The organism is Pseudomonas sp. PVC-5-1 (assembly GCF_057444345.1).
Window position 1 is genome coordinate 4849104 of the sequence record NZ_CM172024.1, and the last position, 56381, is coordinate 4905484.

At 63.3% G+C, this 56381-nt stretch carries 52 protein-coding genes and 1 pseudogene (2 of these 53 cut by a window edge); 26 read left to right on the plus strand and 27 right to left on the minus strand.

Going from position 1 to position 56381, the window contains the following annotated elements:
- Positions 1 to 636, plus strand: the 3' portion of a protein-coding gene (locus AC2T3R_RS22205; protein ID WP_410953157.1) for an acetyl-CoA C-acetyltransferase. Its footprint begins 543 nt before the window's first position; 636 of the gene's 1179 nt are visible here — the last part of the coding sequence; the start codon falls outside the window, past its left edge; it ends in the stop codon at positions 634 to 636.
- Positions 637 to 772: 136 nt separating this feature from the next.
- On the opposite strand, the gene metE is transcribed toward AC2T3R_RS22205, so the two are convergent.
- Positions 773 to 3064, minus strand: a complete 2292-nt coding sequence (gene metE / locus AC2T3R_RS22210) for a 5-methyltetrahydropteroyltriglutamate--homocysteine S-methyltransferase (protein WP_486744267.1) — start codon at positions 3062 to 3064, stop codon at positions 773 to 775.
- A gap of 315 nt (positions 3065 to 3379) precedes the next feature.
- On the opposite strand from metE, the gene AC2T3R_RS22215 reads away from it, so the two are divergent.
- Positions 3380 to 4867 carry a methylenetetrahydrofolate reductase C-terminal domain-containing protein gene (locus AC2T3R_RS22215; protein WP_486744268.1) on the plus strand — a complete coding sequence of 496 codons (1488 nt, stop codon included), beginning with the start codon at positions 3380 to 3382 and terminating at the stop codon, positions 4865 to 4867.
- Here AC2T3R_RS22215 and yjiA read toward each other — a convergent pair.
- From yjiA to AC2T3R_RS22230, 3 genes are all read right to left on the minus strand, one after another.
- Positions 4827 to 5804 (minus strand): GTPase, encoded by a 978-nt coding sequence (gene yjiA / locus AC2T3R_RS22220; protein WP_015271793.1) that lies wholly within the window; start codon positions 5802 to 5804, stop codon positions 4827 to 4829. The two genes, AC2T3R_RS22215 and yjiA, sit on opposite strands and share 41 nt — an antisense overlap.
- 146 nt (positions 5805 to 5950) lie before the next feature.
- A complete protein-coding gene (locus AC2T3R_RS22225; protein WP_013974210.1) occupies positions 5951 to 6148 on the minus strand; it encodes a YbdD/YjiX family protein in 198 nt (65 codons plus the stop codon).
- 13 nt (positions 6149 to 6161) lie between these two features.
- On the minus strand, positions 6162 to 8228 hold the full coding sequence (locus AC2T3R_RS22230; RefSeq protein ID WP_024087740.1) for a carbon starvation CstA family protein: 2067 nt from the start codon (positions 8226 to 8228) through the stop codon (positions 6162 to 6164).
- Between the two features lie 178 nt (positions 8229 to 8406).
- On the opposite strand from AC2T3R_RS22230, the gene AC2T3R_RS22235 reads away from it, so the two are divergent.
- Together AC2T3R_RS22235 and AC2T3R_RS22240 are read left to right on the plus strand one after the other, a co-directional pair.
- Positions 8407 to 8769 carry a PilZ domain-containing protein gene (locus AC2T3R_RS22235; RefSeq protein ID WP_410953159.1) on the plus strand — a complete coding sequence of 121 codons (363 nt, stop codon included), beginning with the start codon at positions 8407 to 8409 and terminating at the stop codon, positions 8767 to 8769.
- A 263-nt stretch (positions 8770 to 9032) separates the two neighbouring features.
- Positions 9033 to 10550, plus strand: coding sequence for a nucleobase:cation symporter-2 family protein (locus AC2T3R_RS22240; RefSeq protein WP_013974213.1), 1518 nt, complete (start codon positions 9033 to 9035; stop codon positions 10548 to 10550).
- Positions 10551 to 10726: 176 nt separating this feature from the next.
- Here the strand turns inward: AC2T3R_RS22240 and radA are convergent, their stop codons facing one another.
- A complete protein-coding gene (radA, locus tag AC2T3R_RS22245) occupies positions 10727 to 12097 on the minus strand; it encodes a DNA repair protein RadA (protein ID WP_015271795.1) in 1371 nt (456 codons plus the stop codon).
- A 177-nt stretch (positions 12098 to 12274) separates the two neighbouring features.
- Between radA and mscL the strand changes: the two genes are divergently transcribed.
- Entirely contained in the window at positions 12275 to 12694 is a 420-nt protein-coding gene (mscL, locus tag AC2T3R_RS22250) for a large-conductance mechanosensitive channel protein MscL (RefSeq protein WP_015271796.1), read from the plus strand.
- A gap of 135 nt (positions 12695 to 12829) precedes the next feature.
- Here mscL and AC2T3R_RS22255 read toward each other — a convergent pair whose 3' ends face one another.
- Positions 12830 to 13606: a ferredoxin--NADP reductase gene (locus tag AC2T3R_RS22255; RefSeq protein WP_046616355.1), complete on the minus strand. Its 777-nt coding sequence runs from the start codon at positions 13604 to 13606 to the stop codon at positions 12830 to 12832.
- A gap of 211 nt (positions 13607 to 13817) precedes the next feature.
- Here AC2T3R_RS22255 and AC2T3R_RS22260 point away from each other — a divergent pair, with 211 nt between their 5' ends.
- Both AC2T3R_RS22260 and AC2T3R_RS22265 read left to right on the plus strand, forming a co-directional pair.
- Positions 13818 to 14525: an autoinducer binding domain-containing protein gene (locus AC2T3R_RS22260; RefSeq protein WP_013974216.1), complete on the plus strand. Its 708-nt coding sequence runs from the start codon at positions 13818 to 13820 to the stop codon at positions 14523 to 14525.
- A 96-nt stretch (positions 14526 to 14621) separates the two neighbouring features.
- On the plus strand, positions 14622 to 15746 hold the full coding sequence (locus AC2T3R_RS22265) for a methyltransferase (RefSeq protein ID WP_486744271.1): 1125 nt from the start codon (positions 14622 to 14624) through the stop codon (positions 15744 to 15746).
- A gap of 117 nt (positions 15747 to 15863) precedes the next feature.
- Here AC2T3R_RS22265 and AC2T3R_RS22270 read toward each other — a convergent pair whose 3' ends face one another.
- The 3 genes from AC2T3R_RS22270 to AC2T3R_RS22280 are packed head-to-tail and all read right to left on the minus strand — an operon-like array spanning position 15864 to position 18476.
- Complete coding sequence (locus AC2T3R_RS22270; protein WP_013974218.1) at positions 15864 to 16019, minus strand: DUF2474 domain-containing protein; 156 nt, start codon at positions 16017 to 16019, stop codon at positions 15864 to 15866.
- Between the two features lie 9 nt (positions 16020 to 16028).
- Entirely contained in the window at positions 16029 to 17036 is a 1008-nt protein-coding gene (gene cydB / locus AC2T3R_RS22275) for a cytochrome d ubiquinol oxidase subunit II (protein ID WP_013974219.1), read from the minus strand.
- A 3-nt stretch (positions 17037 to 17039) separates the two neighbouring features.
- Positions 17040 to 18476, minus strand: coding sequence for a cytochrome ubiquinol oxidase subunit I (locus AC2T3R_RS22280; protein WP_023662143.1), 1437 nt, complete (start codon positions 18474 to 18476; stop codon positions 17040 to 17042).
- A gap of 344 nt (positions 18477 to 18820) precedes the next feature.
- Between AC2T3R_RS22280 and AC2T3R_RS22285 the strand changes: the two genes are divergently transcribed.
- The 3 genes from AC2T3R_RS22285 to trmA all read left to right on the plus strand — a co-directional run bounded on the left by AC2T3R_RS22285 (position 18821) and on the right by trmA (position 22700).
- Positions 18821 to 20041: an MFS transporter gene (locus tag AC2T3R_RS22285; RefSeq protein WP_013974221.1), complete on the plus strand. Its 1221-nt coding sequence runs from the start codon at positions 18821 to 18823 to the stop codon at positions 20039 to 20041.
- A gap of 281 nt (positions 20042 to 20322) precedes the next feature.
- Positions 20323 to 21618, plus strand: a complete 1296-nt coding sequence (locus AC2T3R_RS22290; RefSeq protein ID WP_486744272.1) for an NCS2 family permease — start codon at positions 20323 to 20325, stop codon at positions 21616 to 21618.
- Complete coding sequence (trmA, locus tag AC2T3R_RS22295; RefSeq protein ID WP_486744273.1) at positions 21615 to 22700, plus strand: tRNA (uridine(54)-C5)-methyltransferase TrmA; 1086 nt, start codon at positions 21615 to 21617, stop codon at positions 22698 to 22700. The genes AC2T3R_RS22290 and trmA overlap by 4 nt, the downstream gene beginning before the upstream one ends.
- Positions 22701 to 22827: 127 nt before the next feature.
- Here the strand turns inward: trmA and pcaG are convergent, their stop codons facing one another.
- Positions 22828 to 23433, minus strand: a complete 606-nt coding sequence (gene pcaG / locus AC2T3R_RS22300; RefSeq protein WP_015271805.1) for a protocatechuate 3,4-dioxygenase subunit alpha — start codon at positions 23431 to 23433, stop codon at positions 22828 to 22830.
- A 10-nt stretch (positions 23434 to 23443) separates the two neighbouring features.
- Positions 23444 to 24163 carry a protocatechuate 3,4-dioxygenase subunit beta gene (pcaH, locus tag AC2T3R_RS22305; protein WP_003251597.1) on the minus strand — a complete coding sequence of 240 codons (720 nt, stop codon included), beginning with the start codon at positions 24161 to 24163 and terminating at the stop codon, positions 23444 to 23446.
- A 227-nt stretch (positions 24164 to 24390) separates the two neighbouring features.
- Between pcaH and ypfJ the strand changes: the two genes are divergently transcribed.
- The 3 genes and pseudogenes from ypfJ to AC2T3R_RS22320 all read left to right on the plus strand — a co-directional run bounded on the left by ypfJ (position 24391) and on the right by AC2T3R_RS22320 (position 27444).
- Entirely contained in the window at positions 24391 to 25278 is an 888-nt protein-coding gene (gene ypfJ, locus AC2T3R_RS22310) for a KPN_02809 family neutral zinc metallopeptidase (protein ID WP_015271806.1), read from the plus strand.
- A 381-nt stretch (positions 25279 to 25659) separates the two neighbouring features.
- Positions 25660 to 26589, plus strand: a pseudogene (locus AC2T3R_RS22315) (methyl-accepting chemotaxis protein); the annotation flags it as partial.
- Positions 26581 to 27444, plus strand: a complete 864-nt coding sequence (locus AC2T3R_RS22320) for a methyl-accepting chemotaxis protein (protein WP_404940927.1) — start codon at positions 26581 to 26583, stop codon at positions 27442 to 27444. The pseudogene AC2T3R_RS22315 and the gene AC2T3R_RS22320, both read left to right, overlap by 9 nt.
- 133 nt (positions 27445 to 27577) lie before the next feature.
- Here AC2T3R_RS22320 and ggt read toward each other — a convergent pair whose 3' ends face one another.
- The 3 genes from ggt to mdaB all read right to left on the minus strand — a co-directional run bounded on the left by ggt (position 27578) and on the right by mdaB (position 30922).
- Positions 27578 to 29245 (minus strand): gamma-glutamyltransferase, encoded by a 1668-nt coding sequence (gene ggt, locus AC2T3R_RS22325; RefSeq protein ID WP_486744274.1) that lies wholly within the window; start codon positions 29243 to 29245, stop codon positions 27578 to 27580.
- Positions 29246 to 29362: 117 nt separating this feature from the next.
- A complete protein-coding gene (locus tag AC2T3R_RS22330) occupies positions 29363 to 30259 on the minus strand; it encodes a LysR family transcriptional regulator (RefSeq protein ID WP_015271809.1) in 897 nt (298 codons plus the stop codon).
- Between the two features lie 72 nt (positions 30260 to 30331).
- Entirely contained in the window at positions 30332 to 30922 is a 591-nt protein-coding gene (mdaB, locus tag AC2T3R_RS22335; protein WP_039613053.1) for an NADPH:quinone oxidoreductase MdaB, read from the minus strand.
- A 156-nt stretch (positions 30923 to 31078) separates the two neighbouring features.
- Here mdaB and AC2T3R_RS22340 point away from each other — a divergent pair, with 156 nt between their 5' ends.
- Positions 31079 to 31393: a putative quinol monooxygenase gene (locus tag AC2T3R_RS22340; protein WP_003258316.1), complete on the plus strand. Its 315-nt coding sequence runs from the start codon at positions 31079 to 31081 to the stop codon at positions 31391 to 31393.
- Here AC2T3R_RS22340 and AC2T3R_RS22345 read toward each other — a convergent pair.
- Positions 31383 to 32147 carry a sulfite exporter TauE/SafE family protein gene (locus AC2T3R_RS22345; RefSeq protein WP_486744275.1) on the minus strand — a complete coding sequence of 255 codons (765 nt, stop codon included), beginning with the start codon at positions 32145 to 32147 and terminating at the stop codon, positions 31383 to 31385. The genes AC2T3R_RS22340 and AC2T3R_RS22345 overlap by 11 nt on opposite strands.
- A 77-nt stretch (positions 32148 to 32224) precedes the next feature.
- Here AC2T3R_RS22345 and AC2T3R_RS22350 point away from each other — a divergent pair, with 77 nt between their 5' ends.
- The 7 genes from AC2T3R_RS22350 (at position 32225) to AC2T3R_RS22380 (ending at position 39225) form a co-directional block, all read left to right on the plus strand.
- Positions 32225 to 33106: a LysR family transcriptional regulator gene (locus tag AC2T3R_RS22350; RefSeq protein ID WP_486744276.1), complete on the plus strand. Its 882-nt coding sequence runs from the start codon at positions 32225 to 32227 to the stop codon at positions 33104 to 33106.
- Positions 33107 to 33506: 400 nt separating this feature from the next.
- Positions 33507 to 34112, plus strand: coding sequence for a CDP-alcohol phosphatidyltransferase family protein (locus AC2T3R_RS22355; protein ID WP_039613056.1), 606 nt, complete (start codon positions 33507 to 33509; stop codon positions 34110 to 34112).
- A 30-nt stretch (positions 34113 to 34142) separates the two neighbouring features.
- Positions 34143 to 35897, plus strand: a complete 1755-nt coding sequence (locus tag AC2T3R_RS22360; RefSeq protein WP_486744277.1) for a bifunctional alpha/beta hydrolase/class I SAM-dependent methyltransferase — start codon at positions 34143 to 34145, stop codon at positions 35895 to 35897.
- A complete protein-coding gene (locus AC2T3R_RS22365; RefSeq protein ID WP_486744278.1) occupies positions 35898 to 37229 on the plus strand; it encodes a phosphatase PAP2/dual specificity phosphatase family protein in 1332 nt (443 codons plus the stop codon). It abuts the gene before it with no gap.
- Positions 37226 to 37657, plus strand: coding sequence for a hypothetical protein (locus AC2T3R_RS22370; protein ID WP_054572783.1), 432 nt, complete (start codon positions 37226 to 37228; stop codon positions 37655 to 37657). The genes AC2T3R_RS22365 and AC2T3R_RS22370 overlap by 4 nt, the downstream gene beginning before the upstream one ends.
- A gap of 10 nt (positions 37658 to 37667) precedes the next feature.
- On the plus strand, positions 37668 to 38291 hold the full coding sequence (locus AC2T3R_RS22375; protein WP_215520849.1) for a lysophospholipid acyltransferase family protein: 624 nt from the start codon (positions 37668 to 37670) through the stop codon (positions 38289 to 38291).
- 1 nt (position 38292) lies between these two features.
- Positions 38293 to 39225, plus strand: coding sequence for a phosphatidate cytidylyltransferase (locus AC2T3R_RS22380; protein ID WP_015271818.1), 933 nt, complete (start codon positions 38293 to 38295; stop codon positions 39223 to 39225).
- An 18-nt stretch (positions 39226 to 39243) separates the two neighbouring features.
- On the opposite strand, the gene AC2T3R_RS22385 is transcribed toward AC2T3R_RS22380, so the two are convergent.
- The 3 genes from AC2T3R_RS22385 to AC2T3R_RS22395 all read right to left on the minus strand — a co-directional run bounded on the left by AC2T3R_RS22385 (position 39244) and on the right by AC2T3R_RS22395 (position 40347).
- Complete coding sequence (locus AC2T3R_RS22385) at positions 39244 to 39651, minus strand: type II toxin-antitoxin system HicB family antitoxin (protein ID WP_486744279.1); 408 nt, start codon at positions 39649 to 39651, stop codon at positions 39244 to 39246.
- On the minus strand, positions 39648 to 39875 hold the full coding sequence (locus AC2T3R_RS22390) for a type II toxin-antitoxin system HicA family toxin (RefSeq protein WP_003258415.1): 228 nt from the start codon (positions 39873 to 39875) through the stop codon (positions 39648 to 39650). Before AC2T3R_RS22390 ends, AC2T3R_RS22385 begins: the two co-directional genes overlap by 4 nt.
- A 196-nt stretch (positions 39876 to 40071) precedes the next feature.
- On the minus strand, positions 40072 to 40347 hold the full coding sequence (locus tag AC2T3R_RS22395; protein WP_061303625.1) for a metal/formaldehyde-sensitive transcriptional repressor: 276 nt from the start codon (positions 40345 to 40347) through the stop codon (positions 40072 to 40074).
- A gap of 70 nt (positions 40348 to 40417) precedes the next feature.
- On the opposite strand from AC2T3R_RS22395, the gene dmeF reads away from it, so the two are divergent.
- The 4 genes from dmeF (at position 40418) to AC2T3R_RS22415 (ending at position 43590) form a co-directional block, all read left to right on the plus strand.
- A complete protein-coding gene (dmeF, locus tag AC2T3R_RS22400) occupies positions 40418 to 41365 on the plus strand; it encodes a CDF family Co(II)/Ni(II) efflux transporter DmeF (protein WP_486744280.1) in 948 nt (315 codons plus the stop codon).
- Positions 41366 to 41461: 96 nt separating this feature from the next.
- Entirely contained in the window at positions 41462 to 41806 is a 345-nt protein-coding gene (locus tag AC2T3R_RS22405; RefSeq protein ID WP_003258412.1) for a cupin domain-containing protein, read from the plus strand.
- A 307-nt stretch (positions 41807 to 42113) separates the two neighbouring features.
- Positions 42114 to 42602 carry an Hcp family type VI secretion system effector gene (locus AC2T3R_RS22410; protein WP_023663075.1) on the plus strand — a complete coding sequence of 163 codons (489 nt, stop codon included), beginning with the start codon at positions 42114 to 42116 and terminating at the stop codon, positions 42600 to 42602.
- Positions 42603 to 42612: 10 nt separating this feature from the next.
- On the plus strand, positions 42613 to 43590 hold the full coding sequence (locus AC2T3R_RS22415; RefSeq protein ID WP_247846565.1) for a hypothetical protein: 978 nt from the start codon (positions 42613 to 42615) through the stop codon (positions 43588 to 43590).
- A 480-nt stretch (positions 43591 to 44070) separates the two neighbouring features.
- Here AC2T3R_RS22415 and mmsB read toward each other — a convergent pair whose 3' ends face one another.
- Complete coding sequence (gene mmsB / locus AC2T3R_RS22420) at positions 44071 to 44958, minus strand: 3-hydroxyisobutyrate dehydrogenase (protein ID WP_015271823.1); 888 nt, start codon at positions 44956 to 44958, stop codon at positions 44071 to 44073.
- Between the two features lie 10 nt (positions 44959 to 44968).
- Complete coding sequence (locus AC2T3R_RS22425; RefSeq protein ID WP_410953172.1) at positions 44969 to 46495, minus strand: CoA-acylating methylmalonate-semialdehyde dehydrogenase; 1527 nt, start codon at positions 46493 to 46495, stop codon at positions 44969 to 44971.
- A 132-nt stretch (positions 46496 to 46627) separates the two neighbouring features.
- Here AC2T3R_RS22425 and AC2T3R_RS22430 point away from each other — a divergent pair, with 132 nt between their 5' ends.
- A complete protein-coding gene (locus tag AC2T3R_RS22430) occupies positions 46628 to 47578 on the plus strand; it encodes a LysR family transcriptional regulator (RefSeq protein WP_039613063.1) in 951 nt (316 codons plus the stop codon).
- A 157-nt stretch (positions 47579 to 47735) separates the two neighbouring features.
- Here AC2T3R_RS22430 and AC2T3R_RS22435 read toward each other — a convergent pair whose 3' ends face one another.
- From AC2T3R_RS22435 to recB, 7 genes are all read right to left on the minus strand, one after another.
- The gene (locus AC2T3R_RS22435) at positions 47736 to 47987 is read right to left on the minus strand and encodes a DUF3077 domain-containing protein (RefSeq protein WP_410953173.1); all 252 of its coding nucleotides are present in this window, start codon (positions 47985 to 47987) and stop codon (positions 47736 to 47738) included.
- Between the two features lies 1 nt (position 47988).
- Positions 47989 to 48252: a hypothetical protein gene (locus AC2T3R_RS22440; RefSeq protein ID WP_085720972.1), complete on the minus strand. Its 264-nt coding sequence runs from the start codon at positions 48250 to 48252 to the stop codon at positions 47989 to 47991.
- A 1279-nt stretch (positions 48253 to 49531) separates the two neighbouring features.
- Positions 49532 to 50023: an outer membrane lipoprotein YfiB gene (gene yfiB, locus AC2T3R_RS22445; RefSeq protein WP_486744281.1), complete on the minus strand. Its 492-nt coding sequence runs from the start codon at positions 50021 to 50023 to the stop codon at positions 49532 to 49534.
- 4 nt (positions 50024 to 50027) lie between these two features.
- Positions 50028 to 51299 carry a diguanylate cyclase DgcN/YfiN gene (gene dgcN / locus AC2T3R_RS22450; RefSeq protein ID WP_486744283.1) on the minus strand — a complete coding sequence of 424 codons (1272 nt, stop codon included), beginning with the start codon at positions 51297 to 51299 and terminating at the stop codon, positions 50028 to 50030.
- Positions 51296 to 51862: a regulatory sequestration protein YfiR gene (gene yfiR / locus AC2T3R_RS22455; RefSeq protein ID WP_123085736.1), complete on the minus strand. Its 567-nt coding sequence runs from the start codon at positions 51860 to 51862 to the stop codon at positions 51296 to 51298. The genes dgcN and yfiR overlap by 4 nt, the downstream gene beginning before the upstream one ends.
- 205 nt (positions 51863 to 52067) lie before the next feature.
- Positions 52068 to 54143, minus strand: a complete 2076-nt coding sequence (gene recD, locus AC2T3R_RS22460) for an exodeoxyribonuclease V subunit alpha (protein ID WP_486744284.1) — start codon at positions 54141 to 54143, stop codon at positions 52068 to 52070.
- On the minus strand, positions 54140 to 56381 hold the 3' portion of the coding sequence (recB, locus tag AC2T3R_RS22465) for an exodeoxyribonuclease V subunit beta (protein ID WP_486744285.1). Its footprint extends 1436 nt past the window's final position; only the last 2242 of its 3678 coding nucleotides appear in the window; the start codon falls outside the window, past its right edge — the gene reads right to left on this strand; its stop codon occupies positions 54140 to 54142. Before recB ends, recD begins: the two co-directional genes overlap by 4 nt.

The following is a 56381-nucleotide window of genomic DNA, read 5'->3' on the forward strand; positions in this document are numbered from 1 at the left end:
TCGCAGCGCAAGGCGGTGGCAGCGATGGAAGCCGGCCGCTTCGATGATGAAATCACCCCGATCGTGCTGCCGCAGAAGAAGGGAGAACCCAAGGTGTTCGCGCGGGACGAACAGCCACGCCCGGATACCACCGCTGAATCCCTGGGCAAACTTCGCCCGGCGTTCAAGAAGGACGGCAGCGTCACCGCTGGCAACGCCTCGAGCCTGAATGACGGTGCCGCCGCCGTACTGCTGATGAGCGCCGCCAAGGCCAAGGCCCTGGGCCTGCCGGTGCTGGCCAGGATCGCGGCTTACGCCAGTGCCGGTGTAGATCCGGCGATCATGGGCATCGGCCCGGTGTCGGCCACCCAGCGCTGCCTGGACAAGGCCGGCTGGCAACTGGCCGATCTGGACCTGATCGAAGCCAACGAAGCCTTTGCCGCGCAGGCGCTGGCCGTGGGCAAGGCGCTGGAATGGGATGCCGCGCGGGTCAACGTGAATGGCGGGGCGATTGCCCTCGGCCACCCGATTGGTGCGTCCGGGTGCCGGGTGCTGGTGACCCTGCTGCACGAGATGATCAAGCGGGACGCCAGGAAAGGCCTGGCAACCCTGTGCATTGGTGGCGGGCAAGGCGTGGCCCTGGCAATCGAGCGGTGATCTCGGACTGACTCAAGCAGCCTCGGCCTCTTCGCGGGCTTGCCCGCTCCCACAGGGACCCCACTGAGCTGAATCCAGTGATATCCCTGTTGGAGCGGGCAAGCCCGCGAAGAGGCCGGTACAGGCAACAAGAAAATCAGGCAGTGGCACGCAGCTCGCGGGCAGCTGCGACCATGTTCACCAGCGCTGCCTCGGTCTCCGGCCAGCCGCGGGTCTTCAGCCCGCAATCCGGGTTGACCCACAGGCGCTCGGCCGGGATACGCTGGGCAGCCTTGTGCAGCAGCTTGACCATTTCCTCACGGGTCGGCACCCGTGGCGAGTGAATGTCATACACACCCGGGCCGATCTCGTTGGGGTAGGCGAACCGTTCGAAAGCCGCCAGCAGCTCCATGTCGGACCGCGAGGTCTCGATGGTGATGACGTCGGCATCCATCGCCGCAATCGACTCAATCACGTCGTTGAACTCGCTGTAGCACATGTGGGTGTGAATCTGGGTTTCGTCACGCACCCCCGAAGCACACAGGCGGAAGGCCTCGGTGGCCCACTCCAGATAATGGGCCCAGGCGCCGTGGCGTAGCGGCAAGCCTTCACGGAACGCCGCTTCGTCGATCTGCACGATCCTGATACCCGCCGCTTCCAGGTCGACCACTTCGTCGCGGATCGCCAGCGCCAGCTGGCGCGCCTGCACTTCGCGGCTCACGTCCTCACGCGGGAACGACCACATCAGCATGGTCACCGGGCCGGTCAGCATGCCCTTCATCACCTTGCTGGTCAGGCCCTGGGCATAAGTGATCCACTCCACGGTCATGGCCTTCGGCCGGCTCAGGTCGCCAACGATCACCGCAGGCTTCACACATCGCGAACCATAGCTCTGCACCCAACCGAAGCGGGTGAATACATAGCCATCGATCTGCTCGGCGAAGTACTCGACCATGTCGTTGCGCTCGGCCTCGCCGTGCACCAGCACATCCAGGCCCAGGTCCTCCTGGATTTTCACCGCATGGCGAATCTCGCTGTGCATGGCCTCGACGTAATCGGCCTCGGTCAGCTTGCCCTGCCTGTAGGCCTGGCGTGCCAGACGAATCGCCGAGGTCTGCGGGAACGAACCGATGGTGGTGGTCGGGAACGCCGGCAGGTCGAGCCCCGCACGTTGCTTGACGATACGTTGGGCAAAGGCTGATTTTCGCTGGCTGTCAGCGGGCTTGATGGCTGCCAGCCGGGCCTGCACGCCAGGCTTGTGAATACGCGGCGAAGCGGCGCGGCTGGCCTGCACGGCCTGGCTCTGGGCCAATGCGGCGGCCACGTCGGCGGCGTGCGGGGCATTGATGGCCTTGGCCAGCAGCGCCACTTCCTGGCACTTCTGCACGGCGAAGGCCAGCCAGCTGTGCAGTTCGGCATCGAGCTGGTCTTCACGGTCCAGGTCCACCGGGCTGTGCAGCAGCGAGCAGGACGGCGCCACCCACAGCCGCTCACCCAGGCGCTCATGGGCATGGCGCAGTACCTCCAGCGCCTTTTCCAGGTCGCAGCGCCAGACGTTGCGGCCGTTGACCAGGCCCAGCGACAGCACCTTGTAGGCCGGCAGGCGGTCGAGGATGGTCGGGTACTGCTCGGGCGCCCGCACCAGGTCGATGTGCAGGCCATCGACCGGAAGGTTGGCGGCCAGGCCCAGGTTGTCTTCCAGGCCGCCGAAGTAGGTGGCGATCAGCTTCTTCAGTGGCGCCCGCTGAAGGATGTTGTAGACGCGCTCGTAGGCATTCTTCCAGTCCTGAGGCAGGTCCAGGGCCAGGATCGGCTCATCGATCTGCACCCACTCCACGCCCTGGGCAGCCAGGCGGTTGAGGATCTGGTCATACAGCGGCAGCAGGCGGTCGAGCAGCTCCAGCTTGTCGAAATCGCCACCTTTGGCCTTGCCCAGCCACAGGTAGGTCAGCGGGCCGATTACCACCGGCTTGACCGCATGGCCCAGGGCCTGGGCTTCAGCCACTTCTTCGAACAGTTGCTCCCAGCTCAGGGCAAACTGTTGGTCGGCAGTGAATTCGGGGACCAGGTAGTGGTAGTTGGTGTCGAACCACTTGGTCATTTCCTGGGCGTGCGCGCCGCCGCAGCAATTGTCACCCACGGCGCCACGGGCCATGGCGAACAGGGTCTGGAGAGTGGGCCTGGCAGCGTCGTGGCTGCGGAAGCGCTGCGGGATCACGCCGAAGGTCAGCGAGTGGGTGAGCACCTGGTCGTACCAGGCGAAGTCGCCAACCGGCAGCAGTTCGATGCCGGCGTCTTTCTGCACCTGCCAGTGGCGGGCACGCAGCTCGCGGCCGACGGCGCGCAGGCCGGCTTCGTCGAGTTCGCCCTTCCAGAAGGCTTCCTGGGCCTTTTTCAGCTCGCGGTCGCGGCCGATACGTGGAAAGCCCAGGTTGTGTGCCAGTGCCATGTCTTGTCCCTCAGCATGCATAAATGAATGAGGGGATTTTCCGGGCACTTTCATCTTGAGACAAACTCATTAAATTTGAGATGAACTCAAGACTTATTCATGTTCGTGAATTTGTACTGCCTGTACTGGCTCTTTCGCGGCTAAAGCCGCTCCTACAGGTACCGCGCCACCCTGTGGGAGCGGCTTTAGCCGCGAAAGGGCCGGCACAGGCAAACCCGGATGTCTCATTCAGAGCACCACCCTGCGCATCCGGACATGACCGCACCCGCCTTCTGCCGCACAATGCCAGCCTGACCAAACCAGGTACCCGGCCCCATGAGCCTGCTGAAAACCGCGCTGCGCGAAAACACCTTCGTCTGCGTCATGGAGTTCGTCCCCAAGCCCTCCACAGAACGCTTCGCCGCCATGGACGCAATCCTGGCCCGTGCGCACCTGTGCGGCTGGCCGATGACCGTGGCAATCGGCGACCGCGTCGGCAGCCCGCTGGACATGTCGCCACTGGACGCCCTCGCCTCGTTCAGCAACCCGGTACCCGCCCTGCCGCACTTCTCCGGCAAGGACCGCGAACGCCACCACCTGCTCGCCCAACTGCAACGCATGGATGCCGCCGGCCTCGACCAACTGTTGCTGCTTACCGGCGACCGCCTGCCCGGCCACCAGCCTGGCCAACGCCCGGTGCGCTACCTGGAATCGGTCGCAGCCCTGCAGATCGCCCGCCAGGCCTGCCCACACTGGCTGCTTGGCGCGGCGCTCAACCCGTTCAAGTACTGCGAGGACGAAGGCGGTGCCCAATACTTCAAGGCCGAGAAAAAACTGGCGGCGGGCGCCGACTTCCTCACCCTGCAACTGGGCTTCGATGCCGGCAAACACCAGGAAGCCATGCACTGGATGAGCCGCCAGGCCATGCCCAGGCCGATGCTGGCCTGCCTGATGAGCCTCACCCACGGGCGTGCGACGATGCTCGAGCACGTGGCTGGCGTGACCGTCACGCCGTCCATGCGCGACATGCTGGAAGCGGAAGCGGCGCAGTCCAAGGCCTTTGCCCAGGCGCGCAGCGTCGACCGCCTGGCCTTGCAGATCATCGGCGTGAAGCTGATGGGCTACGCCGGCGTGCATCTGTCGGGGGTTCACGAACTCAAGCAACTGCTGGCCCTGGAGGCACGCATCGAGCACTGGCAGGCGCAAATCCACACACTGGAACAATGGGCGCCGGCCTGGCAGGCCAGCTGGCAGATGCCCGGTCTGCCGGCAGTCAGCTTCCATCCGCCGCAGGCAAGCTGGCGCCAGGGCGAGTCACGGGTCGATGCCTCGTTCAAGGAGAAAGCGCGCTATCACCTGATGCACGGCATGCATTCGCTGCTGTTCAGCCGCCGCAATAGCCTGAGCAAGGCATTTGGCTGGGCCGTGCGCCAACCGATGTGGGCTACCCGCCTTGGCGCACAGGTGCTGCACAAGGTGGAACACGCGGTGAAGCACCCGCTGGTAGGCTGCGACACCTGTGGCCGCTGCCGCCTGGAAGACACCCTGTACATCTGCCCGGAAACCTGCCCCAAGGGCCTGGCCAACGGCCCCTGCGGCGGCACCGCGCTGAACCGCTGCGAGTTCGGCGACCGCGAATGCATCCACAGCGTCAAGTACCGCACCGCCAAGGCAGTGCGGCAGACGGCGCTGCTGACCGAGCGCCTGATCCCGTGCATCGAGCTCGAGACACGCCACCGCAGCTCATGGCCGCAGTGGTTCCAGGCCCAGACGCCGCGTCAGCTCAGCCCGCAGCCAGCGCCTCGAACCCAGCCCGAATCGTAGCTTCGGGCAATTCGTCAGCGATGAACACCATCACGCTCTCGCGAGTTTCACCCTCGGCCCACTCGGCGTCCCAGTCGAAGCCATAGAGCTTGAGCACACCCTGGAACACCAGCTTGCGCGCTTCACCGGCAATGTTCAGCACGCCCTTGTAGCGCAGCAGCTGCTTGCCGTGGGTTTCCAGCAGTTCGTTCATGAAATCGCTGAGGCGGTCGATGTCCAGCGCGCTTTCCGTGCGCAGCACCAAGGTGGAGATCCGGTCCGGGGTAGCGGGCTTGAGCAGCGGGCGTAGCGCTGGCTTCAGGTTCGCGCCCAGATCGGGGTTGAGGTTGAAACCACGCACATCCAGCAGCTCGGCCAGGTCGATGCGACCATGCTCGACCACGCGGATCGCCGCCCGGCCATTGATGCGGGCCAGACGCTCGCGCAGGGCCTCGACCGCAGCGGGCTCGACCAGGTCGGTCTTGCTCAGCAGCAGGCGATCGGCAAAGCCGACCTGGGCCTGGGCGATGGTCTGGGTCAGGTGCAGCTCGGCGTGGGCGGCATCGACCAGGGTGATGATGCCATCGAGGATGTAGCGCTCACGCAGTTCCTCGTCGATGAAGAAGGTTTGGGCCACCGGCGCCGGGTCGGCCAGGCCGGTGCATTCGATTACCAGGCGGTCGAAGGCGATCTCGCCGGCATCCAGGCGTTCGAGCAGCAGGTACAAGGCGCGGGTCAGGTCGCCGTGGATGCTGCAGCACACGCAGCCATTGGCCAGGGTCATCACCTGCACCGGCTCGTCGCCCAGCAGCTGGCTGTCGATGCCGGCCTCGCTGAATTCGTTTTCGATCACGGCGATCTTCAGGCCGTGCTCGGCCTTGAGCATGTGCTTGAGCAAGGTGGTCTTGCCGGCACCGAGGAAGCCAGTGAGTACGGTTACGGGGATAGGCGTCTGCACGCAGAACATCTCCTGTGCGGAAAAAACACTGGCCTCATCGCCGGCAAGCCAGCTCCCACAGGTACCGCACAGACCTTGAGGGCTGCGGAGTACCTGTGGGAGCCGGCTTGCCGGCGATGAGGCCGGGACAGGTTAACGCTTGAGGCTCAACAGCACTTGGGCCCGGACTTGCCGCCGTAACGCGCTTCCTGGCGTTCGCGGAAGAACTCCTCGTACGTCATGACCGGCTTGTCCGGGTGCTTGGTCTGCATGTGCTCGACGTAGTTGTCGTAGTCGGGCATGCCGACCATCAGGCGGGCTGCCTGCCCCAGGTATTTACCCAGTCGACCCAGGTCGTTGAACATCGCAGCAGTCCTCTCAAGCGTCAGGCAGGGCCTGGAACGGGGTTTCCTTGTCGGTGCGCTCTTTGCGGCCGAGGGCGGCGAAGCCGACCTTGACAGCGAAGAACAGCACGCTGAACACCACCACCAGGAACAGCACGGTCAGGCCGGCATTGGTGTAGGCATTGAAGATCACGTGCTGCATCTGCCCGATGTCCTTGGCCGGGGCCAGTACCTGGCCGGCGTCCAGTGCGGTGCTGTACTTCTTGGCCAGGGCCAGGAAGCCCACTGCCGGGTTCGGGTCGAACAGCTTGATCAGGCCGGCGGTGGTGGTGCAGATCAGCAGCCACACGGCCGGCAGCAGGGTGACCCAGACGTAGCGCTGACGCTTCATCTTGATCAGCACCACGGTGCCGAGCATCAGGGCGATACCCGCCAGCATCTGGTTGGAAATGCCGAACAGCGGCCACAGGGTATTGATGCCACCCAGCGGGTCGATCACGCCTTGGTACAGCAGGTAGCCCCACAGGGCCACGCAGCCGGCAGTACCGATCAGGTTGGCAGTCCACGATTCGGTGCGCTTGAGCGCCGGCACGAAGCTGCCCAGCAGGTCCTGCAGCATGAAGCGCCCGGCACGGGTGCCGGCGTCCACTGCGGTGAGGATGAACAGCGCCTCGAACAGGATCGCGAAGTGGTACCAGAAGGCCATGGTGTTTTCACCCGGCAGCACCTGGTGCAGGATCTGCGCGATACCCACCGCCAGGGTCGGAGCACCACCGGCACGGGCCAGCACGGTGTGTTCGCCGATGTCGCGGGCGGTGGCCTCGAGCTGCTCAGGGGTGATCAGGAAGCCCCAGCTGCTCACCGTTTGCGCAACTGACGCCACGTCTGCACCGACCACCGCGGCTGGGCTGTTCATGGCGAAGTACACGCCTGGTTCGATCACCGAGGCGGCGACCATGGCCATGATGGCAACGAACGACTCCATCAGCATGCCGCCGTAGCCGATGTAGCGAGCGTTGGTTTCGTTGTCCAGCAGCTTCGGCGTGGTCCCCGAGGAGATCAGCGCGTGGAAGCCGGACACCGCACCACAGGCGATGGTGATGAACAGGAACGGGAACAGGGTGCCCTTCCACACCGGGCCAGTGCCGTCGGTGAACTGGGTCAGCGCCGGCATCTTCAGCTCGGGCGCGATGATCAGGATACCGATGGCCAGGCCGACGATGGTGCCGATCTTGAGGAAGGTCGACAGGTAGTCACGTGGCGCAAGTACCAGCCATACAGGCAGTACCGCGGCGACGAAACCGTAGCCCACCAGCATCCAGGTGATCTGCACACCGGTAAAGGTAAACGCCGGGCCCCAGGTCGGGTCTGCGGCAATCTGGCCCCCCAGCCAGATCGAAGCCAGCAGCAGCACCACGCCGATGACCGATATCTCACCGATATGGCCCGGACGGATGTAGCGCATGTAGATGCCCATGAACATCGCGATCGGGATGGTCGCCATCACCGTGAACATGCCCCAAGGGCTTTCGGCCAGGGCCTTGACCACGATCAATGCCAGCACCGCAAGGATGATGATCATGATCAGGAAGCAACCGAACAGCGCGATGGTGCCTGGAATGCGGCCCATCTCCTCGCGCACCATGTCGCCCAGCGAGCGGCCGTTGCGGCGGGTGGACAGGAACAGGACCATGAAGTCCTGCACCGCACCGGCCAGCACCACGCCGGCGATCAGCCACAGCGTGCCGGGCAGGTAGCCCATCTGCGCGGCGAGTACCGGGCCGACCAAGGGGCCTGCGCCAGCGATGGCGGCGAAATGGTGACCGAAGAGGATGTGTTTGTTGGTCGGGACGTAGTCCAGGCCGTCGTTGTTGAGCACCGCCGGGGTGGCACGGCGAGGGTCGAGCTGCATCACCTTGGTGGCGATGAACAGGCTGTAGTAACGATAGGCGACCAGGTAGATGGCCACTGCCGCGACCACGATCCACAAGGCATTGATCGCCTCGCCGCGACGCAGGGCAACCACGCCCAGCGCACAGGCTCCTATGACTGCCAGCGCCAGCCACGGAATGTGGCGTAGCAGGCTATTATTGTTGTTCATGGTTTGCTTCCAGCTGGTGGATTGGAAAAGACCGCCCATCGAGTCTAGGGCGAGTCATCGCGCATTGCCACACTTGCTTTGGTCTAGAGCCTCTGCGGCCAGATTGCGGTACCTGATGTACATACCACTCTAACTATAGTCAGGATGTCACCTGAAGACCTATGCGAGGATCTAACCCATGAGCGACCACGACGAACGCCGCCGTTTCCAGCGCATCGATTTCGACGCCCCCACCGAGCTGCGCCAGGGCCTGCGACGCTGGCCTGCGAAGCTGCTGGACCTTTCACTCAAGGGTTTGCTGATCGAACGACCGGCCAACTGGGATGTCGACCTGACCCAGGACTTCGATGCCATCATTCACCTGGGCCCCGATGCACACGTGCAAATGCAGGTTGAACTGCGCCATGAGGAACCAGACCGCCTGGGTTTCATCTGCTTGTACATCGACCTCGATTCGATGAGCCATCTGCACCGTCTTGTGGAATTGAACGTGGCCGACAGCACCGAAATGATGCGTGAGCTGCGCGAACTGATCGAATAATGAAATCTCTTAGCTAGCTAATCGCTTCCCCACCTTTTGTTTCCTGTCTACCCAGACAGCTTTAAGCCTGGGTAGCAGCGTTTTGTACACACCCCTCTAGCACAGCCTCTGACAAGTTGGTACGCCTTCTGCATTGAGCTCTCGCACACCTTGCGGGCGCTCTTGTGCGCGCTCCGATCAAAATATTGTATACAATTCCTGTGGCAATCATTTGTAGGAAGTGTCTACAGTAGCACCACAACAATAAACAGAGAGCCTGCTCCATGACTACGTCCCCTAGCACGTCTCCCGCCAAGCGCCCCGAGGATGAAAACCTCGGCCTTGGTGCCAACCTGGCCTATGGTCTGCAGCATGTGCTGACCATGTACGGGGGGATCGTCGCGGTACCCCTGATCCTGGGGCAGGCCGCGGGCCTGAACGGTGCCGAAATCGGCATGCTGATCGCCGCTTCGTTGTTTGCCGGTGGCCTGGCCACCCTGCTGCAAACCCTCGGTCTGCCGTTCTTCGGCTGCCAGTTGCCGCTGGTGCAGGGCGTTTCGTTCGCCGGTGTGGCAACCATGGGTGCAATCCTCAGCAGCGAGGGCGGCGGTGGCCTGCCGGGCGTGCTCGGTGCGGTCATGGCAGCATCGCTGATCGGCTTTCTGATCACCCCGGTGTTCTCGCGCATCACCAAGTTCTTCCCGCCGCTGGTGACCGGCATCGTCATCACCACCATCGGCCTGACCCTGATGCCCGTGGCCGCTCGCTGGGTGATGGGTGGCAACAGCGCCTCGCCGGAATTCGGCAGCGTGGCCAATATCGGCCTGGCGGCCCTGACCTTCGCCATCGTGCTGCTGCTGAGCAAGCTGGGCAGCGCGGCGATTTCACGCCTGTCGATCCTGCTGGCCATGGTGGTCGGCACCCTGATCGCCTGGGCGCTGGGCATGGCCGACTTCAGCAAGGTCACAGAGGGCCCGATGTTCGCCTTCCCCACGCCGTTCCATTTCGGCATGCCGGAATTCCACATCGCCGCGATCCTGTCGATGTGCATCGTGATCATGGTGACCTTGGTGGAAACCTCGGCCGACATCCTCGCCGTGGGTGAGATCATCGACACCAAGGTCGACTCCAAACGCCTGGGCAATGGCCTGCGCGCCGACATGGCATCGAGCATCCTGGCGCCAATCTTCGGCTCGTTCACCCAGAGCGCGTTCGCCCAGAACGTCGGCCTGGTAGCCGTGACCGGGGTCAAGAGCCGCTACGTGGTGGCCACCGGTGGCTTGATCCTGGTGGTGCTCGGCCTGCTGCCGATCATGGGCCGGGTGATTGCCGCAGTCCCTACTCCGGTACTGGGTGGCGCGGGCATCGTGCTGTTCGGCACCGTGGCAGCCAGCGGTATCCGCACCTTGTCCAAGGTCAGCTACAAGAACAACGTCAACCTGATCATCGTCGCTGCCTCGCTGGGCTTCGGCATGATCCCGATTGCCGCACCGACCTTCTACCACCACTTCCCGAACTGGTTCGAGACCATCTTCCACTCGGGCATCAGCTCGGCGGCGATCATGGCCATCCTGCTGAACCTGATCTTCAACCACTTCACCGCCGGCAACTCGGACCAGCAGTCGGTGTTTGCCGCCGCGTACGAGCGCACCATCCAGTACTCGGACATTTCAGCGCTGCGTGATGGCGACTACTTCAAGGATGGCAAGCTGTTCGATGCCGAGGGTAATGAGGTGCCGATGCTGGAACTGGACGAGCATGGCAATGAAACGGTCAGGCGCAGTGCGGTTGCCGAGCATTGACCGCTGACTGAGCGGTGAGGTGGGGGGCCGATGCGCATCGTCGGCCCCTTTTTCATTTACCTGTACCGGCCTCTTCGCGGGCGCGCCCGCTCCCACAGGGACTGCACAAGTTTCGGAGACTGAGGTGATCCTGTGGGAGCGGGCGTGCCCGCGAAGAGGCCGGTACAGGCGACAAACTATTCGAACAACGCATCCAGAGCCTGCTCCAGCCGGGTAACGGCAATCACCTGCAACCCGGCCGGAGCCTCTTTCGGCGCATTGCCCTTGGGCACGATGGCCCGCTTGAAACCATGCTTGGCGGCCTCCTTCAAACGCTCCTGACCACTGGGCACCGGCCGTACCTCACCAGACAGGCCGATCTCGCCAAACACCAGCAGGCCATGGGCCAGGGGCCGGTTGCGCAGGCTGGACATCACCGCCGCCAGCAACGCCAGGTCCGAGGCGGTTTCCAGCACCTTCACCCCGCCCACCACGTTGAGGAACACGTCCTGGTCATGGGTGGGAATACCGCCGTGGCGGTGCAGCACTGCCAGCAACATGGCCAGGCGATTCTGGTCCAGGCCCAGGGTCACCCGGCGCGGGTTGGCCAGGTGGCTATCGTCGACCAGCGCCTGCACCTCCACCAACATCGGCCGGGTGCCCTCCCAGGTCGCCATCACCACGCTGCCCGGTACTTCCTCCTGGGTGCGGTTGAGGAAGATCGCCGAGGGGTTGGACACCTCTTTCAGGCCCCGGTCGGTCATGCCGAACACACCCAGCTCGTTGACCGCGCCAAAGCGGTTCTTGACTGCCCGCAGCAGGCGCAGGCGGCCATCGGACTCGCCCTCGAAATACAGCACGGTGTCCACCATGTGCTCGAGTACCCGCGGGCCGGCCAGCGAACCTTCCTTGGTCACATGGCCGACCAGGAAGATCGCCGTGCCGCTCTGCTTGGCGTAGCGCACCAGCAACGCCGTGCTTTCGCGCACCTGGGCCACGCCGCCGGGTGCCGATTGCAGCTGCTCGGTGAAAATGGTCTGGATCGAGTCGATCACCATGACCCGCGGTTTCTCGACGCGGGCCGTGGCGATGATGGTCTCGATGCAGGTTTCGGTCATCACCTTGAGCTGGTCCTGGGGCAGGCCCAGGCGCCGGGAGCGCATGGCCACCTGCTGCTGCGACTCCTCGCCGGTGACATACAGCGCCGGCATGCCCACGGCAATGTTGCACAAGGTCTGCAGCAGGATGGTCGATTTGCCGATGCCGGGGTCACCACCGATCAACACCACCGAGCCATCCACCAGGCCACCGCCCAGCACGCGGTCCAGCTCGGTGCTGCTGGTGGTGAAGCGCGGGATCTCCTCGACGCTGACTTCGGCCAGGGTCTTGATCTGCGCCTGCTGCCCGGTCCAGCCGGCACGGCCGGTACTGGGCGCAGCGGCACCGCCGCTTTCGATCATGGTCTCGACCAGGGTGTTCCAGGCCCCGCATTCGCCACACTGGCCGGCCCATTTGGGGAAGGTCGCACCGCACTCGGTGCAGCCATACAAGCGCTTGGCCTTGGCCATGGCTGGGGTCTCCTGGAAAAAAACCGCCATGATAGCCGAGCTGGACGTGCCTCGAACGCCTCGGGATGCGACAAAACTATTCGTTCTAACAGCAGTCTGTGGCCCTGAGCACAACGCATGAAGCGTTTGAGTGGCTTACACTGCGTAAACCTTACCTTTTGTTACAAGGAACCAAACATGGGCATGATCAGTGAATTCAAGGCCTTCGCGGTCAAAGGCAATGTCGTCGACATGGCGGTTGGTATCATCATCGGCGCGGCCTTCGGCAAGATCGTCTCGTCTTTCGTCGGTGACGTGGTCATGCCGCCATTGGGCCTGTTGATCGGTGGCGTGGACTTCAGCGACCTGGCAATTACCCTGAAGGCTGCCGAAGGTGACGTTCCGGCGGTGATGTTGGCGTATGGCAAGTTCATCCAGACCGTGATCGACTTCCTGATCGTGGCCTTTGCCATCTTCATGGGGGTGAAGGCGATCAACCAGCTCAAGCGTGAAGAGGCCGTGGCGCCGACTGCACCGCCTGTGCCGACTGCAGAAGAGACCTTGCTGACCGAGATTCGCGACCTTCTCAAGGCGCAGAACCAGAACCGCTTGCCTTGAGATTGCCGGGGGCTGCCTTGCAGCCCTATCGCGACACAAGGCCGCTCCTACAAGGTTTTTGCATCTCCCAGGAAATCGCGGTTCCTGTAGGAGCGGCCTTGTGTCGCGATGGGCCGCAAAGCGGCCCCAACGGCCTTACCAGTAGTTTTCCACAGCCACCTGCCCCGGCCGCTTGCTCAGGCTCAATTGCAGGTCGCGCGCCTTCAGTACCTTGCGCGTCTCATCAATCATCTCCGGGTTGCCACACAGCATCACCCGCGAATGTTCCGGCGACAGTTCCAGCCCCGCCGCCTTCTCCAGCTCGCCATTCTCGATCAGCGTGGTAATCCGTTGGTTCAACGCCCCTGGGTGCTGTTCACGGGTCACCACCGGAATGAACTGCAACTTGCCGGCGAATTCAGCCAGGTAATCGCGCTGCTCCAGCCCGGCAATCTCGTCCACATAGGCCAGCTCTTTCGCTTCGCGCACCGAGTACACAAGCTTGATGTTGTCGAAACGCTCCCAGGCCTCGAAGTCCTGCAGGATCGACATGAACGGCGCAATACCAGTACCGGTCGCCAGCAACCACAGGTCACGGCCACCAACGAAGCGGTCGAGGGTAAGGAAGCCGAAGGCCTGGCGGTCGATCAGCAGGGTATCGCCTGCCCCCAGCCGGCTCAGTTCGCTGGTGAACTCCCCGCCTGGCACCACGATGGAGAAAAAATCGAGGTGCTCGTCATGGGGCGCGCTGACCATGGAATAAGCGCGCCACACCACACTGCCATCGGCCTTGGTCACACCCAGGCGGGCAAACTGGCCGGAACGGAAGCGGAACCCCGCATCGCGCGTAACCCGCAGGCTGAAGAGGTTCGGCGTGAGTGGCTGAACATCGAGCAGGGTCTGGCGGGTGAACTTTTCGGCGCTAGCGGTCATATCGGGCTCCAGGTTTGGCGTGCGCACAGTGTCGCGCAAAGTGACGCGGATAAAAACCACTGCTTTGTAGGGCCTCGTCTGCGACGATCCTGCCTTACTCGCAGCAAATCCTGACTGCTATAACAAAAAATTCTCAGCGAATGGGTAGGTCCTTTCCTACAATCATGCGGGTACCTAAACGGACTGGTTCCTGAGGCAAGGAGTATTTCAGATGCTTAACTGGAAACCCGAGCATCTTCATTTGTTCGTCGACGAACGCTGCCCACAGAAGTTGTTCGACATCGCCGTGCATCTGGCGCAGGACCTGGGCATGGAGTACCTGGGACTGAACATTCGCATCCAGATCGCGACGCAAACACCCCACCTGTTCCTGTACAGCAATTACCCCCGCGAATGGATCGAGCGCTACCAGCGCGATGAGTTCTACAAGCAGGACGCGGCCGCCAATGTGAGCCACAGCTCGACCATGCCGGTGCTGTGGACTGATGACCTGTATCACGAGGCTCCGCAGTTTCGTGAAGCGGCTTGCCGGAGCGGTCTGCGCTATGGTTGGACACAGTCATTGCACGACCAGCGGCACAACGAAAGCCAGATCAGTGTGGCCAGGCCCGCCGGGGCCATCGATACGGTCGAACTCTACAGCAAGGCCGGCAATGTGCAGTGGCTGTGCCATACGCTGCATGCGGTGCTTGGCGAACATCACCTCAAAGCACTGTGCCCGCCACAACCGAAAATGAGCGAGCGGGAGCTGGAAGTGCTGAAATGGTCCGCCGCCGGCAAGACCGCCGCAGACGTTGCCTGCATCCTTTCACTGTCGCAAAGCACGGTGAACTTCCATATTCGTAGCGTTATCACCAAGACCAACGCCGCCAACAAGGCCGGCGCCATCGCCATCGCCGCCCTGCGTGGCTGGCTCTGAGCTTCAAACCTGCGACCTTGGGCAAAGCCCTGTAGAATCGCCCGGCAAAGCCCGGGGCGAACCGCAACGGGCAGTTTCGTACCCGAGCCAGACGCCATGCCCCTGCTGACCACCCCCTACGCCGAACTCGACCTGATCCGCCAACCGGAACAGGCCAACGACCCGCTGCAGGCTTTCGATGCCGCCGACGAGTACCTGCTTGCGCAGCTGCACGAACAGACCCCAGGGGCCGACTGCCGGGTGCTGGTGCTCAATGACAGCTTCGGCGCCCTGGCCGCCAGCCTGGCAGGCAAGCTGCAGGTGGTCAGCAGTGGCGATTCGCACCTGGCGCACCTGGCACTGGAAAAGAACCTGGCACGCAATGGCCTGCCGTTCGACAGCGTGCCGTTCGTGCCGGCCAGCGAACATTGGCAAGGCCCGTTCGACCGGGTACTGGTGCGCGTGCCCAAGACCCTGGCCCTGCTCGAAGAACAGCTGATCCGCCTGCAAGGCCACCTGGCGCCCGGTGCGCAGGTGATTGCCGGGGCGATGATCAAGCACCTGCCACGGGCGGCCGGTGACCTGATGGAGAAGTACATCGGCCCGGTGCAGGCCTCGCTGGCGCAGAAGAAGGCCCGCTTGCTGACCGCGACGGTGGCCGAACGGCCGGTCGCCCGCTCGCCCTACCCTAGCCGCTACCGCCTCGATGCACCGGCGCTGGAGCTGCTCAACCACGCCAACGTGTTCTGCCGTGAGGGGCTGGATATCGGCACGCGGGCGTTCCTGCCGCACCTGCCCCGCGAACTGGGCCGCGCGCGGGTGGCGGACCTGGGCTGTGGCAACGGCGTGCTGGCGATCGCCAGCGCCCTGGCCAACCCGGATGCCCAGTACACCCTGGTCGACGAGTCGTACATGGCGGTGCAATCGGCGCGGGAGAACTGGCAGGCCGCGCTGGGCGAGCGCCCGGCGGTGTTCGAGGCAGCCGATGGGTTGGCGGGGGTAGAGAAGCAGTCGCTGGACGTGGTGCTGTGCAATCCGCCGTTCCACCAGCAGCAGGTGGTGGGCGATTTCCTCGCCTGGCGCATGTTCCAGCAGGCGCGTGAAGCGTTGGTGGTGGGTGGGGCGCTGTATATCGTGGGTAACCGGCACTTGGGCTATCACAGCAAGCTGGCGCGGTTGTTCCGGGGGGTGGAACAGGTGGCGGCAACGCCCAAGTTCGTTATCCTGAAAGCCCGCAAGTAAGCGTGTACCGGCCCTATCGCCGGCAAGCCAGCTCCCACAGGTACTGCACTGCATTCAAGGACAGTGACTTACCTGTGGGAGCTGGCTTGCCGGCGATAGGGCCAAAGCAGGCTTACCTCAATGGGTGGTCAGCCCCGCAGCCCCCATGAACAGGCGCATCACGTAGGCCGCCACGCCCAGGGCCGCCACGCTCATCGCCCAGATCAGCAGCAGCCAGCCCAACCGCTGCCACAGGGGTTTCTTCTCCTCCAAGCCAGGCTTGCCGGTCATCATGCAGCCCTCCTAGTGATAGCCGTCTTCATGGGTCACCTTGCCGCGGAACACGTAGTAGCTCCAGAAGGTATACATGAGGATGAACGGCAGGATGAACAGTGTGCCCACCAGCATGAAGCCCTGGCTCTGCGGTGGCGCCGCGGCATCCCAGATCGAGATCGACGGCGGGATGATGTTCGGCCACAGGCTGATGCCCAGGCCGCTGTAGCCGAGGAAGATCAGCACCAACGTCAGCAGGAACGGCGTGTAGTGCGCATTGCGCGCCACCGCCTTGAGCAACCCGTAGAAGGTTACCAGCACCAGGATCGGCACCGGCATGAACCAGACCAGATTAGGCATGCTGAACCAGCGCTCGGCGATCTGCGGGTAGGCGATCGGTGTCCACAGGCTGACAATGCCGATCACCACCAGCAGCACCAGCGCCAGCGGCCGGGCAATGTCGTGCATCTTCTGCTGCAGCGACCCTTCGGTCTTCATGATCAGCCAAGTGCAGCCCAGCAGGGTGTAGGCAACGATCAGCCCCAGGCCACAGAACAGGCTGAACGGGGTCAGCCAGTCGAGGGTGCCACCGGCGAAATGCCGGTCGACCACCTTGAAGCCTTCGAGGAACGCACCCAGCGCCACGCCCTGGAAGAAGGTGGCGATCAACGAGCCCCAGATGAACGCCTTGTCCCAGATGTGGCGCTTGTCGGCCTTGGCCTTGAAGCGGAACTCGAAGGCCACGCCGCGGAAGATCAGACCGATCAGCATCAGGATCAACGGCAGGTACAGGGCCTCCAGCACTACCGAGTAAGCCATCGGGAACGCCCCGAACAGCCCGGCACCGCCCAGCACCAGCCAGGTCTCGTTACCATCCCAAACGGGGGCGACGGTGTTCATCATCACATCACGGTCATGCTCGCCCTTGACGAACGGGAAGAGCATGCCGATCCCCAGGTCGAAACCATCCATCACCACGTACATCATGACGCCGAAGATAATGATCACGGCCCAGATCAGCGGAAGGTCGATACCCATGGCTCAGTTCCCCTTGCTCAAGCTGGCGGAGTTGGCCTCTCGGCCATCATCGGCGGCGGACAGCGGTCGCGCCGGCGTGCGTTTGGTGCCAGGGCCACCAGGGTTGTGCTCGTCACCCTCACCGGTCCGCGGCCCTTTGCGTACCAGGCGCATCATGTAGCCAAGGCCGGTGCCGAACAGGGCGAAGTACACGACCACGAAGGCCACCAGGGTGAAGCCGAGCTGGGCGTAGCTATGGTTGGACACACCGTCTGCGGTGCGCATCAGGCCATACACCACCCAAGGCTGGCGGCCGATTTCGGTGGTGAACCAGCCGGCCAGCAGCGCGATCAACCCGGAAGGGCCCATCCACAGGGCCAGGTACAGGAACGGCCGTGAGGTGTAGAGCGTGCCGCGCTTGCGCAGCCAGAGGCTCCACAGGCCGACGAAGATCATCAGGAAACCTAGCCCGACCATGATCCGGAACGACCAGAAGACGATGGTCGAATTGGGCCGGTCTTCGGGCGGAAACTCCTTCATCGCCGGCACCTGCTTGTCCAGGCTGTGGGTCAGGATCAGGCTGCCGAGTGCCGGGATCTCGAGCTTGAAGCGGGTGGTTTCGGCCTGCATGTCGGGGATGCCGAACAAGATCAGCGGGGTCGGCTCGCCGGGCACGTTCTCCCAGTGGCCTTCGATCGCGGCAATTTTCACCGGCTGGTGCTTGAGGGTATTCAGGCCATGGAAGTCACCGATCACCGCCTGGATCGGGGCGACGATCAGCGCCATCCACATGGCCATCGACAGCATCTTGCGCACGGCCGGGTTGTCACGCCCGCGCAGCAGGTGCCAGGCCGCCGAGGCACCGACGAAGAACGCGGTGGAAACGAACGCGGCAGTGGCCATGTGCATCAGGCGGTAGGGGAACGAGGGGTTGAATACCACTGCCAGCCAGTCCACCGGCACAACCCGGCCGTCGATGATCTCGTGACCTTGCGGGGTCTGCATCCAACTGTTGGAGGCGAGGATCCAGAAGGTCGAGACCAAGGTGCCGAGCGCCACCATCACCGTGGAGAAGAAGTGCAGGCCACGGCCGACACGGTTCCAGCCAAACAGCATGACCCCCAGGAAGCCAGCCTCGAGGAAGAACGCGGTCAATACCTCGTAGGTGAGCAGCGGGCCGGTGATAGCGCCGGCGAAGTCTGAGAAGCGACTCCAGTTGGTACCGAACTGGTAGGCCATGACCAGGCCGGAGACCACCCCCATGCCGAAGTTGACGGCGAAGATTTTCGACCAGAAGTGATAGAGGTCACGGTAGACCTGGTTGTTGGTCCGCAGCCAGAGGCCTTCGAGGACTGCCAGGTAGCTCGCCAGGCCAATGGTGATGGCCGGGAACAGGATATGGAACGACACGGTAAAGGCAAACTGCATTCGGGCGAGCTCTAAGGCCTCTATTCCGAACATGGTGCTTCCTCTTCAGATAATCCGGCGTCCGGGCCGCTGGCCCCGTCGCCCACTGCCCCCACGGTAGTCGAGTGCGGCGCGTTGGAATTGTTCTGTTCGATCGCAGGGATTTCGGCCCAAGGGCCCGATCGTTACATCTGGAACGATTGACCCAGATCAACGATTGCTAGGAAGCATAGTCCTGAATGGCCCGCCGGGCCGTGTGGTTGATTGCCGCGTGACCGGTTGCCCCACCCCCTTCCACGCCGCATGAAAAAGTGCCGACCCCAGCAAACAGTAACCGTTTGTTACAAACAGATGATACGCTGCGCCCCCCTCTACTGCGCCGAGGCCCCTGGTTTCCGATGTCCGATTCCGAACCGCAGTTGTTGCGTCACCACCGCCCTTTCCTGGCCTTCTGGCTGGCCCGCGTGTTCACCGCCAGCGGCTTCCAGATGCTCACCGTGGCAATCGGCTGGCACCTCTACCAGCTGACCGGCAATGTGCTGGACCTGGGCTTGGTCGGCCTGGTCGAATTCGCCCCACGGGTGCTGTTCATGCTGCATACCGGGCATGTCGCCGACCGCTATGACCGGCGCAAGGTCGCTGCGCTGTGCCAAAGCCTGCAGGGACTGATAGCCCTGGCATTGGCGCTTGGCAGTGCCACCGACAACGTCACCCGCGAGCTGATCTTCGCCCTCGCCTTCCTGCTCGGTGCCACGCGTTCGTTCGAAATGCCGGCGACCCAGGCGCTGCTGCCCAACGTGGTACCGGCCGGGCTGTTCCCTCGCGCGGTGGCAGCTTCGGCCTCGGCCACCCAGTCGGCAACCATCGTGGCTCCGGCGGTGGGCGGCTTCCTGTATGCCTTCGGCAGCATCTGGGTATACGGCCCCACCGTGGCCCTTTACGCCATCGCCTGCGTGCTGACCCTGAGCCTGCAGGCACGCGGCCAGGTGGCACAGCGCGGGCGCGCCAGCATCGAATCGCTGCTGGCCGGCATCCGCTTCATTCGCAGCCGGCCGGACATCCTCGGCGCCATCTCGCTGGACCTGTTCGCCGTACTGCTGGGCGGGGCCACCGCACTGCTGCCGGTGTTCGCCAAGGATATCCTGCTGACCGGCCCGCTGGGCCTCGGCCTGCTGCGCTCTGCGCCAGCGGTGGGGGCGTTGCTGATGTCGCTGTGGCTGGCGCGCTTCCCGTTCGAGCGCAATGTGGGGCGGACCATGTTCACGGCAGTGGGCGTGTTCGGCGTGGCGACCATTGCCTTCGGCCTGTCGACCTCGTTCTGGTTCTCGCTGGCAGTGCTGGTGGTGCTGGGCGCGGCGGACATGATCAGCATGGTCATCCGCGGCGCTTTCGTGCAGTTGGAGACGCCGGATGAAATGCGCGGGCGGGTGAGTGCGGTGAACGGTTTGTTCATTGGTGCTTCGAACCAGCTCGGCGAGTTCGAATCGGGGGTGACCGCGCACTGGTTTGGCACAGTGCCGGCGGTGGTGCTGGGTGGGGTGGGCACTTTGGTGGTGACTGGGGTGTGGATAAAGCTGTTCCCGACACTGGCCAAGCGAGATCGATTGCATAACGGTTGATCGTAGGCCTGTTCTGGCCCTATCGCCGGCAAGCCAGCTCCCACAGGTACACCACAGTTTCCGAACCCTGTGCAGTACTTGTGGGAGCTGGCTTGCCGGCGATAGGGCCGGTACAGGCTATAGAGAACCCATTCCCCAACGGCCATAGGCCCCCGCCGAGCATGCTGGTATGATGCGCGGCTTTTTTCCGCCCCACACAAAACCACGGCAACCGGTACGGTCTGTGCTTTGCTGATGGGGTCGATATATTCATGGCGCCGGGGGCGCCTTGGGGAGCGGGCATGCTGGAAAGGCTGTTTCAACTAAAAGCACACAACACCAATGTGCGCACCGAGATTCTCGCGGGCGTCACCACCTTCCTGGCCATGGCCTACATCCTGTTCGTCAACCCGAGCATCCTCGGCGAGACCGGCATGGACAAGGGCGCGATCTTCGTCGCCACCTGCCTGGCCGCGGCCATCGGCTCGGTGACCATGGGCCTGATCGCCAACTACCCGATCGCCCTGGCGCCAGGTATGGGCCTGAACGCGTTCTTCACCTACACCGTGGTCCTGCACATGGGCCACACCTGGCAGGTGGCATTGGGTGCGGTGTTCCTGTCGGCGGTGATGTTCTTCCTGCTGTCGATCTTCCGCATCCGCGAATGGATCGTGAACAGCATCCCGCTGCCGCTGCGTTCGGCCATTGCCGCGGGTATCGGCCTGTTCCTGGCACTGATCGCCCTGCATAACGCAGGCATCGTCGTCGATAACTCAGCCACCCTGGTGGGCCTGGGCGACCTCAAGCAGCCGGCACCGATCCTCGCCACCCTAGGCTTCTTCCTGATCGTCGGCCTCGAGTCGCTGAAAGTGCGCGGTGCCGTGCTGATTGGCATTCTCGCCGTAACCATCGCCTCGATCCTGATGGGCGTGACGCCCTTCGGCGGCGTGGTCTCCATGCCGCCTTCGCTGGCCCCGACCTTCCTGCAACTGGACATCGCCGGCGCGCTGGACGTGGGCCTGGTCAGCGTGATCTTCGCCTTCCTGTTCGTCGACCTGTTCGACAACTCCGGCACCCTGATCGGTGTGGCCAAGCGCGCCGGGCTGATGGGCAAGGACGGCCACATGCCGAAAATGGGCCGTGCCCTGATCGCCGACAGTACCGCCGCCATGGCCGGTTCCCTGCTGGGCACCTCGACCACTACCAGCTACATCGAATCCGCTGCGGGCGTGAGCGCCGGTGGCCGCACCGGCCTGACCGCCATCGTGGTCGCCGTGCTGTTCCTGCTGGCGCTGTTCTTCGCCCCGCTGGCCGGTAGCGTGCCGGCCTTCGCCACCGCCCCGGCGCTGCTGTTCGTCGCGGTGCTGATGGCCTCGGGCCTGGCAGAAATAAACTGGGACGATGTCACCGAAGCCGCACCGGTGGTGGTGACCGCCCTGGCCATGCCGCTGACCTACTCGATCGCCAACGGCATCGCCTTCGGCTTCATTTCCTGGACCGCCGTCAAGCTGATCTCCGGCCGCCACCGCGACCTGAACCCGGCCCTGGTGATCCTTTCCATCCTGTTCGTCATCAAGCTGGGCTGGTTCAACGCATGAGTGCTGCTTTCGACCCCTCCTCCTACACCACCCAGCTGGACGCCAAGGTGGCCCGGCTGCGCGAGCTGCTGGCGCCGTTCGGCGCGCCGGAGCCGGCTGTTTTCGACTCGCCGCGCGAGCATTACCGCCTGCGCGCCGAATTCCGCCTGTGGCGCGAGGATGGCCAGCGCCACTACGCCATGTTCGCCCCGGGCGAGAAGCACAAGGCGATCCTGATCGAGGACTTCCCTATCGCCAGCCAGCGCATCAATGCACTGATGCCGCGCCTGAAGGCGGCCTGGCAGGCCAGCGAGGAGCTGGGCAACCGCCTGTTCCAGGTGGAGTTCCTCACCACCCTGGCTGGCGATGCCATGGTCACCCTGTGCTACCACCGCCCGCTGGACGAGGCCTGGGAAACGGCCGCACGGCAGCTGGCCGAAGAGCTGGGCGTCAGCATTATCGGCCGCTCCAAGGGCAAACGCCTGGTCATCGGCCGAGACTACGCGGTGGAAAAACTCGAAGTCGCTGGCCGTGTGTTCAGCTACCGCCAGCCGGAAGGCGCGTTCACCCAGCCCAACGGCGCGGTGAACCAGAAGATGCTGAGCTGGGCCTTCGAGGCCATGGGCGAACGCAAGGACGACCTTCTGGAGCTTTACTGCGGCAACGGCAACTTCACCCTGCCGCTGGCCACCCGCGTGCGCCAGGTGCTGGCCACGGAAATCAGCAAGACCTCGGTCAATGCCGCGCTGAGCAACCTCGACGAGAACGCTGTAGATAACGTGCGGCTGGTGCGCCTGTCGGCAGAAGAGCTGACCCAGGCGCTGAATGAGGTGCGGCCGTTCCGCCGGCTGGAAGGCATCGACCTTAAGAGCTACGAGTTCGGTACGGTGTTCGTCGACCCGCCGCGGGCGGGGATGGATCCGGACACCTGCGAGCTGACCCGGCGTTTCGAGCGGATCCTGTACATCTCGTGCAACCCGGAGACGCTGGCGGCGAACATTGCCCAGCTGCAGGACACTCACCGCATCGAACGGTGTGCGTTGTTTGACCAGTTCCCGTATACCCACCATATGGAGAGTGGGGTTTTGCTGGTTCGGCGCTGACCTTCAGATCGCCGGGGCTGCTTTGCAGCCCATCGCGACACAAGGCCGCTCCTACAGGAGGAACGCGATTCCCTGTAGGAGCGGCCTTGTGTCGCGATGGGCCGCAAAGCGGCCCCCGAGATCCAACTCAGAAGTCGAAGAACACCGTCTCCCCTTCCCCCTGAATACGGATATCGAAGCGATATGCCGTCTTCCCGTCCACCTCGCAACGCTTGGCCACCAGGGTCTCGCGCCGCTGCGGCTGCTCGATCAGGTTGAGCACCGGGCACTTGGCATTGGCCTCGGCCTCGTCATCGAAATACAGCCGCGTGTGCAGGTGGATGTTGATCCCCCGGGCAAACAGGCTGATGTTGATATGCGGCGCCATCGGCACGCCCGCAGCGTTGTTCACCACACCCGGCTTGACCGTGTGCAGGGTCCATTCACCTGCATCGAAGGTGGTGGCAGTGCGGCCAAAGCTGTTGAAGGCGTTTTCCAGGTTGTAGGCATCCTGGTACTCGCCGTTGGCATCGGCTTGCCACACTTCCAGGAACGAATCGCGCACCAGGTGGCCGTTACCGTCATACACCTGGCCGATCAGCAGGATGTGCTCGCCCGGCGCGTCCGGCTTGGCCAGGCGGTTCCAGATTTCCTGGTCGCGGGTCGGGTTGCCGGCCGCTTCCAGGGCCAGGCCGATGTGTACGTAGGGGCCGGCGGTCTGCGAAGGGGTTTCCGGCAGCAGTTCGATTGGCATGGCGGGGTCCTCAGCAGTTTTCGAAGTGGGTCTTGCGCTGGCCGCGCAGCACGATGTCGAAGCGGTAGGCCAGGCAGTCCATCGGGTTGGCGTTGCTCATGTCGAGCTTGGCGATCAACTGCTGCACGGCTTGCGGGTTGGCGATCGACTTGACGATCGGGCACATCGGGATCAGCGGGTCACCCTCGAAGTACAGCTGGGTAATCAGCTTGGTGGCGATCGACGGGCCGCTGATGGCGAAGTGGATGTGCGCCGGGCGCCAGTCGTTCGGGCCGTTGCGCCATGGGTACGGGCCCGGCTTGATGGTGCGGAAGCTGTAGTAGCCATCACGGTCGGTCAGGCAGCGGCCGACGCCACCGAAGTTCGGGTCCAGCGGCGCCAGGTAGCGGTCGTTCTTGTGACGGTAGCGGCCGCCGGCGTTGGCTTGCCACATTTCCACCAGGGTGTTCGGCACAGGCTTGCCGTACTGGTCGACGACACGGCCGGCAACGATGATGCGCTCGCCAATCGGCAAGCCGCCGTTGTTGAAGTTCAGCAGCAGGTCATGGTCATGGGCGCCGAAGCCCAGGTGGGAAAAGTCCGGGCCGGTAGTTTCGCTGATCGACTGCGGGATGCTGACCAGTGCCTGGCGTGGCGAACGGGCAATGGACGTCTTGTAGTCAGGCGTAAGTGCTTTCGGGTGCCAGTTGCGATCACGGATCACGAAGCGGCTGTTGTCCTGGGCGGGCATGCCGGTTTCCTCTCTTGGAATTATGGAAATGCGCGGGGGGATTATTTGAAACCCTGTCGCGGGCAAGCCCGCTCCCACATGCAGTTTCAGGCAGGTAGCGCGCAATGAATATTGAAATCAGCCATATCAAACATAACCATTTGGTTATGCATAAGCACCTTGGCCTGACACTCGCCGCTGTCGTGGACTAATCTTTGTCTTCTTGTTTCACGCTCCGGAGAGCATTCATGGATTGGCGAAAAGGCCGACGCAGCGACAATGTGGTCGATGCCCGAGGCGAAGGTGGTGGCGGCGGCATGCGTTTCGGCGGCGGCAAGGGGCTGGGGCTTGGTGCGGTGCTGCTGATTGTCGGCATCGGCTGGCTCACCGGCCAGGACCCGTTGCAGATTCTTGGCCAGCTCGCCGGCCAGATGGAGCAACAACAACAGCAGGCACCGAGCAGCGCGGGCGGCAAGGCGCCGCCGGCCAACGACCAGCAGGCCGAGTTCGTCGCCTCGATCCTGGGCGACACCGAAGACACCTGGAAAGCCCTGTTCGCCGAGGGCGGCAAGCAGTACCGCGACCCCAAGCTGGTGCTGTTCAGCGGCCAGGTCAATTCGGCCTGTGGCTTTGCCTCGGCGGCGGTGGGGCCGTTCTACTGCCCGGCAGACCAACGGGTCTACCTGGACATGTCGTTCTTCCGCGAAATGGAAACCCGCTTCGCCGCCGCCGGCGACTTTGCCCAGGCCTACGTGATCGCCCACGAAATCGGCCATCACGTGCAGACCCTGCTGGGCGTGTCGGCCAAGGTCGATGCCGCGCGCCGCAGCGGCCAGCGCATGGAAGGCGACAATGGCCTGCTGGTGCGTCAGGAACTGCAGGCCGACTGCCTGGCCGGTGTATGGGCCTACCAGGCGCAGAAGCGCCTGAACTGGCTGGAGCCGGGCGACGTCGAAGAGGCCCTGAACGCGGCCAATGCCATTGGCGATGACCGCCTGCAGCAGCAAGGCCGCGGGCGCGTGGTACCAGACTCGTTCACCCACGGCACCTCAGCGCAACGGGTGCGCTGGTTCAAGACCGGGTTTGCCGAGGGTGAGGTGAACCGCTGCGATACCTTCAGCGCGCGCAACCTTTGAATAGCTTCCAAAACCGACGCGATCCCTGTAGGAGCGGCTTTAGCCGCGAACACCGGCAAAGCCGGTGCCATCCACCGCGAAGGGCTGCAAGGCAGCCCCAATCAAGCCAGTTACAAATCTGCTGAAAAAGCGTTTCAGCTTCCTCCATCACTGCCGATAACCCCTGCACGAATCAGCGGGCATCCAGAACAACAACGCCTGGCGATCGAAGATCAAGCGAGCGAAAACAACTTCTGGAGAGCGTGCATGAACAGCTGGTTCGCCAACATCAGCGTCAACCTCAAACTCGGCCTGGGCTTCGGCCTGGTACTGATCCTCACCGGCCTGCTGGCCCTGACCGGCTGGACCAGCCTGGGCAGCCTGATTGACCGCAGCAACTGGATGGGCTATATCGGCCAGCTCAACAAGGACCTGACCGACCTGCGCATTGCGCGCCTGCAGTACATGATCGCCAACGGTGACGATGCTGCCGCCGCCAACACCCAGACCAAGCTTGACGCCTTCAGCAAGCAACAGGCCTACCTGGCCAGCACCTTCAAGAGCCCGGAAAACATCAAGCTGCTGGGTGAACTGGGCGAGACCATCAGCGCCTATAGGGTGTCGCTGAACAAGATGCGCCAGGGCTACGATGCCACCCGCACCGCGCGCACGGCCATGGACGGCTCGGCCAGCCGTGCCGACCAGGCCATGGACGCCCTCAGCCAGGAAGTAATGGCGCGCCCCGAAGCCGACAGCGTGCGCCTGGCCCAGTACCAGCTGATCAGCAAGGCCCGCCAGCAACTGCTGCAGGTGCGCATCGACGTACGCGGCTACATTGCCGAAAACAGCGCTGCCAACGAGCAGGCAGCCCTGCGCCAGCTGGACACCGCCCTGGCCGAAATCGACAACCTCAAGCGCCAGCTGCCGGCCGAAGACACGCGCCTGCGACAGTTCGAAGGCTCGGTGCTGGCCTACCGTGAAGCCGTACGTCAATTCCGCGATGCGGTCGCCAACATCACCACTGCGCGCGCCGAGATGACCGTTCAGGGTGCCGACATCGTCAAGCGCAGCGACGCTCTGTACCAGATCCAGCTGCAGCGCCGCGACATGGAAAGTACCCAGGCCCGCAGCCTGCAGGCCATCGCCACGCTGCTGGCGCTGTTGGTCGGCGTGCTGGCGGCAGTGCTGATCACCCGGCAGATCACCCGCCCACTGCGCGACACCATGGTGGCAGTTGAAAAGATCGCCAGCGGCGACCTCACCCAGCACCTGCGCGTCACCCGCCGCGACGAACTGGGCGTGCTGCAACAAGGCATCGCCCGCATGGGCACCACTTTGCGCGAGCTGATCAGCGGCATCCGCGATGGCGTCACCCAGATCGCCAGCGCTGCCGAGGAATTGTCGGCAGTGACCGAGCAGACCAGCGCCGGTGCCAACAGCCAGAAGGTCGAGACCGACCAGGTGGCCACCGCAATGCACGAAATGGCCGCTACCGTTCAGGAAGTGGCACGCAATGCCGAGCAGGCCTCGCATGCTGCCACCGGTGCCGATGACGAAGCCCGTGCCGGCGACCGCGTGGTAGGCGAAGCAATTGGCCAGATCGAACGCCTGGCCGAAGAAATGCACCGTTCCACAGAAGCCATGAACCTGTTGCAGCAGGAAAGCCAGAAGATCGGCAGCGTGATGGACGTGATCAAGTCGGTGGCCGAACAGACCAACCTGCTGGCGCTGAACGCAGCGATCGAGGCGGCGCGTGCTGGCGAGGCTGGCCGTGGTTTTGCCGTGGTTGCCGATGAAGTGCGCGGCCTGGCCCAACGCACGCAGAAATCCACCGAAGAGATCGAAGAACTGATCGCCAGCCTGCAGCATGGTACCCAGCAAGTGGCTACGGCCATGCACGGCAGCCGTACCCTGACCGACAGCAGCGTCGAGTTGGCGCGCAAGGCCGGGGCTTCGCTGGAGAGCATCACCAGTACCGTGTCGAGCATCCAGTCGATGAACCAGCAGATTGCCGCAGCGGCGGAACAGCAGAGTGCGGTGGCGGAGGAGATTAGCCGCAGCATCCTGAATGTGCGCGATGTGTCGGAGCAGACGGCGGCGGCCAGTGACGAAACGGCGGCGTCCAGCGTGGAGCTGGCGCGGTTGGGTGGGCAGTTGCAGACGTTGGTCAGCCAGTTCCGCGTCTGACCTGAAGACCCTGGGGCCGCTTTGCGGCCCATCGCCGGCAAGCCAGGCTCCCACAGGGATAGCACAAGCCTCGGGGCTGCGCCGTACCTGTGGGAGCTGGCTTGCCGGCGATAGGGCCGGCACTGACGACCGCTTACTTGATGACCATCCCTACCCCACGCCCACGCGGATCCGAAGCGGTCTCCAGCTTCGTCCCATCAACCCGGATCGCCTGGATATCCCCCATCTCCCAGCCCTGGTCCTCCAGCACATAGCCCATCTTCTTCAGTTCATCAGCCACCGGCCCGGTCAGCGGCGCATAGCTGTCGAAGTAGATGGTGTCCTTGGGCAGCAACTGATGGTGCACGCGCTGCGCCGCCACCGCCTTGTCCAGCGGCATGTCGTAGTCGTACAGGTTGTTCATCACCTGGAAGATCGAGGTGAAGATCCGCGAGCCACCCGGGGTGCCGATGACCAGCTCGACCTTGCCATCGCGGGTCATCAGGCTGGGGCTCATGGACGACAGCATGCGCTTGCCCGGGGCGATGGCATTGGCATCGCCACCTACCACACCAAAGGCGTTCGCCGCCCCCGGCTTGGCGCTGAAATCGTCCATCTCGTCGTTGAGCAGGAAGCCGGCGCCTTTCACCACCACACCACTGCCGTAGTCGAGGTTGAGGGTGTAGGTGTTGCTGACCGCATTGCCCTGCTTGTCGACGATCGAGAAGTGCGTGGTCTGGTACGGTTCCAGGCCCGGCTTGACCTTGTCGGTATCGGAAATGGCCTTCGGGTTGACCTGCGCGGCGCGCTTGGCCAGGTAGTCCTTGGCCACCAGCTGATCCACCGGCACTTTGGTGAAGGCCGGGTCGCCAAGGTAGTCGGCGCGGTCGGCAAACACGCGCTTCTCGATCTCGGCTAACAGGTGTATGTACTGCGCCGAGTTGTGCGCCACACCCTTGAAGTCCGCCGCGCGGTTTTCCTTGATGCCGAGCAGCTGGGCCAGGGCGACGCCACCGGAGCTTGGCGGTGGCGCGGTATACACCACGTTGCCACGCCAGCTCACGGCCATCGGCTCACGCCATACGGCCTTGTAGTCCATGAGGTCCTGTTTGGTGATCAGGCCCTTGTCGGACTGCATCTGCGCCACCAGCAGGTCTGCAGTCTTGCCCTGGTAGAACTCGCTCACGCCCTTGTCGGCGATGCGCTCCAGGGTCTGGGCCATTTCCGGTTGCTTGAAAAGCTCGCCGACCTTCATGTTGCCGAAGTAGTCGTTGAAATTGGTCGCGGTCTTGAACATGCCCTGGGCGTCGTTGCGGTACTGGTACTGCTTGGCCGCAACCTTGAAGCCGTTTTTCGCATAGCCGATGGCCGGGGTCAGCAGTTCGCTCCAGGGCAGCTTGCCGAACTTCTGATGCGCCTCCCACAAACCCATCACCGTGCCCGGAACGCCAGCAGCACGTGCCCCGACCAGGCTGAGGTTTTCGATGACCTCACCCTTTTCGTCCAGGTACATGTTGCGCGTGGCGGCCTTGGGCGCGACTTCGCGGTAATCGAGGAAGTAGGGTTTGCCGTCGACGAACAGGGTCATGAACCCGCCACCGCCGATGTTGCCAGCCTCGGGATAAGTCACCGCCAGGGTGAAAGCCGTGGCCACTGCCGCATCCACCGCGTTGCCGCCTTTCTTGAGGATATCGGCGGCCACCTGTGCACCATATTGATCGGGCGCGGCCACTGCGCCGCCCTCAAGATTGGCGGCATGGACCGAGGAACAGCTCAGGATCGCGGCTGCGAGAGCCAGGTACTGGAACGGAGCAATACGCATGACACTTCCTTGGTGTTGTTTTTGTTGAGCAGTCAGTAAGGCCGAAGCGCTTCGACTGTGCAATCAACCGCAGGAAGTTTCGCCGCCCGTGGACAGGACCTGTCGCGTTCAGGCAACTCAGCTGGCGTACATCGCCAACTTGCGCTGGATGAAATCGAGGAAGCATTGGATACGCAGCGCCAGCTGGGTGTTGCGGTAGTACACCGCATGGATCGGCTGGCGATAGCCGTTGTTGGCTTCGCTCAGCAGCACTTGCAGGCGCCCGGCGCGAATGTCCTCGTGGGTCATGAAGTGCGACAGGCTGACGATGCCCTCGCCGGCCAGCGCCAATTGGCGCAAGGTCTCGCCGCTGGAGGCGATCAGCGACGGGCGAATGCTCCAGCGGTCACCCTGGGCATGGCGCAGTGGCCAATGGTTGAGCGATTCGGGCTGGCTGAAGCCGAGCAGGCAGTGGTTGGCCAGGTCCTCGACCCGCTGCGGCGTGCCGTGTTGCTCGAGGTAGGCCGGGCTGGCCAGCACCTGTACCGGGCTGCATCCCAGGCTGCGCGCGTGCAGGCTGGAGTCGGCCAGTTCACCGATGCGGATCGCCACATCGGTGCTTTGCTCCAGCAGGTCGATGATCAGGTCGTCGGTATTGAGTTCCAGTTCGATACCAGGGTATTGGCGGCGGAACTCGCCGATCCACGGCAGGATGGCATGCAGCATGAACGGCGCGGCGGCGTTGATGCGCAGGCGCCCGGTAGGGGTCTGGCGGTTCATCGACAGTCGCTCTTCCATCTCGTCCATCTGTTCCAGGATCAACCGCGCGCGCTCGAGGAAGAAGCGGCCCTCCTCGGTCAGGTCCATGCGCCGGGTGGTGCGGTTGACCAGCGTGGTACCCAGCTTGCCCTCAAGGCGCGACAGGGTACGGCTGACGGCGGACGGAGTCTGGCCCATCTGCTCGGCAGCAGCGGAAATCGAGCCGCAGTCGATGACGGTGACGAATACCTGGAGTTCTTCGGATCGGGTTTTCACATCTGCGCCTGTGGTTGGTCTCTGCCGGCATAGATAGCCGCTTGTCTAGGCCAAGTCCAGCACAGAAAAACCTTACTGTGCCTTGCCAAACACCTTGTCCAGATGCGCCTCATAGGCTGCCAAAGCAGCCGGCACATCAGGCCGCTTCATCACATCCACCGCCAGGAAAGTCGGCAACCCGGTCATGCCGAGGAACTGGTTGGCCTTGTGGAATGGGAAGTACACCGCGTCCACCCCCTTGCCCTCGAAGAAATCGCTAGGGTCGTCGAATGCCTGCTGCGGTGCATTCCAGGTCAGCGAAAGCATGTACTGCTTGCCGTGCACCAGGCCACCACTGCCGTACTTCTGCGAGTGGTCCGAACGGGTACGGCCGTCGTTGGCATACAAGCTACCGTGGCCGGCGGTGAACACCTCGTCGATGTACTTTTTAACGGTCCATGGCGCGCCCATCCACCAGCCGGGCATCTGGTAGATGACCACATCGGCCCAGAGGAACTTCTCCACCTCTTCCTGGGCATCATAGCCACCGTCGATGAAGGTCTGGCGCACATCGAAACCGGCCCGGTCCAGGTGAGCGATGGCCGCTTCGTGCAAGGTCGTGTTCAGACGACCGTCGGAGTGGGCGAACTGTTTACCACCGTTGAGCAAAAGGATCTTCTTCATGCGGGCCTCGCGGAAAAAATTCAGGCCGGCAGGTTAGGGGCTCGCGGGCGCGGGATACAGTAATGCAGCGGCAAAATACAATTGACCTGAAGTCACGAATCAATAATGCATTATTGCCTTAGAATCTCATCACCTCCCATCACCGAGTAGCGACCCATGAGTGAGCAGTACGCCTTCATCCTCAAAGCCAAGACCCGCCCGGAAATGGCTGAAGCGTTCGAAACCCTGTTCCGCGCTTACGTCGAGCCAAGCCGCCAGGAGCCGGGCTGCATCGAGTACCACATGCTGCGCGACAAGCAGGACCCGAGCCTGTTCGTGTTCTTCGAGGTCTGGGCCGACAAGGCCGCGCTGGATGTGCATTCGGCACTGCCGCACATGACCGCGTTCTTCGAAAAACGCATGGACTACCTGGAACGCGATTTCGACATCCAGATGATCGACATGCTCAGCGCATCAAGCGCTAACCGCTGATCAGCAAATGGCCGCCGAGCGCGGCCAGGCCGATAAAGAAGCACCGTTTGAACAGCGGCGTACTGATGCGCTGACGCAGCCACTGGCCGGCCAGCATGCCGACGAAGGCCGGCGCCAGCATCAGCAGCGAAGCACCCAGCGCCTGGCCACCCAGGGCATGCTGCCCGGCCAGGCCAACGGCCAGGGCCAGGGTCGAAACCGTGAACGACAGGCCCAGGGCCTGGACCATCTGATCCCGATTCAAACCCAGGCTCTGCAGGTAGGGCACAGCCGGTATCACGAACACCCCGGTCGCCGCCGTGACCACGCCCGTGACCAGCCCGCAAAGCGGCGCCAGCCAAGGCTCCCGCCCCGGTGCCAGGCGCAGGCCCGGACCGACCAGCCCGTACAGCGCATACGCCATCAAGGCCGCGCCCAGTGCATGTGCGGCCCAAGGGCCGCTGTTGATCCCCAGCCAGGCGCTGCCCAGCAAGGTACCGACGAAGATCATCGCCAGCATCGGCCACAGGCGTGTCAGCAACCTCCGCAGGTGCCCCCCACTGGCCAGCTGCCAGAGGTTGGTGAGGGTCGAAGGCACAATCAGCAATGCCGCAGCCTGCGCCGGTGACATAGCCAGGCCCAGCAGGCCCATGGCGATTGTCGGCAGGCCGAGGCCGATCACGCCCTTCACCGCGCCGGCCAGCAGGAAAGTCAGTACCACCAGCAGCGACAGCGCTGGGCCAATGTTCTGGTAGTAAGCGAGCAAGGTATTCATGGGCCGATAATGGCGTGCGTCGGCCGGGCTGAAAATCTGCCATATACTCAGCCAGACTCTTGCCAGGACAGAGCCACATGCTTTTCGACCTGATCGACCTCAGGCTGTTCCAGCACACCCTGGAGTGCGGCAACATCACCGCCGGTGCCAGCCGCAGCCATCTTTCGCTGGCAGCAGCCAGTGCGCGGATCCGCGCCATGGAGGCTTCGCTGGGCATCCCTTTGCTGGAACGCAACCGCCGTGGCGTGCAAGCAACTCTGGCCGGCCAGGCACTGCTGCAGCATGCCCGGCTGATATCGCAGCAGGTCGAGCGCCTGCAGTTCGACCTGGGCCAGTACGTTCAAGGGCAGCAAGGCCAGGTGCGCCTGCTGTGCAACACGGCTGCACTCACGGAATACCTGCCGGAGCTGCTGGCCGGCTACCTGGCTGAAAACCCAGGCGTCAGCGTGGATGTGCAGGAGTTGCCGAGCCTGCGCATCGTGCAGTCGATTACCCAGGGCATGGCGGACCTGGGCATAGTTTCGACCGCCGCCCCCAGCGAGCACCTGCAGACCCGGCCGTTTCGCGAAGACCCACTGGTGCTTGTAACGCCGCAGCGCCATCCACTGGCCAGCGAGGTAGCGCCGAGCTTCATCGATAGCCTGGCCCATGGCTATGTCGGCCTGGGTGCCGGCAGTGCACTGGCGTTGTACCTGGAAGAGCAGGCACTGCGCGAGGGGCGGCGCATGCGGGTTCGGGTGCGTGCCGAAGGGTTCGATGGCGTGATCCGCATGGTTGCGGGCGGAGCCGGAGTAGGGATTGTGCCGCTGGCTGCGGTGAAGCGCTGGCAAGGGGTGTTGCCGTTGCACTGGGTGGCGCTGACGGAACCATGGGCCAATCGCCGGTTGCTGGTGTGTGCACGCGATTTTGCGGCATTGCCGGGGTATGCCGCAGGGTTGGTAACCACCCTCACCCGCTGACGAAGTGGATGGCACGGGCTTCGCCCGTGTTCGCGGGTGAACCCGCTCCCACAGGATATGTGGTAGCTCTCGGATGGACGCTATACCTGTGGGAGCGGGCGAGCCCGCGAAGCAGGCACCGCGATTGATGGCACGGGCTTCGCCCGTGTTCGCGGGTGAACCCGCTCCCACAGGATGTGTGGTATCTCTCGGATGGACGCTATACCTGTGGGAGCGGGCGAGCCCGCGAAGCAGGCACCGCGATTGATGGCACGGGCTTCGCCCGTGTTCGCGGGCGGGCCCGCTCCCACAGGATATGTGGTATCTCTCGGATGGACGCTATACCTGTGGGAGCGGGTTTACCCGCGAAGAAGGCTCACACACAATGGCGCCATAACGCCCCACCGAAAAGGACTTTCCAGTGGCATCGATCTACCAGCTCAAACCGCGCTTCCAGGCCATGCTCCGCCCTGCTGTCCAGCGCCTCTACGACCGCGGTGTCACCGCCAACCAGGTCACTGTCGCCGCCGCCCTGCTGTCGATCCTGCTGGGCCTGCTGCTGGCTGCCCTGCCCCATCTCACCTGGCTGTTCATCCTGGTGCCAGTCTGGATGCTGCTGCGCATGGCACTGAACGCTGTCGACGGCATGCTCGCCCGCGAGTTCGGCCAGCAATCCACCCTCGGTGCCTACCTCAACGAACTGTGCGACGTGATCGCCGATGCCGCGCTGTACCTGCCCTTCGCCCTGCTGGCCGGTGTATCGCCAACCTTGGTCGTGCTCGTGGTGCTCAGCGCCACCTTCAGCGAATACGCCGGTGTCATGGGCCCACTGGCCGGTGCTTCACGGCGCTACGATGGCCCAATGGGCAAGAGCGACCGGGCCTTTGCCTTCGGTGTGCTGGGTACCGGTGTCGCCCTAGGCCTGCTGAATGGCACCTGGCTCAACGGCTTGTTGCTGGTCATCCTCGCACTCTCGCTCTATACCCTCTACAACCGGGTTCGCCAGGGGCTGGCCGAAACCCGCTGAGCCCACTGCCGTCGCAAAAGGATGTCGACCATGCGCCAAGCGCAAGCGCTGCACTTCTCCACCCATGACGGCATCGAGCTGCATTACCGTCACTGGCCTGCCACGCGTAACCAACACCAGCCACGCCGGGCCGTGGTGATGTTCCATCGCGGCCACGAACACGGCGGGCGCATGGCACACCTGGCCGACGAGCTGGACATGCCGGGCTACGATTTCTTCGCCTGGGATGCCCGCGGCCACGGCCATTCGCCGGGCGCGCGTGGCGACAGCCCGGGCTTCGCCACCAGCGTGCGCGATGTGCAGACCTTCATCGAGCACATCCAGGCCAGCCATGGCATCGCCGAACAGGACCTGGTGGTGCTTGCGCAGAGCGTAGGGGCCGTGCTCGTCGCCACCTGGGCCCACGACTACGCGCCCAAGGTGCGCTGCCTGGTGCTGGCCTCGCCAGCGTTCAAGGTCAAACTGTATGTGCCGTTCGCCCGCACCGGCCTGAAACTGCTGAAAGCCTTGCGCGGAAACTTCTTCGTAAACAGCTACGTCAAGCCCCGCCTGCTCACCCACGACCCCGAACGGGTCATGTCGTACGTGGCCGACCCGCTGATCAGCCGGCCGATTTCGGTAACCATGCTGCTGGGCCTGTACGAAGCCGCCGACCGGATGGTGGCGGATGCCCAGGCCATTCAGTTGCCAACCCAGCTGCTGGTGTCCGGTGCCGACTTCGTGGTCGAACGCCAACCGCAGGAACGCTTCTTCGAACGCCTGGGCAGTGCGCGCAAGGAAATGCACATCCTGCCAGGCTTTTTCCACGACACCCTTGGCGAGCGTGACAGGGCCCATGCCTTGCGGCGCATCGAGCGGTTTGTCGAACATTGCTTCGCCAGCCCCGCCGCCCTGCCGTCACTGCTCGATGCCGACAAGACCGGCGCCAGCTGCGCCGAAGCCGAAAGCCTGGCCGCACCGCTGCCGCGCAACTCACCCCGCGACCTTTACTGGCGTGCTACCCGTGCCGGGCTGCGGCTGGGCAAGGGGCTGTCCGAAGGTGTGAAGCTGGGTTTCGAGACCGGTTTCGACTCGGGCAGTACCCTGGACTACGTGTACCGCAACCAGCCGACCGGCAAAGGCAAGCTCGGCCGCCTGATCGACCAGAACTACCTCGACGCCATCGGCTGGCGTGGCATCCGCCAGCGCAAGCTGCACGTAGAGGAACTGCTGCGCCTGGCCATCGTCCGCCTGCGCGAACAGCAGCGGCCGGTGCACATCGTCGATATCGCCGCCGGCCATGGCCGCTACATTCTCGAGGCCCTGCAGGAGCTCGAACAGCTGCCGGATTCGATCCTGCTGCGTGACTACAGCGAACTGAACGTGCAGCAAGGCAGCGCACTGATTGCAGAAAAGGGCCTGGCCGACATCGCCCGCTTCGTCCAGGGCGATGCCTTCGACCGCCAGAGCCTGGCCACCCTGGAACAACCACCGACCTTGGCCGTGGTCTCCGGCCTGTACGAACTGTTCGCCAGCAACCAGTTGGTAGGCAACTCGCTGGCCGGCCTGGCGGATGCGCTGGAAGATGGCGGCTATTTGGTCTACACCGGCCAGCCGTGGCACCCGCAACTGGAAATGATCGCCCGCGCCCTCACCAGCCACCGCGGCGGGGAGGCCTGGGTCATGCGTCGCCGCAGCCAGGCCGAAATGGACCAGCTGGTAGAAGCGGCGGGGTTCCGCAAGCTGGCCCAACGCATCGATGAATGGGGCATTTTCAGCGTCAGCCTGGCACAACGGGTGCGCTGAATGAGCCCATCACGCGAGCCCCGGCTGATCCGCCGAGGCGTGTTCTGGCTTCTGTTGCTGGGGCCGCTGTTTTTCCTCAGTTACGGGATGGCGAACAACCATACCGCCGGGCGCAGTGATGTCGGCAGCCTGGTGTTCGGCTGGGAAAGCCGCATGCCGTTGTGGCCGTGGACGATCATCCCGTACTGGTCGATCGACCTGCTCTACGGTTTGTCCTTCCTGCTGCCACGCACGCGCCAGGAAATGGACCGGCACGCGCTGGCGCTGCTCACCGCGCAGCTGATCAGCGTCAGCTGCTTCCTGCTCTGGCCGCTGCGTTTCACCTTCGAGCGGCCGGAACTGGGCGGGGTGTTCGGCTGGATGTTCGATGTGCTCATGGGCTTCGACAAGCCGTTCAACCAGGCACCGTCGCTGCATATTGCCCTGCTGGTGATCATCTGGACGATGTTTGCCCGGCACGTGCAGCGCCAGCCCTGGCGTTGGCTGATGCATGGCTGGATGGCACTGATCGGGGTCTCGGTACTGACCACCTGGCAGCACCATTTCGTCGACGTGCCGACAGGGGCATTGGCGGGGTTCGTCTGCGTCTGGTTGTGGCCACATCAAGGGCAACTGCCCTGCCAGCAAGTGCGCCTTGTGCGGGATGCCAAGCGTTGGCGGTTGGCGTTGTTCTATACAGTGGGTGGGCTGCTGTGCGCAGTGCCTGCCGTTGCGTTGGGCGGCGCCTGGCTGTGGTTGACCTGGCCGGCCGTGTCGCTGGCTTTGGTGGCGCTGAACTATGGCGTGCTCGGTGCGGGCGGGTTCCAGAAAGGCGCCGATGGGCGCTTGTCGAATGCAGCCAGCTGGCTGCTGGCACCGTACCTGATTGGGGCGTGGGTCAACTCGCGGTTGTGGACATGGCGGCACCCGCAGGCGGATGAAGTGTGTGATGGCGTCTACCTTGGGCGGATTCCTGGGTGTGACGCGCAGTTCGCTGCGGTAGTCGATTTGTGCGCAGAGCTACCGTGCCATGTTCAGGACAGCGCTCCTACACAGGTCGCGTCCGCCGTTGGCTACGCATGTTTTCCTACCCTGGACCTGATCGCCCCGGAAAGCCCATTGCTGCACCAAGCCGCCGTCGCCATCGAACGCCTGCGCTCGCAAGGCCCGGTGCTGGTCTGCTGCGCCCTGGGCTATTCGCGCAGCGCCAGCGCCGTGGCAGCCTGGCTGGTACTCACGGGCCGCTGCAGTGATGCTCGCCAGGCCGAAGCGCTGATCCGCAAGGCCCGCCCTGGCGTGGTGCTGCACAGCGCACACCGCCAGGCCTTGCAACAGCTAGGGACACAACCATGACGCTGTACGTGGTGGCCAGCCTGCTGGGCTGTGGCAAACAACTGGAACGCCTGTCGGACGGCCTCACCCTGCTGGCCCTGGCCTACGGCCTGGCGCCCTTGCTGGGTGCCCAGTTGCAACCGCTGGCCAGCCTGCTGTGCATTGCGCTGCTGGTACTAGGCGTGCTGCACAAGTACTGGGCCATCCGTGTGGCCATCGATGCCCAATTGTTCGCCCGCCTCGCCGCCAGCCGCGACCTGGCGGCGGACACCCAGGCCCTGGACCACGCACTGTTCGAGCTGAAACTCAAACCGCAGGCCGCCGACACCCGAGCATGGCCTGCCCGTAGCCGGGCCGCGCTGACCCTGTTACGCCGCCAGGCAGTGTGCCTGGGCCTGCAGCTGTCGCTGGCCTTGGCTACCCTGCTGACACTGCCTTTGAAGGGATGACTACCGATCCATGCTCGCCAACCTGACCGCCTACCTCATCACTTCCGCCGCCCGCCTGATCACCGGCGCCCGCGCCCTGTGGCTGGGCTGCACGCCGCTGCCGGTGCAGCGCCTGTATTTCGCCAACCACAGCAGCCATGGTGATTTCGTACTGCTGTGGGCCTCGCTGCCGCAGCCGCTGCGCAAGCGTACCCGTCCGGTAGCCGGTGCCGATTACTGGGCCAAGCCGGGCATTCGCGATTTTCTTATCCGCAAGGTCTTCAACGGTGTGCTGATCAACCGGCAACACAGCCCCGGCCAGGGCAGCCCGTTGCAGCCGATCCTCGAAGCAGTGGCCCAGGGCGACTCGCTGATCTTTTTCCCGGAGGGCACTCGCAATCTCGGCGACGAGCCGCTGATGCCGTTCAGGAGCGGACTGTACCACTTGGCAGCAGCCAACCCCGAAGTCGAACTGGTGCCGGTATGGATCGCCAATCTCAACCGGGTGATGCCCAAGGGGCGCGCCCTGCCGTTGCCGTTGTTGTGCACATTGAGCTTTGGCGAGCCGCTGCACCTGCAGGCGGATGAAAGCAAGCAAGCCTTTCTCGAGCGGGCCAGCCAGGCCCTGCTGAACCTGGCCCCCAAGGATGCCTGAGATGGACGACAACACACTTTCCCTGTTTGCCGGCATCGGCGCCCTGCTGCTGCTCGCCAGCGTGATCGGCCGCCTGCTCAAATGGCGCGCCGGCCCGGCACCGCACGCGGTGATCGACAACCTCAACGCCCGCATCAACGCCTGGTGGGTGATGGTGCTGGTGATCGGCATCGCCTTCCTGTTCGGCAAGTACGGCGTGATCGTGCTGTTCTACGGCGTGTCGTTCTATGCTTTGCGCGAGTTCATGACGCTCACCCCGACCCGGCGCAGCGACTACCCGGCACTGGTGGCGGCGTTCTATGTGGCACTGCCGGTGCAGTACGTGCTGATCGCCATGGACTGGTACGGGTTGTTCAGTATCTTCATCCCGGTGTACCTGTTCCTGTTGCTGCCGATCCTGGCCAGCTTCGGCGGCGACACCACGCGCTTTCTCGAGCGCGCCTCGAAGGTGCAGTGGGGGCTGATGATCGCGGTGTACTGCGTGTCGTCGGTGCCGGCATTGATGACCCTGGACATCCCGGGTTACGAGGGCCGCAACCTGCTGCTGATTGCCTGGCTGATCCTTGTGGTGCAGATCAGCGACGTGCTGCAGTACGTGTGTGGCAAGCTGTTCGGCAAGCATAAGGTAGCGCCCAACCTGTCGCCATCCAAGACCGTCGAAGGCCTGGCCGGCGGTGTGGCACTGGCCACCCTGATCGGCGCCCTGCTGTGCTGGATCACCCCGTTCACCTTCTGGCAGGCCGCGCTGATGGCGTTGGCGGTGAACGCCATGGGCTTCTTCGGCGGGCTGGTGATGTCGGCGATCAAGCGCGACCGTGGGGTGAAGGACTGGGGGCACATGATCGAAGGCCACGGCGGCATGCTCGACCGCATGGATTCGGTGTGCTTTGCCGCGCCGGTGTTCTTCCACTTTGTGCGGTATTGGTGGGCGTAGCGAAAGTGAGCCTACCGATTAGTGCGAAAGGGCCAACTCTCGCAGTGCAGCCGAAGCCAGAAAACCGGAGCGGGACGCATAGCGATGATCACGCTTCACTTTTTCGTCGATTCGTTGAAGCAGGTTTTCCGGCAGCGTTGCATTGAAGCGAACCGCCTTACCCAGGTACGGGGTGACATCAAAATCCACAACGGCCCAGACCCCGCCTTCATAGTCAGGGTTTGCCACATGGACGTCGACTTCCTGTGCCTGCGGCAATGCCTCGTTATCTGCGACCAACCCTTCAAAATGTAGTGCCAGCGCTTCCTGAACATTCTCCAGTGCTTTTGCAAAAGTGGCACCGGCGCTGAAGCAACCGGGCACATCAGGTACGGTCACGCCGTAGTCCGAGTCGGCGTCTTTGTGCAATACGACCGGGAATTTCATTGACTACCTCCGTTGATGCTCGTGCTGGCAGTGCCGTTGGCTTGTATCAAGCCAGCCTGCTTCAAGATGCTGCGTACTGTGCCCTTGGGGAGCTCACTCTTGGGATGAGGAACCGTGACTCGCCCCCTTTTTGTCGGGTGCCTGAACTGGTAATGACTACCTTTCACATCAACCTGGTACCAGCCGTCGGCTTCAATAAGCTGGATAACTTCACGACTGCGCATTCATTCTTCCTCGGCAGTCGATGTGTATCATACACACCGAATTGACCAGAACAAAGCGCACTACACACTATGCACACGTGTCGCGACCAGCGGACAGATTGGATGGCAAAGTAGGAACATGCCTTCTGACACGCAGGAAATCAGCAAGTACCATTGGGTACCAATACCCCCCTAGGGTATCGGTACCGCCGGTCTGCTACTTGAGGTACGACCGCAGCAACATCGCCACCTTGTCCGCCTCGTCCTGCCGCTCCTCGGCACTCAGCCCGTCCGCCACCAGGTGTTCGCGGATATGCCCTTCCATCACTTCGGCCATCAGCCCGTTCACCGCACCGCGCACGGCGGCGATCTGCTGCAGTATCGACAGGCAGTCCTTGTCCTGCTCCAGCGCTGTCTCCAGGGCGGCGGCCTGGCCTTTGATCTTGCGCACCCGGGTCAGCAGCTGCTTCTTGCTCTTCAGGGTATGTGCCATTGGGTTTCACACCATGCTAGGTATACTGGGGTATAGTATATTTCTCGACGTTCCGGGAGCATGATAAACCATGGCGACACAAACCTCAGACCGCTGGCAGCACAGCCACCAGTTCCATACCAGCAACCTGAGCGCCGAGCGCAAGACGCGCCTGGCCGTGTGGCTGACCGCGGTGATGATGGTGGCGGAAATTACCGGGGGCTGGTTCTTCAATTCCATGGCGTTGCTGGCCGACGGCTGGCACATGAGCTCCCACGCCCTGGCCCTGGGCCTGTCGCTGCTGGCCTATGCCGCCGCGCGGCGTTATGCCGGCGACCGGCGCTTTGCCTTCGGCACCTGGAAGATCGAGATTCTCGGCGGCTACTCCAGCGCCCTGCTGTTGCTGGGCGTGGCCGGGCTGATGGCATTCCAGTCGGTGGAGCGCCTGCTGGCACCGGGGCCGATCCACTATGACGAGGCGATCTTCATCGCCGCCGTGGGCCTGGCCGTCAACCTGATCTGCGCCTGGCTGCTGCGTGACGACCATCACCATCACGATCATCACCACCATGGCCACGACCATCACCATGACCATGACCATGGCCACCATCACCACGACCTGAACCTGCGCTCGGCCTACCTGCACGTGATGGCCGACGCCGCGACCTCGGTGCTGGCTATCGTCGCCCTGCTGGCCGGCAAGTACTGGGGCGCCGGCTGGCTCGACCCGGTCATGGGCCTGGTCGGTGCGCTGCTGGTGGCGCTGTGGGCCCGCGGGCTGCTGCGCGATACCGGGCGAGTGCTGCTGGATGCGGAGATGGACGCGCCGGTAGTGGAGGAAATCCGCGCGGTGGTCGTGCAGCTGCCGGTGCCGGCCAGCATCACCGACCTGCACGTGTGGCGCGTGGGCAAGGACCAGTACGCCTGCATTCTCGGCCTGGCCGCCCGGGCCGAACTCAGCGCCGACAGCGTGCGCCAGGCCTTGGGCGTACACGAAGAACTGGCGCACATCACCGTCGAGGTCAACCGCCTGGCATAGCGCGACCAGACAGCTGGACGTCGAGCCCAGGCAACTGCGGCTCGGCCAATGGCCCTATGGTGACGAGTCATTCAGCCAGTCACCAGGAGTTGTGCCATGTCCGATTTCATCACCGTCCTGCGCGAAACCTGCCCGACGCCGGTCGTGGACGCCACCAAGTGGAAGCGCATCGGCGGCGATCCGCACACCGTCAACCTCAACGCCTACCTGTCGGCCGACGGCAGCAAGATCATGGGCACCTGGATCTGCACCCCGGGCAAGTTCGAGGTCAACTACGAGAAGTGGGAGTTCTGCCACTTCCTCGATGGCTACTGCATCATCACCCCGGAAGGCGAAGAGCCGAAGCACCTGAAAGCGGGTGATGTGTTCGTGATCGAACCGGGGATGAAAGGCACCTGGGAAGTGGTCGAGACCGTGCGCAAGTACTTTGTCTTTGCTTGATTCATAAGCGGACCTTGGTTTGGGTCATGTGGGATGAGTGAAAATTCCCACATGACTCTGCTCGCAATTCAACATGATGAATAAGGCAACCAGAAGTTAAGTAAACATCATCCTACTGCAAGGGTAACAGTTACATTTTTTGACATATAATTTCAGCTTTCCCCCTTCATTTGTAGTCCATTTCTGAACTGCACCTCTTCATTCCCTGAAGTATTGCCCCCGACTCATCGCAGGCCTAGGCTCTGCAAATCAGCCGGGTCACCGGGCAGCAATACCCAATTGATTCAATTGTCAGGGAGAAGAAAACATGGCTTTCGACGCCTACATTCAGATCGACAACATTCCAGGTGAAGCACTGGACGCGCAATACAGTAAATGGATCGAAGTGCTTGGCTACGATTTCGGCGTCAGCCAAAGCACATCTGCCACTGCAAGTTCTACTGGCGGAGCCACTTCCGGCCGTACCTCTGTCACCAACTTCACTTTCACCAAATACCTCGACAGTGCCAGTTGCAAACTGATGGAAGCCAGTTGCACCGGGCAGCACCTCAAGGAAGTGAAACTGGCACTCTGCCGCGCGGGTGGTGACAAACTCAAGTACTACGAAATAATCCTCGAGGAAGTGATCATCGCCGAATATTCGCAGAGCGTGGACACCGGCGTACCGCTTGAAGTAGTGCAGCTCAACTACGGCCGGATCAAGACCACCTATACCCAGCAGCGGCGCATTGATGGCGCCGGTGGCGGCAATATCGCCGGCGGCTGGGACCGGATCGGCAACAAGAAATACGCGTAAGGACAAGGCTATGTCTGAAGCCCGGGCGTTTCTCAATCTCAAGCTGCAAAACTATCATAGGCTGAAATCCGACCTGGCGCTGACCGGTCATTCCCTGGAAAAGTTTGACGTGCTGAATTCGCACATCGCCAATACTGTGGTCCGTAGCGGTGAACTTATCATCATCGGCGATCCCACCACGGCTTCCTGCACCAGCCAGGAAGCCTGGATGATGAGACAGGCGACGATTGCGCACATGGGGCTGATGCGCAACGGCCAAGGTGTGGATAACTTTTTCCTGGACAATTTCGAGACCTTGAAGAGCCTCATCGCGCATGCATCTGTGGGCGCTGGTGTAGTCAGTGAAGGGTGGAGCAAGCACCTGAAAGCTATCGAGGCCACCTTGATGGATATCGAGAAGCTGCATCAACAGCATCTCGGGTCAGGGGCCATGGAGGCTCGCGATCAGTTCTATGCAAAGCGTGCCGTCTTGTTCATGAAGTTGGATGAGCAGCTGAACAAGCTGGCGGCTTACGGTTCCGGGATAAGGAACAAGGGCTCGATCAAAAGGACGCTGGGGATATCCACAAAGAGTTATTTGCATACCGGCGAGATTGCAGGATATGCCAACAAAGTCTCAGGCGTGGCGACGGCTGCTAATTTGATCAAGAAAGGAACGTATGTAGGGATTGCATTAGACGTCGCTGCCACGGGCCTGGAGATACATAAAGCCTGTACGCTCGGACGCGAGGAGGAATGCAAAAAGGCGCAGTATGTCGAGGTTAGTTCATTAACCTTGGGTTTGTTGGGTACTACTGCTGGGGCAGCCAGTGGCAAGCTTATTCTTGGTGCTGCTTGCAGCGTGGTGTTTGGCGTAGCGACAGGTGGAACCGGAGCACTCGCTTGTGGGATATTCGGCGGTACAGTGGGGGGAATGGCAGGCGGAAAATTTGGGAATGAAGCAGGCGCCTGGGCTGGGGAACTTCTATACGAGGCAGTCGCAAAATGACAATCATGCACTGGATTTTTTTAGTCTACAGCATGACAGTCACAACTTTACTTTTCTTGAACCTGGCATTAACAATATATATCGCTCATCGCAAAATTGATTACATTGAAGGACTTTTATTAAATTGCAATGCAATAACCGGTGAAAAAAAACTCTGGCTACATGCTGGCTTGATGGGAAAATTCTTTCGACTAACGAATATATCATTCATACTGCTCATTCCTAAAATCTATGCACGAAAAAACCTCATTGACATCAAGGAAATAAATAATCTACCTTCAAAAATCAAGACCCTCCTAATCTTCATAGGCTCCTCGCTTTTGATATTGACTATCGCATTTTTTGGTTTGGGAATTTTCATGTATTACTTACCCCCCTTGCCTAAATAATGCTCAAAAAACATCGCAGTACGGGCCCCCTCCCCTCTGGTGCGCAGTTACAGAGGGAAGGCCGCCCGGCCCGCGATAAAGTCCTCGCTCGTCAATCCTTCTTGCGGTAACCCTCGACGATCGCCGAGAAGTCCTTGCCACCCTCGCCGCGCAGGCTCATGGCCTGGTACAGCTGCTGGGCCACGGCCCCCAGGATCACCGGTTGATGCGCCTGGCGTGCAGCCTCGGTGGCCAGCCCCAGGTCCTTGAGCATCAGCTCGGCGCCAAAGCCACCGGTATAGCCACGCGATGCCGGCGCGGTTTCGATGATGCCCGGCCACGGGTTGTAGGTGTCCGAGCTCCAGCAACGCCCGGTCGAACTGTTGATGATGCCGGCCAGCACCTTGGTGTCGATGCCCAGCGCGTTGCCCAGGGCCATGGCCTCGGACACGCCGATCATCGAGATACCCAGCAGCAGGTTGTTGCAGATCTTGGCGATCTGCCCGGTGCCGACTTCACCGCAGTGCACGATGTTGCGGCCCATCTGCTCCAGTACCGGCTTGAGGGTGGCAAACAGCTCGGTGCTGGCACCGACCATGAAGGTCAGGGTGCCTGCCGCCGCGCCGCCGGTGCCACCGGACACCGGTGCATCGCCCATGTCCACGCCCTTGGCCGCTGCGGCCTTGGACACATCACGCGCCGTCTGCGGGTCGATGGTGCTGCAATCCACGGTCGGAGTGCCGGGGCGAATGCCCGCCAGCACACCGTCTTCGTTCAGGTACACGCTGCGCACATGGGCAGCAGCCGGCAGCATGGTGATCACCAGCTCGCTGTTGGCCGCCGCGTCCTTGGGCGACGGGCTGACCTGCCCGCCCAGTTCTGCCAGCTCGGCCAGCACAGCCTTGTTCAGGTCGAACAGGTTCAGTTGGTGCCCGGCCTTGATCAGGTTGCGGGCCATGGGTGCGCCCATGTTGCCCAGGCCAATGAATGCGATACGCATGACTCTCTCCTTAGCGCAGGCTGATGGTGGTGTTCACACCATCGTTGACACTGTCGTCATCGAACCAGCGGGCGGTGACGGTCTTGGTCTGAGTGTAGAACTGCACCACTTGCTTGCCGTACGGGCCGAGGTCGCCGAGCTTGGAGCCACGCGAGCCGGTGAAGCTGAAGAACGGTACCGGTACCGGGATCGGGATGTTGATACCGACCTGGCCGATGTCGATTTCGCTCTGGAACTTACGCGCTGCCGCGCCGCTCTGGGTGAACAGGCCGGTACCGTTACCGAACGGGTTGGCGTTGACCAGGGCGATGGCCTCGTCGAGGGTGTCGACCTCCAGGGTCACCAGCACCGGGCCGAAGATTTCCTGGGTGTAAACCTGCATGTCGGTCTTCACGCCCGAGAACAGGGTCGGGCCAATGAAGTTGCCTTGCTCGTAGCCCGGTACCGTGACGTCACGGCCGTCGAGTTCCAGCTTGGCGCCTTCCTTGATGCCGCTTTCGATCAGGCCCAGCACACGCTCCTTGGCGCGTTTGGAGACCACAGGACCGACATCGGTGCCTGGCTCGCAGCCGGCATTGACCTTGAGCTTGCTGGCCGCTTCCTTGATATCCGGCAGCCATTCACGGGCCTTGCCCACCAACACAGCCACCGAGGTGGCCATGCAGCGCTGGCCCGCTGCGCCGAAGGCGGCACCGACCAGCGCGTTGACGGTTTGCGTGCGGTTGGCATCAGGCAGCACCACCGCGTGGTTCTTGGCGCCCATCATCGATTGCACGCGCTTGCCGTGCTGGCTGCCCAGGTTGTACACGTGGGTGCCCACTTCGGTGGAGCCGACGAAGGAAATCGCCTTGATGTCCTGGTGGGTGCAAATGGCATCCACCACTTGCTTGCCGCCGTGCACCACGTTGAGCACGCCAGCCGGTATGCCGGCTTCCAGCGCCAGTTCGACCAGCAGCATGGTCGACAGCGGGTCCTGCTCGGACGGCTTGAGCACGAAGGTGTTGCCGCAGACGATGGCCATGGGGAACATCCACAGCGGGATCATCGCCGGGAAGTTGAACGGGGTGATGCCAGCGCATACGCCGATCGGCTGGCGCAGGGTGTAGGTATCGACGCCGCCGGCAACGTTCTCGGCGAATTCGCCCATCTGCAGGGTGCCGATGGAGGCGGCGTGCTCGACCACTTCCAGGCCGCGGAAGATATCGCCTTCGGCGTCGGCCAGGGTCTTGCCCTGCTCGGCACTGAGGACTTGGGCGATGCGTTTGGTGTTTTCGCGGATAAGCGCCTGCAGCTTGAGCATGATGCGCATGCGCGCGCCGATCGGCGTGTTACGCCAGGTCTGGAAGGCACGGTGGGCAGCGGCCACGGCTGCGTCGACTTCTTCGACGGTGGCGAACGGTACGCGCGCCAGCACCTCTTGGGTAGCCGGGTTGACGATGTCGCGCCATTCGGTGGTCTTGGACTCGACCCATTGGCCGTCGATCAGCAGCTTGACCTGCTCGATTTTGGTCTGGTTAGGGGATTGCGGTGCGTTCATCTGCGTTCTCCTTGGAATTATTGTCGGGACGAGATCGCCATTGCCGGGCAAACGCGAGGTGGCGTCCTGAGGCTTGTTTCGAGTATAGATGTGCAAACATCCAACAAGAACGCACAAAAAAACCGGATCATCATGCAAAAAGACCTCACATCCCTGAGCGCGCTCAACTGGGACGACCTGAAGTTCTTCCTTGAAGTGGCGCGTACGCGCAAGGCCAGCAGCGCCGCCAAGCGCCTGAGCGTGGACTACACCACTGTGTCGCGGCGCATCAGCTCGCTGGAGGGGGCGCTGGGCACCTTGCTGTTCGAGAAATCCCGGACCAACGGCTTTGTCCTCACCGCCGAGGGCCAGCGCTTGCTGGGCTATGCCGAGTCGATCGAGAGCACGCTGCACATGGCCTGCGAGCAGGTATCCGGGTCGGGCGTGGCGTTGTCGGGGCATGTGCGCATGGGCTGCACCGAAGGCTTCGGCAGCTTCTTCGTCACCCCGCAGCTAAGCCACTTCGTCGATGCCTACCCGGCGATTTCGGTGGATATCCTGCCGCTGCCGCACTTCATCAGTCTGTCCAAGCGCGAGGCGGACATCGTCATCGCCCTGGAGCGGCCGGAGCATGGGCCTTATGTGTGCTGCAAGCTGTGCGACTACCGCTTGCGGCTGTACGCGACCCAGGACTACCTGGACCGCCATGCACCGATCAACCAGATCGCGGACCTGGCCAGGCACCCGTTCATCAGCTACGTGGACGACCTGGCGTTCAGTTCGGAGCTGCTGTACCTGGCCAACCTGATCCCCAGCGCCAGCGCGCATTTGCGCAGTACCAGCGTGATTGCGCAGTACACGGCAGCGTTACAGGGGCGTGGGCTGGCGATCTTGCCGTGCTTCCTGGCGGCGCAGGACCCGCGGCTGGTGACGGTGTTGCCGGAGGAGATCGAGGTGACACGGCAGTTCTGGATGTATTGCCGGGAGGATTTGAGGAAGTTGAAGCGGATTACGCTGCTCTGGGACTACATTCGCGGGGTGACGGAAGCGAATGCACCGTTGTTGATGGGTGAGACGCGGGAGATGCGCTTTGCTCAGGAATGAGGGGCTGCTGCGTAGCCCATCGCCGGCAAGCCAGCTCCCACAAGGTCTGCGCCGGATTCAAGGCATGCGCAGGACCTGTAGGAGCGGGCGTACCCGCGAACACCGGCGCAGCCGGTGCCAGTCACTTGAGCAAGGGCCGCGTCGCGGCCCTATCCCTTCAGCTCATTCTTCTGGACATTCCTAGCTCCATATCATCAATCAACGCTTTCGCCATCTCACTGAGAATGCGCGCGGCACTGCCTGCAATCCGGTCATTCTCCATCTCTGCCTCTGTCGTGAGGTGGCGAATACAGCCAAGCAGCACAGACAAATGCGTGAAGGCATGGCTGAATGGCACGTTTGGCTGCAAGCGGAACAGATCGAAGGTTTCCATACCCGCTGTCGAGGAGTTTCTTGGATCATCGCTCATATCATTGCTCCCTGATGCGGGTGCTGGTGTGGTCCGTCAGAGCGTGAATTGCTCGACACAGTAGGCGAATGTTCATGCCCATGGCGTCCTGTATAAGGCCGGGGCCGCTGTCGATCAGTACGGTAGTGGTGTGATCCACGGTAAGAATCAGAGCACTGAGCAGCTGATCACATTCTTCTATGCTCGGAGGATCTTGAAGTGAGAGATTGGGTGGGTCGAGTTGCAGAAGGGCTGAGGCGTGTGGATCGGAGACGAGCTTTTTCATAATAGAGTTCCCCTGAACGACATGAGTACCGGCCCGGCCGAGGCCGGGCCGCGCACAACCGCCATGAGCGGTGCGAATTCATGAATTTCGGGGTCTCAAGCCCGGTCACCTGGAAAGGCGACCCAAGGACGTTATCTCAGGAGGACTTCCCCGCCTATGTGGCGGCTTCTGACTGGCGTGTAGGATAATTCGCCATGTGAGGTGAACTGAAGCAATTGGCTTCAGGTTCGGAAATTTCTTACAGGCAGATGGCCCTGGCGAGGGCTGCGCCCTCGATCGCAGGCAAGCCAGCTCCCACAAGATCTGCGCTGGATTCAAGACAGGCGCTGCACCTGTGGAAATGGCTTGCCGGCGATCACCGGCACAGCCGGTGCCAGACACCGAGTCGCCTGCTTCGCGGGCTTGCCCGCTCCCACAGGTACTGTGCTGGATTCAAGACAGGTGCTGTAACTGTGGGAGCCGGCTTGCCGGCGATCACCGGCACAGCCGGTGCCAGGCACCGAGTCGCCTGCTTCGCGGGCTTGCCCGCTCCCACAGGCACTGTGCTGGATTCAAGACAGGTGCTGTACCTGTGGGAGCCGGCTTGCCGGCGAACACCGGCGCAGCCGGTGCCAGTCACCGAGTCGCCTGCTTCGCGGGCTTGCCCGCTCCCACAGGCACTGTGCTGGATTCAAGACAGGTGCTGTACCTGTGGGAGCCGGCTTGCCGGCGAACACCGGCGCAGCCGGTGCCAGTCACCGAGTCGCCTGCTTCGCGGGCTTGCCCGCTCCCACAGGCACTGTGCTGGATTCAAGACAGGCGCTGTACCTGTGGGAGCCGGCTTGCCGGCGAACACCGGCGCAGCCGGTGCCAGTCACCGAGTCGCCTGCTTCGCGGGCTTGCCCGCTCCCACAGGCACTGTGCTGGATTCAAGACAGGTGCTGTAACTGTGGGAGCCGGCTTGCCGGCGATCACCGGCGCAGCCGGTGCCAGACACCGAGTCGCCTGCTTCGCGGGCTTGCCCGCTCCCACAGGTACTGTGCTGGATTCAAGACAGGTGCTGTAACTGTGGGAGCCGGCTTGCCGGCGATCACCGGAACAGCCGGTGCCAGACACCGAGTCGCCTGCTTCGCGGGCTTGCCCGCTCCCACAGGTACTGTGCTGGATTCAAGACAGGTGCTGTAACTGTGGGAGCCGGCTTGCCGGCGAACACCGGCGCAGCCGGTGCCAGGCAACGCGTTGCCTGCTTCGCGGGCAAGCCCGCCCCTACACGCGGATATGCTGGCCTGGGAGGCTGTGGTCAGTAGGAAGCCACCACAATGGACACCCGCCGGTTCTCGGTGCGCCCGGCGCTGGTGCGGTTGTTCGCCACCGGCTGGCTGCTGCCCAGCCCGCGGGACTGGATGTTCTGCGCCGGCATGCCTACCCCGACCAGCGCCTTGGCAACGCTCTGTGCGCGGCGCTCGGACAGCTGCTGGTTATACGCCACCTTGCCGGACGAGTCGGCATGCCCATCCACCCGCACACCTTGGATGCCAACGCCGAGCAGTGCCTTGCCAATGCGTTCGACAATCGCCTGGCTCTGGCTGTTGAGGTTGTCCAGGTCGCTGCCGAACAGCACCTTGCCGGACAAATCGTAGGCCCAGCCTTCGTCGGTCGGGGTAAAGCCTTCACGCTTGAGCACGGCAATCTGCTCGGCGGTCAGGCCTTTGGGCGGAGCGCTCTGGCAGCCGGTCAGCGCCAGCACGGCGAGCAACAATGCCCAAAGGGGGAAACGCAAAGCCTGTATCACGGGTTCAACTCCTGTTCTTGATTTCGCTGGCGGACCGTTCCGTCTGCGCCACCTGCCAATGGCCACGGCGTTTGCGCTTGGCCTGGTACATCGCCGCATCGGCGGCATTCAGAAGACTGACGGGGTCGGCGCCGTCATCCGGGTAATAGGCAATACCGACACTCAACGAGGTGGCGATACTGCGACCGCTGTCCAGCTGCACCGGCAACTTCATGCTGGCAACGATCTTCTCGGCAATGTGCTCGGCGTCCTGGCGCGAATGCAAAGGCGTCAGCAGCACGGCGAACTCATCGCCACCCAGGCGCGCTACCAGGTCGTGCTCGCGCAGCTGGGCACGAACGCGGTCGGCCACGCTGATCAGCACTTCGTCGCCCACCGCATGGCCGAGGGTGTCGTTGATCTGCTTGAAGTGGTCACTGTCGAGGAACAGCAGCGCCAGGTGATCCTGCTGCCGTTCGGCATTGCGCACGCTGCGGCTCAGGCGCCCTTCGAAGAAGGAGCGGTTGGGCAAGCCGGTCAGGCTGTCATGGCTGGCCTGGTGGGCCAGGGTCTGGTTTTCGTTCTGCAGGTGGCTGTGCCATACCTCCAGCTCATCCAGCAGCGCGTTGAAGTCATTGCCCAGTTCGTTGAGCTCGGCAATCGGCGCCTCCGGCACGCGCCGGTCGAAACTGCGCTCGCGGCGGGCGGCGTGGGCAACACTGGCCAGGCCACGCAGCGGGCGAACGATATCGCTTAGCAGACGCCGCGACAGGTACTGGGCAGCCAGGGCGCTGAGCACCGTGCAGAACAGAATGCCGGCCAACCCGCTGAACATGAACAGCAACAGGCTTCTCCCCTGGCCAACCAGCTCGATGCGCCCGACCTGCTGTTGCTGGTGCGTGATCGGCAGGTTGATCGGCTCATCCAGCAAGGCGGTGGCCACCTGCGCCTCCAGCCGCGCGAGCACGCCGGTATCGCTGCGCTGCCAATGCGCCAGCTGCTCGCCTTCGTTGTTGAAGACCCTGGCTTCGGCCACTTCCTCGGTACTGGCAATCAGCGCCAGCGACTCATTGGCCGCAGCGCTGTCGTCAAACACCACCGCCGCTTCCACGGTGTAGCTGATCGAGCGGGCGATCAGGTGCAGGTTGTCGTTGGCGTAGACACGCAAGGCGAGCACGCCCAGCAGGGTCAGGGATATGCCGGCAAGGCCCACGGCGAGCAAGGCGACGCTGAGGTGGCCACGGCCCAGCACCGAGCGCAGGGTCGGGCGCACGCCGCGCTTGCGGGTTGGTTTCATGGTTGCACCGCCCGGCGCCGCGACAATTGCAGCACGCTGGGATGAATGTGCACGCCGGAGCGTGCCACCGAGTCCAGGTTGACTTCAAAGGCTACCTGTTGGTCGCTGACCCGCAAGCAGAACAGGCTACCGACCGTGCACGGGTCGTCTGCCTCGCTGATGCTCAGCACCGGGTGGCCACTGACGCGCTCGAACAGCCGGTCGCGCTGGCCCTGGTCGAGTTTGCCAATGTAGATGGCGTCGCAGGCCTGGGCGACCTGGCTATCGTCTGCCAGCAGCCGCCGCACCTGCAGCGGTCGGCCAGACTCCTGCACATGGCCTTTGATCAGGTCATCGGCGTATTCGGTCGGGCCGACCAGGCACAGGCGCAAGGGCGAAGGTTCGACGGGCCAGCGGGCGTAGCTGAAGATGCCCAGCACCACCTGGGTGACCGCCTTGGCACGCTGCTGCACCTGGGCGGCAGTCATGGCGGAGTCTGCCTGGGCCGGGCCTGCGGAAAGGAACAGGGCGGCCAGCAATAGCGAAAGCACACAGCTCGTCACTCGCCTTGCGGCCACGTTCATGCGGGAAATCTCTTAAGGCCCTTTCCGATATCGGCGCAACGATAGCACATGGCCGCATGCTTGTAGGAACGGCGCGGATCTAATGCGATCCCTGTGGGAGCGGGCATGCCCGCGAAGCAGGCACCACGGTGATTGGCACGGGCTGCGCCCGTGTTCGCGGGCACGCCCGCTCCTACAAGGGATCTCCTATTGGCTCACTACAGGGTCAGACCTGCTCCAGCATCAACCCGGAAATACGCCGCACCTTGCGCGCCACCGCCTCTTCGAAAATACCCTGGCGAGGCTCGACCAGGCTGAAGCAATGCTTGGCGCGGGTGATGCCGGTGTATACCAGTTCCTTGGTCAGCACCGGGTTGAGCGCATCCGGCAGCACCAGCGCGGTGTGGCTGAACTCCGAGCCTTGGGACTTGTGCACGGTCATGGCGAATACCGTTTCCACTTCGTTCAGCCGGCTGGGCAGGACGAAGCGCACGCCCCCACTGCCGTCGTTACGCGGGAAGGCCACGCGTAGCAAGGGTTCGCCGTGCTCATCCGGCAGGCGCAGGGCGATGCCGATGTCACCGTTCATCAGGCCCAGGCCGTAGTCATTGCGGGTGACCAGCACCGGCCGCCCTTCGTACCAGGGCTGCTGGCTGTCGATCAGCCCGGCATTGTGCAGTACCCGCGCCACCCGCTCGTTGAGGCCTTCGACACCCCAGGCGCCGCGGCGTACCGCACACAGCAGTTGGAAGTCTTCGAAGCTGTGCAGCACCTTGCCCGCCCATTGCTCCCACGCGGGGTCGTCAACGGCGGTATCGAGTGCCGGGCGAAAACGGCCAAGGGTACGCAGGTAGCTGCGATAACCCTGCGGGCCGTCGCTGCCGCGGTTCAGGCCGTCGAGCAGCAGGCGGTCGAAGGCGCGGTCCTGTTCGTGCTTCAGGGCCAGGCTATGCACATCGGGCGGCGGCGTGGCCAGCAGGTTGCGGGCCGCGTGGGAGTCCTGGCGATTGACCAGCCGGGCCAATTGGCCAATGCCGCTGCCTTCGCCAAAACGCCGCGAGAAGCGCAGCATCACCACTTGCTGGGCAAGTGGATTACGTTGCTCATCGCCGGCCTTGAGGCCGCTGCCCGCCAGCGATTCGCCACCGGTCTGCTCCAGCCATGCCTCGGTCTCTGGCGAGTAACACCCCTCCTCGGCATCCCGGCACAGGTCACCCAGTACCGCACCGGCCTCGACGGAGGCCAGCTGGTCCTTGTCGCCCAGCAGTACCAGGCGTGCCCGTGGCGGCAGGGCATCGAGCAGGTTGGCCATCATTTCCAGGTCGATCATCGACGCTTCGTCGACCACCAGCACGTCCAACGGCAGCGGGTTGCCGGCATGGTGGCGGAAGTGCCGCGAACCGGGGCGGCTGCCGAGCAGGCGGTGCACGGTGCTGACCTCGGTGGGGATCTGCCCGCGCACCTGGGCGCTGACCTGCAGGCGCTCGACCTGCTGGCCAATGGATTCGGTCAGGCGCGCGGCCGCCTTGCCGGTCGGCGCGGCCAGGCGAATGCGCAATGGCCTGCCCTGCTCCACCGCCGGCGCCTGCAGCAAGGCCAAAAGGCGTACCACGGTGGTTGTCTTGCCCGTGCCGGGGCCGCCGGTGATGATGCTGAAGCCTGCGCGGGTGGCAAGAGCGCAGGCGAGCTTCTGCCAGTCCACCTGGCCAGCCGGCGTACCACCGTCAAACAGCTGCGCCAGGCGGCCACGCAAGTCGGCCGGGGGCGCTTCGGACTGGGTCAGGCGCTGGCGAAGTGTATGGTCGATGCGCCGCTCGTAACTCCAGTAACGGCGCAAGTACAGGCGCTCTCCGCTGAGCACCAGAGGCCGCGCTTGCTGCCCCGAAGTATCGCCGGCGGCCACTAGCGGACTGGCGGCAATGCGCTGGCGCCAGGCGTGCAGGTCGAGTTCGGCGAGCAACTGCGAAGGCAGCAGCAAGGGGCCGGTCAAGGCGTCGCCTTCAGGCGGCAAGGACAGGGCGAAATCGGGCTCGGCCAGGGTCTGCTGCAGGTCGAGGCAGACATGGCCGTGGCCCAGTTGGTGGCTGGCCAGGGCGGCGGCCAGCAACAGCAGTGGGTCACTACCGGGGGCTAGCTCCTCCAGGAATGATACGAACGCTCGGTCCAGGGCACGCAGCCAGCCGCGCTCTACCCAGCGGTCGAGCAGTTGCAGCAGGTCACCGCTGTCATGCTGTGGCGCCAATGCAAGCAGGTGCTCGGCGTGCAGCGGGGTGGGCAACAGGTCGACTAGGCTTCGGCTCATATCACGGCTCCGGCAAACAGGTCCTGCTGCACGGGCGGGTGCTCACCACGGAACAGCGCATCGAGGCTTTCGATCAGCTCACGCGGTGGCTTGGCGTGGTAAACGCCGTGGCCGCTGCTGCTGGCACCTCGCAGGAAGATGAACAGGGCGCCGCCGACATGGCGGTCGTAATCGTAGTCAGGCAGGCGGGCGCGCAACTGGCGATGCAGGGCCAGCAGGTACAGCACGTACTGCAGGTCGTAGCGATGCTCGAGGATGGCCTTTTCCATGGCCTGGGCATCGTAGGCCTGGATATCCGGGCCCAGCCAGTTGGACTTGTAGTCGGTCACGTAGTAACGCCCGTCCAGCTCGAAGGCCAGGTCGATGAAACCTTTGAACATGCCATTGAGCACGGTCGGCTGCGCCGCCGGGCGGGCCAGGCCGGGGTGGGTGTGGCGTGCCACCAGGCGGTCGAGTTGTTCGGCATCGACCTGGTGGCTGGCGAACCAGAACTCCATTTCGATCTGGTAGTGGCGCAGCTGCCCGAGCGTTACACCGAGGTGGTTGCCCGGCAACGGCAGCGCTTCGCCCAGCAGGCGCTGCAGCCAGTGCGTCAGGGTGGGAATCCAGCCGGTCCAGTCGCGACGGTTGCAGCGCTGGCCAACGGTTCGCTCGATCAGCCGTGCATTGCCGCTGACCTGGCTGAAGCCCTCGCGGCCAACCCATTCCAGCAAGCCATGCAGGAAGGTGCCGGGGTTGGGACCGCGCGGGAAGCGGTGAATATCGCCACTGTCGGCCGGGACCTCGCGCAGCACCTGGGTATCGACCACTTCATCATCCAGTAACTGCTGGGTCTGGGAGCTGTCGGCACCGAGGGTCTGGTCGCCGACGCGCAGGGCACTGTACGAGGCAATCCACCAATGCTCGGCGCCCGCCGCGCGGCGCGGTTTGCGGGCCGGTAGCAGCTCATGCTCGGCGTGCGGCATGCGATACACCTGCTCATCTGCCGGCGGCAGGCTCGGGCAAGAGATGTGCGGGCAGGTCTTGGCCAAGGCCTGCAACCAGTCCGTCAGTTGCTGCGAGCCCGGCAGGGCGAGGCCGCCTCCCAGCAGGTAGCCGAACGCCGAGCGGTGCAGTTGCGAGCTCTTCTGATTGCCCCGCTTGAGGTCGGCGACACCCAGCCAGCAGGCATGCTGGGCGCGGGTCAGGGCCACGTAGAGCAGGCGCAGGTCTTCGGCCAGGCGCTCGTCGTCGGCGCGGTCGATCTGTTCCTGGTCTGGTGTGAGGGTGAGATGGGCGTTGCCCTGGCTATCATGCCAGGCCAGCGGCAGGCGGCTGCCGTCCACCGGTTTGCTGGTGCAGATGAACGGCAGGTAGACCAAGGGGTATTCCAGGCCCTTGGATTTGTGGATGGTCACCACTTTCACCAACTGCTCGTCACTCTCCAGGCGAAGGATCTGCTCTTCACCAGCCTGGCCGGAACTGGCCAGGTGCTCGGCCAGGTGGCGAATCAGCGCCTGTTCACCGTCCAACTCGCCGGCGGCCTGTTGCAGCAGTTCGGCCAGGTGCAGCAGGTTGGTCAGCACCCGCTCGCCATCGCTGCGGCGGATCAGCGTGCGCGGCAGCTGGAAGTCATGCAGCAGGTGCCGCAGCATCGGCAACACGCCTTGGCGCTGCCAGGTGTCGCGGTAACGGCGAAAACGCATGACCCAGTCTTCCCAGACCCGCTCGTCCTGGTTCAGGCGGTCCAGCGCAGCCAGCGACAGATCGAGGGTAAGGCTGGCAAGGGCAGCCTTGAGCAGGCGCTCCGAGTCGGGTTCGGCACAGGCCTTTAGCCAGGCCAACAGGTCGTGGGCTTCCTGGGCGGCGAATACCGAGTCCTTGTCGGACAGGTACACACTACGCACCTCGCGCGCGGCAAGCTCGGCGCGGACCATCTGCGCTTCATGGCCATCGCGCACCAGGATGGCGATGTCCGATGGCAGGCACGGGCGCAGTTCGCCCTCGGCATTCTGGAAACCAGCCGTGCCTTGCTGGCCGCCATTGAGCAAGGCGACGATATGGCTGGCGCAACTGGCTGCCAGCTGCTGCCGGTAAACGCTGCCGGAGACCGGCTCTTCGCTTTCCAGATGCCAGCATTGCAGGGCTGCGCAGGCTTCACCGTCGATCAACAGCTGTTCGCCACGGCCTTTGGCGCGGACCTCGATGAACGGCAGCGGGTTGTCATCAGCCTCGCGGAACAGGAATGCGCCACGCCCT

Coding starts and splice junctions, on each gene's coding strand:
- AC2T3R_RS22230 (WP_024087740.1), bottom strand. CDS start 8,228: ATGAACAACAATAATAGCCTGCTACGCCACATTCCGTGGCTGGCGCTG.
- ggt (WP_486744274.1), bottom strand. CDS start 29,245: ATGCGTATTGCTCCGTTCCAGTACCTGGCTCTCGCAGCCGCGATCCTG.
- AC2T3R_RS22260 (WP_013974216.1), top strand. CDS start 13,818: ATGCTTAACTGGAAACCCGAGCATCTTCATTTGTTCGTCGACGAACGC.
- ypfJ (WP_015271806.1), top strand. CDS start 24,391: ATGGATTGGCGAAAAGGCCGACGCAGCGACAATGTGGTCGATGCCCGA.
- AC2T3R_RS22405 (WP_003258412.1), top strand. CDS start 41,462: ATGTCCGATTTCATCACCGTCCTGCGCGAAACCTGCCCGACGCCGGTC.
- pcaG (WP_015271805.1), bottom strand. CDS start 23,433: ATGCCAATCGAACTGCTGCCGGAAACCCCTTCGCAGACCGCCGGCCCC.
- AC2T3R_RS22255 (WP_046616355.1), bottom strand. CDS start 13,606: ATGACCGCTAGCGCCGAAAAGTTCACCCGCCAGACCCTGCTCGATGTT.
- mscL (WP_015271796.1), top strand. CDS start 12,275: ATGGGCATGATCAGTGAATTCAAGGCCTTCGCGGTCAAAGGCAATGTC.
- AC2T3R_RS22430 (WP_039613063.1), top strand. CDS start 46,628: ATGCAAAAAGACCTCACATCCCTGAGCGCGCTCAACTGGGACGACCTG.
- recD (WP_486744284.1), bottom strand. CDS start 54,143: ATGAGCCGAAGCCTAGTCGACCTGTTGCCCACCCCGCTGCACGCCGAG.
- AC2T3R_RS22320 (WP_404940927.1), top strand. CDS start 26,581: ATGGGCACCACTTTGCGCGAGCTGATCAGCGGCATCCGCGATGGCGTC.
- AC2T3R_RS22380 (WP_015271818.1), top strand. CDS start 38,293: ATGGACGACAACACACTTTCCCTGTTTGCCGGCATCGGCGCCCTGCTG.
- dgcN (WP_486744283.1), bottom strand. CDS start 51,299: ATGAAACCAACCCGCAAGCGCGGCGTGCGCCCGACCCTGCGCTCGGTG.
- mdaB (WP_039613053.1), bottom strand. CDS start 30,922: ATGAAGAAGATCCTTTTGCTCAACGGTGGTAAACAGTTCGCCCACTCC.
- cydB (WP_013974219.1), bottom strand. CDS start 17,036: ATGGGTATCGACCTTCCGCTGATCTGGGCCGTGATCATTATCTTCGGC.
- radA (WP_015271795.1), bottom strand. CDS start 12,097: ATGGCCAAGGCCAAGCGCTTGTATGGCTGCACCGAGTGCGGTGCGACC.
- AC2T3R_RS22345 (WP_486744275.1), bottom strand. CDS start 32,147: ATGAATACCTTGCTCGCTTACTACCAGAACATTGGCCCAGCGCTGTCG.
- AC2T3R_RS22410 (WP_023663075.1), top strand. CDS start 42,114: ATGGCTTTCGACGCCTACATTCAGATCGACAACATTCCAGGTGAAGCA.
- AC2T3R_RS22425 (WP_410953172.1), bottom strand. CDS start 46,495: ATGAACGCACCGCAATCCCCTAACCAGACCAAAATCGAGCAGGTCAAG.
- AC2T3R_RS22370 (WP_054572783.1), top strand. CDS start 37,226: ATGACGCTGTACGTGGTGGCCAGCCTGCTGGGCTGTGGCAAACAACTG.
- AC2T3R_RS22415 (WP_247846565.1), top strand. CDS start 42,613: ATGTCTGAAGCCCGGGCGTTTCTCAATCTCAAGCTGCAAAACTATCAT.
- AC2T3R_RS22265 (WP_486744271.1), top strand. CDS start 14,622: ATGCCCCTGCTGACCACCCCCTACGCCGAACTCGACCTGATCCGCCAA.
- AC2T3R_RS22290 (WP_486744272.1), top strand. CDS start 20,323: ATGCTGGAAAGGCTGTTTCAACTAAAAGCACACAACACCAATGTGCGC.
- AC2T3R_RS22395 (WP_061303625.1), bottom strand. CDS start 40,347: ATGGCACATACCCTGAAGAGCAAGAAGCAGCTGCTGACCCGGGTGCGC.
- AC2T3R_RS22435 (WP_410953173.1), bottom strand. CDS start 47,987: ATGAGCGATGATCCAAGAAACTCCTCGACAGCGGGTATGGAAACCTTC.
- AC2T3R_RS22390 (WP_003258415.1), bottom strand. CDS start 39,875: ATGCGCAGTCGTGAAGTTATCCAGCTTATTGAAGCCGACGGCTGGTAC.
- AC2T3R_RS22215 (WP_486744268.1), top strand. CDS start 3,380: ATGAGCCTGCTGAAAACCGCGCTGCGCGAAAACACCTTCGTCTGCGTC.
- yfiR (WP_123085736.1), bottom strand. CDS start 51,862: ATGAACGTGGCCGCAAGGCGAGTGACGAGCTGTGTGCTTTCGCTATTG.
- AC2T3R_RS22360 (WP_486744277.1), top strand. CDS start 34,143: ATGCGCCAAGCGCAAGCGCTGCACTTCTCCACCCATGACGGCATCGAG.
- AC2T3R_RS22350 (WP_486744276.1), top strand. CDS start 32,225: ATGCTTTTCGACCTGATCGACCTCAGGCTGTTCCAGCACACCCTGGAG.
- AC2T3R_RS22235 (WP_410953159.1), top strand. CDS start 8,407: ATGAGCGACCACGACGAACGCCGCCGTTTCCAGCGCATCGATTTCGAC.
- AC2T3R_RS22280 (WP_023662143.1), bottom strand. CDS start 18,476: ATGTTCGGAATAGAGGCCTTAGAGCTCGCCCGAATGCAGTTTGCCTTT.
- AC2T3R_RS22225 (WP_013974210.1), bottom strand. CDS start 6,148: ATGTTCAACGACCTGGGTCGACTGGGTAAATACCTGGGGCAGGCAGCC.
- AC2T3R_RS22440 (WP_085720972.1), bottom strand. CDS start 48,252: ATGAAAAAGCTCGTCTCCGATCCACACGCCTCAGCCCTTCTGCAACTC.
- AC2T3R_RS22365 (WP_486744278.1), top strand. CDS start 35,898: ATGAGCCCATCACGCGAGCCCCGGCTGATCCGCCGAGGCGTGTTCTGG.
- dmeF (WP_486744280.1), top strand. CDS start 40,418: ATGGCGACACAAACCTCAGACCGCTGGCAGCACAGCCACCAGTTCCAT.
- AC2T3R_RS22385 (WP_486744279.1), bottom strand. CDS start 39,651: ATGAAATTCCCGGTCGTATTGCACAAAGACGCCGACTCGGACTACGGC.
- trmA (WP_486744273.1), top strand. CDS start 21,615: ATGAGTGCTGCTTTCGACCCCTCCTCCTACACCACCCAGCTGGACGCC.
- AC2T3R_RS22270 (WP_013974218.1), bottom strand. CDS start 16,019: ATGATGACCGGCAAGCCTGGCTTGGAGGAGAAGAAACCCCTGTGGCAG.
- AC2T3R_RS22285 (WP_013974221.1), top strand. CDS start 18,821: ATGTCCGATTCCGAACCGCAGTTGTTGCGTCACCACCGCCCTTTCCTG.
- pcaH (WP_003251597.1), bottom strand. CDS start 24,163: ATGCCCGCCCAGGACAACAGCCGCTTCGTGATCCGTGATCGCAACTGG.
- AC2T3R_RS22240 (WP_013974213.1), top strand. CDS start 9,033: ATGACTACGTCCCCTAGCACGTCTCCCGCCAAGCGCCCCGAGGATGAA.
- AC2T3R_RS22375 (WP_215520849.1), top strand. CDS start 37,668: ATGCTCGCCAACCTGACCGCCTACCTCATCACTTCCGCCGCCCGCCTG.
- metE (WP_486744267.1), bottom strand. CDS start 3,064: ATGGCACTGGCACACAACCTGGGCTTTCCACGTATCGGCCGCGACCGC.
- AC2T3R_RS22340 (WP_003258316.1), top strand. CDS start 31,079: ATGAGTGAGCAGTACGCCTTCATCCTCAAAGCCAAGACCCGCCCGGAA.
- mmsB (WP_015271823.1), bottom strand. CDS start 44,958: ATGCGTATCGCATTCATTGGCCTGGGCAACATGGGCGCACCCATGGCC.